Genomic DNA, 57,671 nt, shown 5'->3' with positions numbered 1-57,671 from the left:
TTGGCCTGGGAGATGTCGCCGACCGCCATCCCGCATCGCTCTCGGGAGGGCAGAAGCAGAGGTGTGTCTGCGCCATTGCGTCGGAGTCGGGCGCGCAGGCGCTTCTCCTCGACGAGCCCACGAGCGGTCTGGATTTCCGGAACATGGAACGCCTCGCGCTCATCTTACGCGAGGAGGCGTCTCGCGGAAAGACGGCGGCGGTCGTCAGCCACGACACGGAGTTCCTGTCAAAGGCCTGCGACCAGATTGTGCTCATCGAGTGAGCCGGCCTGCAAAGGCTGAGAAGGGATTCCTACGGAAGAAAGGATTTGGAAATGGCAGCAAAAGTAAAACGGAAGGAAAGCGGCAGCCTCAGCTCCAGAGACCTCATAGCCCTCGGCGTCTTCTCCCTGCTGTTCATGGTGGTGAGCATGCTCGTCGTGGGAATCACCTCCATGAGCGTCGTGGCGTACTGCGGCTGCTGCGCCATCGCAGCGATGCCCGCCGGGATCGTCTGGGTCTACATGCATGCGCGCGTGCCGCGCGCGGGAACCTCGCTGATCATGGCCCTCGTCTTCGCCGTGATCGTCTTCGTCATCGGGTCGGGGTGGCCCGTTGCGCTCGGCCTCGCCGTCGGCGGCGTCGTCTCCGAGCTGGTGCGGAAAGCGCTCGGGTACGGGAGGTTCGCGGGCGTCGCCGTGGGGTACGCGCTTTTCGAGACCTGCTGGGCGACGGGCCTTTTCGTTCCCATGTTCGCCTCCCAGGACTACTACCGCGAGTTGATGGGGTCCAACAGCATCGACCCGGCCTACATGGAAGCCCTTCTGTCCACGGTGACCCCCGAGACGTTCGCGATCATCGCGGTCGTGACCTTCGCGGGCGGCATCATCGGCTCGCTGGTCGGACGGGCGGTGTTCAAGAAGCACTTCGAGCGCGCGGGAATCGCCTAGCGCCCTTTTTCAAAGCAATATGAGAGAAGAGGAATTTGATGAGCAAGGAAAGCAAAGGAAGGAAGCCGGGGGCCCTTTCCCGCTGCCTGCAGTTTGCGGGGAGAAGAAAGCCCCTCGTGTTCGCCTCCATGGCGCTGGCGGTCCTATCCGCGGCGGCGTCCTTCGTCCCATACGTGGCGATCTACTTCATGATCAGGGATGCGGTGGGGGTCTACCCGAACCTGGCCGCCGTCGACGTTTCGGCGATGACGGGCTACGCGGGCTTGGCGGTGGCGGGCATAGTCGTTGACGTGGGGTGCTATCTTGCCGCGCTTCTGTGCTCCCACGCCGCGGCATTCGACGCGCAGTACCGCACGAAGCTCGGGATCGCCGCCCACCTCGGGCGAATCCCCCTCGGGCACGTCGCCAGGCTCGGCACAGGCAGGATCTCGAAGGTCATGGACGAGAGCGTCGGCGGGATCGAGCAGTTCATCGGCCACTCCGTCCCGGACCTGGCGGCCACCGCTGCAGCGCCCGTCGTCTTGGTGGCGCTGCTTTTCGTCTTCGACTGGCGCTTCGGCGTCGCCACGTTGGCGGCGGTCGTCGTCGCATGCATCGTGCAGTTCTCCGGCTACGCCGACAAGCGCGTCATGGCGAGCATGGGGCGCTACCAGGAAGTGAAAGAGCAGATGGGCAACGCCGCCGTTGAGTACGTTCGCGGCATGCGCGTCGTGAAGGCCTTCGGCCAGACGGCGAGATCGTTCAAGCGGCTCGCAGACGCGATCAAGGACTACACGGGGCTTTCCCTCGACGTCACGCTCTTCTTCCGGAACTCCATGCCGGGCTTCACGGCGATCATCAACAACGCGTACCTGTTCGTCCTGCCCGTCGGCATACTCCTCGCCCCGGGCGCGCAGGACTGGCCGACGTTCGTGCTCTCGCTCGTCTTCTACCTCCTGTTCGTGCATTCGATATCGAGCGTGTTCGCGAAGATTCTCTACGTGAGCGAGGACGGGATGCTCGCCCAGGCGAACATCGACCGCATCGACTCGGTGCTCGGCATCGAGGAGCTCTCTTGTCCCGAGGCGCCGAAAACCCCGAAGGACGCCTCGGTGTCCCTTCGGGACGTGACTTTCTCCTACGAGGACGACGCGGAGCCGGCGTTGCGCGACGTCTCGCTGGAAATCCCCGCCGGCACGGTATGCGCGGTCGTGGGGCCGAGCGGCTCGGGCAAATCGACGCTGGCGAACCTCGTCGCACGCTTCTGGGACGTCGATTCGGGCCAGGTTCTCGTCGGCGGCGTAAACGTCCGCGAGATGGGCCAGGACGAATTGATGGGCAGCCTCAGCCTGGTGTTCCAGGATTCCCACCTGTTCCGCGAGAGCATCGCGGACAACATCAGGCGCGGCAGGCCGGGGGCGACCGACGACGAGGTGGTCGAGGCCGCGAAGGCCGCCCAGGCGGACGCGTTCATCAACAGCCTTCCCCACGGCTACGCCACGGTAATAGGCTCCGAGGGCGTGCACCTGTCCGGCGGAGAGCAGCAGCGGATAGCCATCGCGCGCTCGATCATCTCGGACGCGCCCATCGTGGTGCTGGACGAGGCGACCGCGTTCTCCGATCCCGAGAACGAGCATTTGATCCAGAAGGCATTCGAGAGGCTCATGGCCGGCAAGACCGTGATCATGATCGCCCACAGGCTCTCCACCGTCGTCGGCGCCGACAAGATAGTCGTGCTTGACGACGGGCGCAAAGTCGAGGAGGGCACCCATGAAGAGCTCCTCGCCGCATCAGGGACATACGCGAAGATGTGGAGCCAGTACACAGAGGCGGTCGAATGGGGCGTCGAATCGGCTCCGGGCGGCGACGAAGCCCAATCCTCCGAAGCGGCCGCCCCGCATGCGGCGCAGGATGCTTCCGCCGGCGAGCACGACCCTGCGGAGAAGCCCGGCAAGCCGTCGAACGGCGGGGCGCCATGGCTTCAGAGGGCGTTCAACCTTTCCGGCGAGGGCTACGCCGGACTCAAGCGCTCGGCCCTCGCGTGCACCTTGAGCGATCTGGCGCTCATGATCCCCTTCGTCTGCACGGTCGCGGCGTTCGCGGCTCTCGTGGGGACCCTTGCGGGCGAGCCGTTCGACGCCGCCGCGCTCTGGGCGATCTTCGCCGTGGGGCTTGCGGGGATGGCGGTGGTCTTCGTCGCTTCGAGAAACGACTACGAGAAAACCTACGTGGCCGCGTACACCGAGTCCGAAGGCATCCGCCTGCGCCTCGCCGACCACCTGAGGAAGCTGCCCATGAGCTTCTTCAACCGTCGGGACACGACCGACGTTGCCGACCGCATCATGGGGGACGTGACGGCACAGGAGTCCATGCTCTCCTCGACGCTCCCGCAGCTCATCGCCGGAATCGTGTCGACCGTGGTCATCTGCGTGATGTTGGCATTCTTCGACTGGAGGCTCGCCTGCTGCGTTATGGTCACGCTTCCGCTTTCGGCGGGGGTCATCGCCTTGGGCCGACGCCATCAGTCGCGCCTTTTCGAAAGGCAGAACCGCGTCCGCCTGGATGCGCTGGCGCGCGTGCAGGACTACCTCGAGGGCATCAAGGACATAAGGGCCTGCAGGGCGGTGGGCAAGGACTCCGCCGCCATGGAGCAGGCGATGCTCGAGCTCAAGAGGGTGACGATGCGGGTCGAGCTCGCCGTCGACGTCTCCGTCTCCCTTGCGAGCGCCATCCTTCGCTCTGGAGTCGGGCTGACCGCCTGCGTCGGCGCGATGCTTCTCGCCTCCGGCGGCGTTGACTTCATGGTTCTGCTCATGTTCCTGCTCATCGTTTCGCGTGTGTACGGCCCCATTCTCGCCCTCGTGTCCCAGCTGCCCAACCTTCTCAACCTGTCGACCAAGACAGCCCGGATCAAGGCGGTCATGGACGAGCCTGAAGCGAAGGGCTCTGCCCCGGCGGATGTCTCCGGCCATAGCCTGTCTTTCCAAAACGTCCGGTTCGGGTACGGCGACGAGGAGGTCCTCCACGGCATCAGCTTCGACGCGCAGGAAGGAAAAGTCACCGCCCTTGTCGGGCCGAGTGGATCGGGCAAGTCGACCTGCGCCCAGCTGGCGGCGAAATTCTGGGAGCCGGACAGCGGCAGGATCCTCTGCTCGGGCAAGGACATCGCCGGGTTCTCCGAGGAATCGTGGCTCGCGTACGTCTCCATAGTCTTCCAGGACGTGATCCTTTTCGACGACACGGTCGCGAACAACATCCGGATCGGTCGCGAGGGAGCTTCTGACGAAGAGGTGGCCGAGGCTGCAAGGACGGCGCACTGCCTGGAGTTCATCGAGAAGCTTCCCCAGGGGTTCGATACGATGTTGGGCGAGAACGGCGCCTCTCTCTCGGGCGGGGAGCGTCAGCGCCTCTCCATTGCGAGGGCCCTTCTGAAAGACGCGCCCGTGGTGCTCCTCGACGAGGCGACCGCCTCGCTCGACCCCGAGAACGAGACGCTTATCCAGAAGGCGGTCGGAGCCCTCTGCGCAGGCAAAACGGTGATCGTCATCGCCCATCGACTGAGAACCGTCGCCAATGCGGATAAGATCGTCGTTCTCGACGACGGGCGCGTGGCGGAGGAGGGGAACCACAAGACGCTGCTTGCCGAAGACGGACTGTACGCGAGGCTGTGGAGGCTCCAGCAGGAAAGCTCGTCGTGGACCGCTCCCGCCGACGGGAGCGGTGCCGACAATGTTCTGACGGGCAGATGAGCAGACGCGGATGATGAGGCAATCCTCGTCATCCGCACCGAGCGCGGGTTCTGCCGCAATGTCGACATCGCGGAGCGTATGGGCGTCACCAAGGCGCTCTCGGACCTCGGCGCTGCCGTCCTCGTCCGCATGTTCGGCCATGACGTGCGCCTTACAGAGGAGGGCGAGCGCGCCGCATCGGCGACGCTCGAACGTCATCGCTTCTTCGAGCGGCTGCTCGTCGAGTCAGGCGTGGACGCCGAGACCGCCTCGGCGGAGGCCTGCCGCATAGAGCACTGCCTGTCAGAGGACTCCTACAGACGTTTCGCGGCCTATCTCGGGAGCCGACGAGCTGCCGCTCGTCTATCTCCTTGTCGCACAATCACCTCTTTCAATAGGCCGCGTCCCAACGGATGGGTACCATTTACCCGTGTGCACCTGGGACAACGGGCTGAAAAAACCTTCGCAAAGCCACTCGCAGAACACGCAACACCAAACACGACAAAAGAGGCGAACGACAGATGCCGGACCCTGGACGACAGCACCGCGGAAGAGAAGCATTCCAACCACAACCGAACAACTCCAGCTACTAGGCAGGCGCCCGCATGGGCGCCTTTTACTTTTCAGGGACTTAGCTGCCTGCTAAGGCGTGCGGCTCATGGCCGTTTCGTGAAGGCCCGGCCAGCTCGACCCACCTCGACCCATCTCCACTCGCGCCGTGCTCACTAATCGCCATCAGGCGGTTCAATCGTCGCGCAGACGAAAAGGCACACGGTGTCGTGCGGTGTCCTCGCGCGGTGCCGCACGGGAAGATTGGAGGAACCATGGCACGCACAGCCGAATGCGCCGCGCCCGAGGGAAGCCAAGATCGGGACGAATGGATGACGGTGATCGAGATGCAGGAGTACATGAGGGCGAGCCGAAACAAGGCATACGACCTCATCTGGTCGGGAGAGATCGACTCGTACAGGCTCGGAAGGAAGCTCCTGGTTTCGAGGGCGTCAGTGGACGCCTACATCGAGTCGAGGAGCGGCAGGAAATGACGGCGGCGACCGCCCCGGGAGCCGCCCGCGGCCGGGCACGCGAGGGAACCTCGAGACGAGAGGAGCTCGAGGACGACCATGACCAAAAGCATTAGCAGGAGCCAGGTGAGGCCCATCGCATCGACCAACGCGTTATTCGGCGGCGGCAAGGCTCGCTACTACCTGCTCACACTCGTCTTCCACGACCAGGCAGACAGCATCGCCGAAGCGGTCAAGGGCTATGAGGTCAAGCTTGCCAGGGCTGACCTCCCCAACATCCCGTTCCACTCCGAGCCCCTCATGAACGGACACAAGGACTTACTGCATGATTCGTATGTTATAGTTAGATGTATCTAACTATTTGGGGGCGATAGCAATGCACGAACGCAAGGGCTTCTGGGACAAGAATGCCGGTCGGTACGACCGTTTCATGCGAAAGGACCGGGCGACGTATGAGAAGATGTATGAGCTGATCAGGCCGGTGGTGAAAGCAAAAACCGTACTGGAGGTTGCCACCGGCACGGGGCTTATCGCAAAGAGCATCGTAAATGCGGCGGCGCACATCGAGGCTACGGACGCTTCTGCAAAGATGATCCTTGAAGCAAAGCGGGACAATCAATCCGCAAAGCTGCACTTTTCCGTACAAGATATGTTCCGCCTGCCCTATGCACAGAAGTCCTTTGATGTGGTGATCGCGTCCAACGCGCTTCACATAGTGCCGCATCCGGAAAAGGCCCTGCAAGAAATCAGGCGGGTGCTGAAAGACGACGGCGTGCTCATCGCGCCAACCTTCACCCACGCGGGGAGCTCGGTTTCCGGCAAGGCAAAAGCCTTATTTATGCGTATGGCGGGATTCCCCCTCCACAGCAGGTGGACAAGCGAGGAATACCTACGTTTCCTGCGTCAAAACGGCTGGGCAGTGCAGAAAAGCGCGGTGCTGAAGGCCTCGTTCCCGTTGACCTATGCGGAATGCACGAAATCGGAGGGGCCAGATGTCGTTCTTTGAAAACACCCGCAAGCCCGTGGGCCTCGGCGGAAAACTTATGGTTGCCATGATGAATCTGGGGCACAGCCCTGTGGCGCGGTGGGGACTTCGATTTCTACGACTTGCGCCAAATGCCAAGGTGCTGGATTGCGGCTGCGGCGGCGGGGCGAACATAAAACGGCTGCTGAAAAAATGCCCGCATGGCGTCGTCAAGGGCATCGACTATTCGCCCGTCAGCGTGGATAAGACTAGAAAGCTCAACCGAACCGCAATTCAGGAGGGGCGTTGCGCCGTTCTGCAAGGCAGTGTGGCGGATATGGCATTTGAGGATAGCTGCTTCGATGCAGTCACGGCCTTTGAGACCGTCTACTTTTGGCCTGATTTGCCCCGATGCTTCCGTGAGGTCTGGCGGACGCTGAAGCCAGGCGGGACAATTCTTATCTGCAACGAGAGCAATGGCGATACGGACAAGGACGAGAGGTGGACGCAGATCATCGGCGGCATGACCATCTACAAGGACATTGAATTAAAAGCTTGTCTGGAGCAGGCGGGTTTTCACGAGGTGCAGATACACAAAAAGAAAAAGTGGCTCTGCGTCACGGCGCGGAAGTAAGGGCATCAAGCACGGGTGTTTTTGCATCCATCCTGCACATGGCGATAGGCATGACGGTCATAGCGGCTGTGCTGGCGGCAATTATGACAGTTCTTATTCACTGAGGAAGAAACCTATGAAATGTAAAATTGAGAAAAACACCGTGCAGGAGACGCTGATCCTCCCGCTGTATTCCCGAAAGCTGTGTACGGAGCTGTACCCGAACCTTTACAGGGATGAAACAGCGGTTCGTCTGCTCGACCAGATCGACTACGACTTTTCAGAGGCAGAGAAAAACTCCCGCAGCCTGATGCAGCGTTTTGGTGCGCTGGAGGTGGCCATGCGGCAGGGTGATCTTGCTTTCGAGGTGCGGGATTACCTGAAAGGCCACCCCAATGCGGCGGTGGTCAATCTGGGCTGCGGGCTGGACAACACCGGCAGAACCTGCGACAACGGTAGATGCAAGATCTACAATCTGGACTTCCCGGATGTGATTGCCTTGCGGCAGCAGCTACTGCCCGCCGGGAATCGAGAACAAAATATCCCCTGTGACCTGAAAGACACCGCATGGTTTAGCAAAATCGATGCCTCCGGCGGGGTGGTGTTCTTTGCCTCCGGGGTGTTCTATTACTTTCTGACCCAGCAGGTCCGGGAACTGGTGCGGGAGATGGCGGACGCTTTCCCCGGCGGTGTGCTGGTCTTTGATGCTGCCAATCGGACGGCAGTAAAGATGATCGCAAAAACATGGCTTAAGACTGCAAAAATCAAGGATGTTGGGGCATATTTTGCGGTTTCGGATGCCGCCAAGGAAATCGGCGCGTGGGACAGCCGTCTGCAGGTCACAAGTCGCGGCTATATGCTGGGTTATAACGATTTGAGAGACCCTTCTGTCAGCGGCTTTTTCCGGTTTCTCGCAAGGGTCGGTGACAACGGGATGAAAATGCAAATCGTGAAAATAAGATTTTGAGAGGCAAAAATGCAAAAGACGAGCACTTCTTGCCGCTCAATTGGCAAGAAGCGCTCGTCTTTTCTTAACGCGTCGTATGGCGGAGAGAGTGCAAGTTACGCGAGCGCCCTTCTTGCCAGCTCGGCCGCGCCAAGGATTCCTTGGTCGCCGCCGCAGCCCGGAGCGCAGATGTAGCTCTCTATGTCCTTAAGCTCGGCGGTCTGGATGTAGCCACCCAGATATTCGAGGGTCTTCTTGCGGACGATGCCGTAGAGCTGCTCCTGGTGCATCACGCCGCCGCCGAGGACGATACGGCGAGGCGAGTACATGAGCACGAGGTTCGCGCGCATCTGCCCCAGATAATCCCCCTCGAGCGCCCACACCTCAGCGTTGTCCGCGAGCTCGGCCGCGGGCTTTCCCCAGCGCGCGGCGATGGCGGGGCCGGAGGCGAGGCCCTCGAGACAGCTCGCGTGGCTCGGGCAGACGCAGCGTCCCTCCTCGGTGGGACGGGTCCTTACCAGCATGTGGCCGGCCTCGGGGTGCAGCATGCCGTGAAGGAGCCTGCCCGCGCACATGACGCCCGCGCCCACGCCGGTGCCGATGGTCACGTAGACGGCGTCCTCGAGCCCCTTGCAGCAGCCGAAGACCACTTCGCCGAGGCAGGCAACGTTCACGTCCGTGTCGTAGGTCACCGGAATCCCGAGGGCGTCGGCGAACGCGGCGCGAAGACCATAGCCTCGCCACGCGAGCTTGGGCGTCTGGAGGATGGAACCGTAGCGCTCATCGTTGGGGTCGACGCAGGTCGGGCCGAAGGCGCCGATGCCCAACGCGTTCACATCGCGGGCGGTGAACCACTCGACCATTTGTGGGACGGTCTCGGCGGGCGTAAGCGTCGGGGTCTCCATACGGTCGAGAACCTCGCCGTCGCCGGACACCACGGCACAGACCATCTTGGTCCCGCCGGCCTCGAGGGCGCCGAGCCTCATTTGCTTTTCGCTCATGTGATCCTCCTTACAAAGGGACGCCCGCAGTCATGGTCAACCGCGGGCGCCCATAACGTTGGCTTGTTTCGAGGCGACCCTACCTGGGCACGCGGTCCTGCCTTGCGGCAAACGGGGAGAGCACGGCGTGCGGCTCGCTTTGGTACCAGTAGGCGACGGTGGAGATGTCGTCCTCGCGCTCGTAGAGCTTGATGTCGTCGTTGCCGAGGTCCTGGAACGTCACGCGCAGGTCCTCCTTGAACGAGATCGGGTCGGGAAGGTGCCACCTGTAGAGGCCGTGCCTGGGCAGCGCGTCGTCGTTGGTCGCGAGCATCGGGTTCGGGTTCGGCTTGCCCGCGCTGAAGCGGTCGCGCGTGGCGTCGCGCGTCGAGCGGTACGGGTAGCCGGCGAACAGCGTGTTGAAGCACTGCGCCTCGGGCAGCGCGTGGGGCGGCCTGTCGAGGAAGGCCCAGGCACCGCCGAAGTAGTCCTCGGCTCCCGTCGAGGTGACCGTGGGGAACTCCTCGTCGCCGTCGAGGAAGAACTTCATCTCGCCCTCGCCCCACCAATAGCGCTCCAGGGCGCACAGGGCCATGTAGGTGCCGACGTAGTAGCCCTTACCGCGCACGCCGTCGAGCACGGTGTAGTCGACGCCCCTGCGGGTGCTGCGCTCGCGGTTAAAACGGGCGTGGAAGTACATGGCGTCGTCCGGCACGTCGGTGAGCGCGTAGTTGAACGTGTAGAAGATGTACTTAATGAACCCGGGGTGCTCGCTCGTAAGCGTGACCTTGGCGTGCTTCCTGAAAGGCATCTCGAAGTAGCAGTTCATGCCGCCCGTCGGGTTCACGCAGATGGGCATCGAGTTGACGATGGCGCGCTCACCGAAGCCGTTGCAGAAGAAGTCGCCGACAGGGCACTCGACCGAGGGGGTCTCCTCGTCGTCCCAGTAGAAGCGCAGCACGAGGTCGCGCATGACGAAGCTGCCGGCGGCGGTCTTGTCGGGGACGGTCATCCAGATGTGGCGGATGATGCCGGGGCCCTCGATGTCCGCGAGCGTGATGGTCTCGCCGGACTCAAGGGGCACGCAGCACGAGCCCTTGCGGCCGACGCCGAGGTGGCTGGCCGACATGGCGGCACGGCCCTTCTCGCCCGTGATGTTCTCGGGGGTGATGGCGCGGCTTTCCTCACCGCCGTGCATCCACACGTCCTTAAGGAACTCTCTCATCGTCGACCTCCTCTATTCGTCGTCTTCGCACTCGGCGGAACTGGCACCGTTCACGTAGACGATCTGCTGGCGCGCCTCGTCGACGAGGGCGTCGAAGTCGAGTTTCTCGTCGGGGCGCGCGAGCGCGACCGTCATGGCGAGCGGGAGGTTGACACCCGCGATCACGTGGATCCGGTCGGAGGCGAAGCGGGAGAAGCGCTGGTTCACGCTGCCGCCGAGCGCGTCGGTGAGGACGACGACCTCGTCAGTGCCCGAAAGAGCCGCCTCGACCGCCGCGTCGAGCCCCTCGCCGTTGTCGTTCACGTAGGCGCACACGGCGTTGACGGCGTCGCTCTTACCCGTAAGGAACTCGAGGGTGTCCTTGAAGCCCTGGGCGAGAAGGGAATGGCTCGCCACAACTATCTTTCTCATTGATTCACCAATCTCTTGGGTCGAAGCTAGGCGAGGATGCCAGCGGCGGAGGCGACCATCGCGAGGACGATCACCACGAGGATGAGGACCGTCATGCTCGCGTTCTTCTTGGTAAGAAGGTAATACGCGCTTCCCGTGATGGCGGCGGGGATCATGGCAGGCAGGATCTTGTCGAGCAGCGGCTGAATCTCCATCGAGACGTCGCCGAAGCTGAAGCTAATCGGGCAGGTGACGCCGATGACCGAGGCGATGAGGCAGCCGACCACGGTGAGGCCGAGCACGGAGGCGGCGGCAGTGAGGTTGGGAAGCTTCTCGCTGAAGTCGGTGACGAGCTTCACGCCCTGCTTGTAGCCGAACTCGAGGGCGTGCATGCGGACCCAGAAGATGGCCAGGATGAGCGCGAACCAGATGCCGGCTCCCACGGGGTTGCCCTCGATGGCCATGTAGGCGGCGATGGAGCCCATGATGGTCGGGATCATGGTCATGAGCAGGGAGTCGCCGACGCCGGCGAGCGGTCCCATGGTGCCGATCTTCAGGTCTTGGACGGCGTCCGCCGCCGCTAGGCCGTCGCGTTCCTCCATGGCCACGCAGGCGCCAAGGATGATGGCGGCGAGCCAAGGCTGGGTATTGTAGTAGCGGAAGTGGTTGTTGAGCGCTTGCTTATAGTCCTCGTCGTTCGTGTAGATCTTCCTCAGGACCGGCGAGAGGGCGTAGGCGACTGAGGCGCCCTGCTGGGTCTGGTAGTTGAAGGTGCACACGCTCATGAGCCAGCGCCAGTTCGCGTTGCGCAGGTCCTTCTTGGTGACCTTGTAGCCGGAGGGCTTGCCCTCGGCGACGGCGGTGATGTTCTCGTTTTCCATGGTTACTCATCCTCTCCGATGAAGGCGTCTGCGGAAGCGTGGGCGGCGAGCTCGGTGTCCCTCTCGGCACGCTGGTAGAACGCGATCGCGAGGGCAACGCCAACGATGGCGGCGCCGATGATGGGCACGTTCAGGAAGGCCGAGAGGAAGAAGCCGGCGAGCAGGTACTGGAAGTACTTGCCAGTGGGCATGTAACGCAGCAGCATCGCGATGCCGACGGCCGGGAGCATCTTGCCGGCGAGGGTGAGACCGGAAAGGAACCACTGGGGCATAACCTCGAGGAGCCAGTTGACGGCGGGCTGGCCGAGGGTCACGGAGACAAAGACGGGCAGGGCGGCGCACAGGCCGAAGAGCACGGGGCAGACCCACAGGATGGCGTTCATCTGCTTGAACTTGCCCTCGTCGCAGAACTTCTGGGACTTCTCGACGACGAAGCCGTTGAGGATCTTGACGATGACGTCGAGCTGGATGCCGAGCATGCCGACCGGCAGGCCGATGGCGAGGCCCGTGTCCGCGCCCAGGGTCACGCCGTAGGCGGTGGCGATGATGGCCATCGTGCCGTAGTCGGGAATCGACGAGCCGCCGAAGCCCGCGACGCCGAGCTGCATGAGCTGAATGGTACCGCCGATGACAAGGCCGGTCCTCCAGTCGCCCATGACGACGCCGGTGATGAGGCCCCAGAAGACGGCATAGTTGACGAAGATCATCGGGATGCCGTAGTAGTCCACGTGCTTGATGAAGGCCAGCAGGGTCAAAAGGACGACCTGCAGGATAGTGAAGTTGACCATGATCCCTCCTTAGATGAGGTCGGCGACGGAGACGGGCTTGTCGGCGGGCACGAGCTGTGCCGTCACCTTGACGCCGCGGGCGATGAGCGCCTTGTAGCTCTGGACGTTCTCGGCGGAGGCATAGGCGCGCTGGGTGAGCTGGACGCCGCCCTCCTTGACAAGAGAGCCGCCGACGATCAGCGACGGGAGCTCGATGCCCGACTCGACCAGGTGAAGGATCGTCTCGGGCTCCTTGGCGATGACAAAGACCTTCTCGCGGTCGTACTTGCCCGCCGCGAAGTTCTTGAGCGCGGTCTGCTCGGAGATGATCGAGACGGCCATGCCCGCGGGGCGCGCCATCCTCATGGTGGACTTCAGGACCTCGTCGCCGGCGACCTTGTCGTCGATGACCATGACTCGGGTCGCGCCCGACACCGGGGCCCACTGCGTCACGATGATGCCGTGAAGCAGGCGATTGTCGATTCGTGCCATAACAACACTCATGTTTGCTCCTATCAAATGAAGTTTTACGTTCGGTACTGCCTCGGCGCTATCCGGATTCGCGCCGGGCAAGGGGTTATCGGATTATTGAGGACGCGCGGTCAGCTTGCGGCGGCGCGGGGAAGGTCACTCGTCGAGCAGGAGGTCCGAGGAGCCGAGGCGCTCCTCTCGCGCCGGGGCGGCGCTCACGCTTATGTAGTCGAAGACATATGCGATCTCGCTTACGGGAACCTCTACGCGATAGCGCGTCGAGATGCTCGAGAAGCTCTGCCTGAAGGACTCGATGAAATCGGCGCGTTCCTCCTCGAAGCGGTCCTGGCCAACGTAGGTCTCAATGGGGTTTCTGGTAACAAGGCGCTCGACGAGACAGCAGAGGTGAACGTAGAGCCCAATGATGGCGTTACTGCCGATCTTCTCGCCTGTCCTGCGCTGAAGCTCGTGCACGGCGCTCTCGATCTCATGGAATAGCCGCTCCGGGTCGAGGATGGTGATGGAGCGGATGACGTTCTGCAGCGTCATGTTCGAGAGCAGCTTCTCGTGGAAAGAAGAGAGCTCGGAAGCGTCAAGCCACCTGCCGAACACGGCATCAACCTTAGAGGCGGACGCCGTCGACATGATGTCCTCGAGGGCGACGAAGGGGACGGAGGCGACCCCGGGGTCTCCCGTGCCGATGACGGCGCAGACGCGGTGCTCGGAGAAAACGGCGTCGTTCGACCCGTTCGCGACGAGCTGCTTGAAGGGCCTCGTGAGCAGGCGCGCGCCTATGGTGCGCGGGAGGCTCTGCGAGACGAGCTGGCGTATCCTCTCCGCGGCGTCGACCCCGGACTCGGAGCAGAAGACGATGGCGTCCTCACGGTTGACGCGCTCGATCACCTTGCAGTGCGTCACGCACGCGGCGGTCGCATCGCCAAGAACCTCGGCGATGGACTTGCCGCCGAGCAGCCCGACCCCGATCTCGAGCGCAAGACCGGTAGAGACGTTGTTCACCACGCCGATAGTGGAGTCGGTAACGTTCTCGAGGGCCTTATAGGCCTCCTCCAAGGAGCCCATGTCGACGAGGAACACGACCCCGGTGCAGTAGGAATGGCGGTCGACGAGGCGCTGGAGCGGACCGACGATGTCCTTCAGCTGCTGGTCGTAGGGCATGTCGACCGCCTCGTACACATGCATGCCGAGCATACGGTTCGCCGCGTCGGCGATGCTCGTCGCCGTTGAGTAGCCGTGGGACAAGATGACGCAGAGCGTTCGAAGGGCCTTCGCGTCGCGAGACTCCGATGCGACGCACAGCGTCAGAAGCGTCTTCGTGAAGTGATCGAGCGAGATTCCCAGCGCCCCTTCCACGTCTGCGGCGACCTGATCGGAGACGCTCGAGGCAAACGGTAATTCGGAGGTCACGGCACCGAGGAGATGGGAGATTTGCTCCGCACAGGCAGACTTTCGCTTAGCCAGGCCGATGCCCGGCCACAACTGCAGGCAAATCTCCTGGGCCAGTAGAAAAGCGACCTTCCTCGAAAGCTCGATGCCATAAGAAGAGCCTGCGTCGGCAAGGACCGCGCCCACGATGCGCTCGAAGGCGCGCGACCTCGAGGAGGTAACGCCGCGGCCGAAGATCAAGTGATCCTCAACGCCGCGCACAGCGGAGACAGCTTGCGAGACGAGCTCGGAGACAGAGAGCTCCCCGGCGCAGAATCGCTCATCGAGAGAGCACAGGGCATCGAGCGCCTGCTCGACCGGCCCTGTGCTCTCGGCGGCATCCAGGGACGCGTCGATCAGAACGCCATCGTCGGGCTGTTGATCGATCTGCGCGGAGGAGAGGAGCCCGCTGGGAAGAAGATACGGGCGAACGACGACGTAGTCGCCCTCGCGATTGAGGAACGCTTTGGCGCAGCAGTTCGTCACGCAGGCGCGCAAGCCGGCGATGTTATCGGAAAAGTCCGCGTTCACGAGGCAACGGTATGCGCCGCGGCTAATCTTCACATCAGAACCGATTCGGCACCCCTCGCTGCGCAGGAAGCTCAAGATGAGATCCTCGCGCTCCTCGGGGGTCCGCTCCTTGAGTGAGGGGACGCGGGCACAGATGGGCATTTTGCTGTAGGCCGAGGAAACCTTCAGGTCATCGGCGGAAAGCGTCGTCGAAAGAACGAGGCGAGCGCGCGGCGCATCCTGGGAGGCATCGAGCCCGAGGGCCGTCGCAAGGCAGTGCTCCATCGCAGAGGGAGAGAGTGCCTCGATGCCGTTGACAAAAACCACACCCCCGCGCGATTTCGCGATCGACTCGTCAAGAAGCCCGTTGAACGAGGCGGCGTCCGGGACCCCGGCGCAGTCGATGCGCACATAGGAGGAGTCGCGGGACAGCAAGCCCTGGTTCTTGCCGTACTCGTACACAAGGCGAGAAAGGAAAGACTTGCCGACACCCACGCCGCCGCTCAAGAGGATGGGCAGGCCGAACGGAGGGTACTGAACCGCAGCCTTGCACTGCTCGACAACGGAGCTGAGGCTCAGGTCAAAGCCCACGGCACGCGCGAAGTCACGGTGATCGGCGATTCCCGTCGCCTGGATGAGGTCGGCGAGCGAGGCGTACTCGCTTGCAGAGAGCTTTACCTGAAAACGCTTCTGGAACGCGCGGCGATGAAAATAACGGACAGGCCTGCCCGCCACCTTAACCACAAGGCCGGCGCGAACAAGGTCGTTGAGGTACTGGCTCGCCAGACTCCTGGAGATGATGAGCGTCTCGGCGATGTCGGAGGTGGACAGACGGGCAAGGTCGTCGAGCGAGACGGCAGAGGTGAGGGCCTCGAGATGCTCGAGAATCCTGTCCCTCATGTCGGCGGGCTTCTTTGCCAAGCTGTCCTGTGCGGTCTTGTCCATGACTTCTTACCTCCTTGTACAAGGAGTATAAGGGGAACACAGAGAACGGAAGGGGGCGCGTGGGGGAATCAACAGCCCCGAGGAGAAGTTCACCACTTGAGGGGCAGAAAACAACGGCCATTGAACATTCAGGGCCGACGCTCAACACTTCGACTCGACACTTCGCTTTGGAAAGGGCCCTGCGCGCCGGGGTCCCAACATAAAGAAGGGCCCCGGCGCGCAGGGCCTAAAGCTTAACCATGCGCGCGGCGATGCGGGCGCAGTCGCAGGCGGCCTTCTTCTCGAAGGTGTTGTAGTCGACGACCTGGCCCTCGGCGCAGGGCTTGTCGCTGATGGCGCGCACGACGACGAGGGGCACGCCGTTGAGATAGGCGGCCTGCGCGATGGTGCAGCCCTCCATCTCGCAGCACAGGTCGCCGAAGGTCGCGAGGATGCGCTCCTTCTGTTCCGCGGGCGAGACGACTCGGTGGGCAAGGTCCTCTCAAAAGGGGTCGTCCGATGCCGCAAGACCTCGATGACCGACTACCGCCTCGAACAAGTGGCGGATTACCTCTGCACTATCGAACTTGCCTTGGTCAAGTACGAGGCCAAGGAGAACGGTGAGACGTACAACAAGTTCTTCGGAGGTATAGGCTCTTTCAAGAGGAACTGGCTCAAGCAAGCCCGCAACAAGCGGATATAGGAGGTTCCGCGGCTCTGCAGGGAGCCGTCACCCCCTCCTTCGGCGGGAAGGCGGGGCGCCGACGCGGAACTCCCGACGACGTGTTTCGAGCAGCGGAAGCTGAAGCGCAAGCAGAAGCAGCGCGGGCAATGATCGGTGCCGACATGGGCCCAGACGTGAACAGCGCTACGTCCCCTGTTCACGGGGCACGAAACCATAAAGGTTGTCCAGCGGTTGCCAAACGAAAAGCCCCCGACCTGTTTGTGCAGGTCAGGGGCTCGGAAACGCTAGATATCAACTACTCCCACTCGATGGTCGCGGGCGGCTTGGACGTGATGTCGTAGCACACGCGGTTGGCACCGGGGACCTCGGCAACAATGCGGCCGGAAATGCGGGCCAGCACGTCGTAGGGCAGCTTGGCCCAGTCGGCGGTCATGGCATCGCTGGACTCGACGGCACGCAGGATGATCGGACGCTGGTAGGTGCGCTCGTCGCCCATAACGCCGACGGACTTAATGTCGGGCAGAACCGCGAAATACTGCCAGCAGCTGTGCTCGGAGTTGCGCTCGCCGGTCTGCTCAAACAGGCGCTGGTTGTAGGCATCCAGCTCCTCGCGCACGATAGCGTCGGCGTTCTTGAGGATCTCGAGTTTCTCCTTGTCGACCGCACCGATGGTGCGGATGGCAAGACCCGGGCCCGGGAAAGGCTGGCGGAACACGATGTGACCCGGCAGGCCCAGTGCCAGACCAAGCGCGCGGACCTCGTCCTTAAAGAAGTGGTCGAGCGGCTCGATGAGGTCGAAGTGCACGCCCTCGGGGAACGGGATCAGGTTGTGATGGCTCTTGATGGTGGCCGTCTTGCCGCCCGTCTTGCGAGCGCCGGACTCGATGATGTCGGGGTAGATGGTGCCCTGAGCCAGGTACTTGACCGGCTTGCCATCGGTCTCGAGCTGCTGCGCCACGGCGAAGAACTCTTTCCAGAACTGCGTACCGATGATGCGGCGCTTCTCCTCGGGCTCGGTCACACCGGCCAGAAGCTCGGCATAACGGTCCTCGGCGTGGACGTGGATAAAGTCGACGTCAAACTGCTTGGTGAAGACCTCCTCCACCTGCTCAGGCTCGCCCTTGCGCAGCAGGCCGTGGTTGATGAACACGCAGGTCATCTGCTTGCCCACGGCGCGAGCGCCCAGCGCAGCCACGACGGAGGAGTCGACGCCACCGGACAGGGCCAGAATCACGCGGTCGTCGCCGACCTTCTCGCGGAACTCGGCCGTCATGGTCTCGACCAGGTTGTCCATGCTCCAGTTGGGCTCCAGGCCGCAGATCTCAAACAGGAAGTTGCTCAGCAGCTGCTGACCATACTCGGAGTGCTTGACCTCGGGGTGGAACTGCGTGGTGAAAATCTTGCGCTCGACGCACTCCATGGCGGCAACCGGGCACACGTCAGTGCTGGCGGTAACGGTAAAGCCCTCGGGCACCTCGGAAACGGCGTCGCGGTGGCTCATCCACACGGTCTGCTCCATGGGCGTGGAGTTAAAGAGCTTGGCGCCGGCCGTGCGCGTGATGGTGGCGCGGCCGTACTCGCCCACCTCGGAGTGGCCGACCTTGCCGCCGAGCGTCACGGCCGTGATCTGATGGCCGTAGCAGAAGCCCAGGACGGGAAGGCCCAGGTCAAAGATGGCGGGATCTATAGACGGAGCGTCCTCGGCATACACGGAAGCCGGACCGCCGGAAAGGATGAGCGCAGAGGCGTTCATCTCGCGAATCTCGTCGGCCGAGATGTCGCAGGGGACAATCTCGGAATACACGTTGAGGTCGCGGACGCGACGGGCAATGAGCTGACCGTACTGCGCACCAAAGTCGAGTACGAGGACCTTTGCGGAAGCCTTTTGATCCATGGTTCCCCCTCTTGTTGGCGGGGAGCCGGTGCCCACCCGCGTGAATGAACGAAAATAGCCTTCATAGTGTACACGTTATATGGGGTTTCTCGCCCCTCGCAGCCATCAGCGCACGGCAAACGCACGACCTGGGCCCCTATTTGACGGCAATTGAAGTGTTTTCAAACGTTACAGATGATGTAATACGTTTGAACATTGGACGCCCTGTGCCACAATACTGCCGAACGACTCCGCCTCTGCGGCGGCAAATACGATAGGAATACCAGCATGAAGCGCATCCTTCTCATCGCCACGGGCGGCACCATCGCATCGACCGAGGACGGCAACGGCCTCTCCCCCGCCCTGACCGGTGAGGAGCTCGCCCAGAGCGTCCCCGAGATCTCGGGCCTCTGCGAGCTCGACGTCGTGCAGCCCATGAACATCGACAGCACCAACATGCGCCCCAGCGACTGGATGTGTATCCGCGACGTCATCGTCAAGGGCTATGCCGACCACGACGGATTCGTGATTCTACACGGCACCGACACCATGAGCTACACCGCGGCGGCGCTTTCCTATCTGATTCAGGACAGCCCTAAGCCTATCGTGCTCACCGGCTCGCAAAAGCCCATGGGCAATCCCTTTACCGACGCCAAGCTCAACCTGTACCAGAGCCTGCTCTATGCGCTCGACGAGCATTCGCACGACGTTTCGATCGTGTTTGGCGGCGTAGCCATTGCCGGCACGCGCGCCCGCAAGCAGCGCACCATGAGCTTTAACGCGTTCATTAGCGTCAACTATCCGCCCATTGCCTACATCCGCAACGACCGCATCGTGCGCAACGGGCTCCACGGCACGCATCAGGGCGAAAACCCGGTGCGTTTCTACGACAGCATCAACCCACGCGTGTTTGTCCTTAAGCTTACGCCCGGCGTGAACCCGGGCATCCTCGACGCCCTTGCCGACAGCTACGACGCCGTGATTCTGGAGACCTTTGGCATTGGCGGTATTCCCGAGTTTGGCGAGTCCGGCGAGTCGTTCCAAGAGGCAATTTTCCGCTGGGTCGATTCGGGTCGCACCGTCGTTATGACCACGCAGGTCCCCGAAGAGGGCCTCGATCTGGGCGTTTATGAGGTCGGCCGCGCTTACGCCGATCATCCGGGCATTCTGCGCGGCGATGATATGACCACCGAGACGCTCGTGGCCAAAACCATGTGGGCACTCGGCCAGTCACGTGATGCGGCCGAGATTCGGCGCCTGTTCTACAGCCAAGTCAACCACGACCGCATCCCGATGGCGTAATTCAGTTGTCGACGGGTATCCCCTATTCGATACCCTCGAGAAGCTCTGACACCGTCATGCCGAGTGCGGGCGCGATCTTAAATAGAACCTTGAGCGTGAAATTTGCCGTCCCATCTTCGATTCGGTCGAGGTAGGGTCGGCTGATTCCTGTCGCCACACAAAAATCAACCTTGGAGATACCAAGGTCCCTGCGTGTCTCTTCGACCCGCCTGCCAAGAATCTGTTTCGCACGTTCGTCCATGCAGCCGAGTTTGAAATGGAGCCGAACATAAACGTAAACTATAGTTTACGTTTTCCCGAATACACAGGAGTTTTCTATGTCGGGTTCTTCGGTCCGCATGTACCGAGCCACGCTTCGCACAAACAGCGCGCCGCCCAAGCTCGTCGTCGTTGAAGCTGAATGCCTTTCGCCCGATGAGCGCACAGCATTTGCATTGCTATCAAGTCGCGTCGCCGCCGTTCTGGTCCCTTGCCCGGCGCGAGGTGAACTTGCCATCCGATGCCAAACGCACGGCTGCTCGCTCAATCAGGCTGCCGTAATCGCAACCAGCCAACGCGGCCTGCCGCTCCTTTTAGAAGCCGGCATAGCACTCGCCCTTCGCGGCGCCGGATACGAAAACGAGGCCGCCGCCGATGCAGTCTTTCAACCACGATCGAGCGGCGGCCTCGCAGCAGCCATCGAATATGCTTGCAGGCTCGTTGCCTAAAAGGACAAGCTAGAAACCAAAGCCAAAGCCCGTTCCGGTAATCGCCGAGTACATAAAGTAAACGTTGATCACGTTGAGGAACACACCCGTAATGCAACCGTTGCGCAGGTAGCGCTCGCACACGATGCGCGCCATGGCGGCGGAGTCGTCATTGTTCTTGGCTTGGCGTCCCGCCGTAAAGTACGTCGCCACGCTCAGCAGCAGATTGAGTACCGGCAGTGCCAGCAGCTCGTAGCTCTTACCCCAGCGCGTCACCTCGCCGGCGGCGTTAAACTTCGTTGCCACCTCGGGGCCAATGTTGGGGATAACACACGCTGCGACCACCAGCGGAATCACCGCAAGTACGAGCAGCGCAATACCCATGTAGCCAGCTTTTTTGCCATATTTGAACATATGCGTCGTCCTTACACGTTAAAGCGGAAGTGCACGACGTCGCCATCGGCCATGACATAGTCCTTGCCCTCAATACGCAACTTGCCGGCGGCCTTGGCGCCCTGCTCGCCGCCGAGCTCGATGTAGTCGTCGTAGCCAATGACCTCGGCCTTAATAAAGCCGCGCTCAAAATCGGTGTGAATGACGCCGGCGGCCTGCGGGGCGGTCGCGCCCTGACGAACCGTCCAGGCCTTGACCTCCATCTCGCCGGCCGTAAAGAACGACTGCAGGCCGAGCAGCTTGTAGGCAGCCTGAGCGAGCACGTCCAGGCCGGGCTGCTCCAGGCCTAGGCTTTCCAGGTAGTCGGCGGCGTCCTCGGGATCGAGCTCGGAGAGCTCGGCCTCAATCTTGGCGCAGATGGACAGCGGCTTGACGCCATCGATGGGCGCCAGATCGTCGTTGAGCATATCCTCGTCCACGTTGGCAACATACAGGATGGGCTTCATGGTGAGCAGGAACAGGCCCTTGGCGGCGGCACGCTCCTCGTCGGTCATCTCCATGGATGCGGCGCGCTTGCCCTCGTTGAGCCAGGCGAGCAGACGCTTGGCGACCTCGAACTTGGGCATGAGCTCCTTGTCGCGCTTGGCCTCCTTCTCGAGCTTGGGCAGCTGCTTCTCGAGTGTGCCCATGTCGGCCAGGATGAGCTCGGTCATGATGGTGTCGGCATCGCCGGCAGGATCGACGAACTCGCCCGTGCGGCCCACCTCGCGCATAACGTTGGGGTCCTTAAAGTAACGCACGACCTCGCAGATGGCATCGGTCTCGCGGATGTTTGCCAAGAACTGGTTGCCCAGGCCCTCGCCCTCGTTGGCACCCTTCACCAGGCCCGCGATGTCGACAAACTCGACCGTAGCCGGCACAATGCGGCCGGGGTTGACGATGTCGGCGAGCTTTTGCAGGCGGCTATCGGGCACATCGACGATGCCCACGTTGGGGTCGATCGTGGCAAACGGGTAGTTGGCGGCAAGGCCGGTCTTTTTGGTAAGCGCGGTGAACAGCGTCGACTTGCCCACGTTGGGCAGGCCCACGATACCGATGGAAAGGGACACGACAGCTCCTTTTGGTACAGGTACTTCAAACTGCATAAGTATAGCGCCGCCGCAGCATCCGGGCGAATCCGGACACCGCGGCGGCGCAAATGAAGCAAAGATTGGGGTCGCTGGCTAGTCCGCGAGCTTCTCCACCTGATCGAGCATCTTGTCGAGCTTGGCCTTTGCTTCGGCCTTGACCTTCTCAGCTTCTTCGTGAGCCTTCGCCTTCTGGGCGGCCTTTTCCTCGGCCTCGGGGTCGACGACGACCAGATTGGACGCGTCATGCTCAACCAACTTGAGCGCATGCTCGGGGCACACCTTGACGCAGGCACCGCAGCCCAAGCAATACGTCGACTCCAACGCAAAGCGGCCGCTTCCCACCAAATCGCAGGCGAACGTGGGGCATACATTGACGCACTCGCCGCACGACGTGCACTTGTCAAAATCGCACTCCGGTGTGCTCACCTGCATATTCTGGGCAAGCTCGGGGTGGTTTTGCAGCGTCGAGAGCACCAGCTGGCGCCCGTGCGTGAGCGAACGGCGGCGCTTGGTCGTCGTGGTACCGCACATGGTGTTGAGCGTGCGCTCGAGCTGCGTGATCTGGTGACGGTGAGCCTTCAACTTCTGCGTCACCGAGGCCAGCGCCGCCGTCGCCGGATTGAGCTTGGTCACCGTCAGGCCCGTGGTGCGGGCAATCTTATCCATGTACTCCTTGCGCTCGTACTCGCGGCGCTTATGGCATTTGAGGCTCTTGGGGTCGACCTCCAGGCCCATGCCCGTACCCGCCCACTCCTCGGCGGTAGCAATGGCCTCGCCCAGAATGTCCTCGCCACCGGTGTTGCGGCACTTATCGCACACGCCCAGTGGCAGGTAGACGCTCACGTTGGGATAGTCCGCCAGTACCGAGAACCAGGTCTCGGCCGTAATATCGCCCACGCAGGCAACGACGACCTCGTTTTCGCGCGGCATGCGCTTGAGGGCGCGTGTGCAGGTGACGTAGGCGGTCTCGTGGCTCGTAGCAGCGGAGACGATATCGTCATACAGGTTTTTAGGCGCCAGGCGCGGCGAGATGATCGCCTCGGTCGGACAGGCAGCGGCGCACAGGCCGCACTTGCGACAGGAGTCGAGGATCTCGATGGCGTCTTCCTCGACCTCGATAGCGTTGACCGGGCACACGTCCATGCACGCGGTGCAACCGCTCTTTTCGTTTTTGCAGGTCAAGCACGGAATGGTGTTGCCGCGCGGGCGCTCCTTGTAGTCGGCAGGATTCCACTGCGGCGCCGACGGATCGAGTGCATCGGTCACGCCGCCAAGCGGGTTTTTAAGAAAGTCGAAACCCTTGCTGATCTCGATAATGTCATCAAACAGATCGTGTTCCTGCGCCATGCGCGGCCCCTCCCTGAGCAGTGCAAACAAGCAAGAGATAATGATACGCCATCGGCCCACGACTCGGGCAAATTACACGCGGAGCACCTTTGAGGCAAATAGCCTATGCCTATCGCCGCCTCGATTGCACAAGGTCGATCAAGCGCCTAGCTATGCCTCGCGCATGAGCTGCACGAGCTTTTGTCTGGTCACCTTGGCCTGTTCGTTAGCCATATTGCGTTCGTTTCTAAAGGCCGCATCTGCAACGCTCATCAGGTCGGCATCGGAAATCTCGCCAAGTCCCAGCTCCGCGAGCGTCGTCGGTAGACCAACGCGCTGGCAAAACTCGAGCACCTGATCAAGCTCGGGCGCACGCTCCAGGCGCAGCTGCACCACCAGGCCAAATGCCACGGCCTCACCATGCATGGCCTTGCACTCGGGCAGAATCGTCAGGCCGTTGGCTATGGCATGGGCAAGCGCTAGGCCACCACTCTCAAAGCCAACACCCGAGAGCAGAATATTGCACTCGATCAGGCGCTCAACCGCTGGCGATGTACGGCCCTTTTTGAGATCGCGCTTGGCAGCGACGCCGCACTCCATGAGTGTGTCATAGCAGGCACGAGCCGCAACCAAGGCCAAGTGTCCCGGCGCGCCACCGTGCTCGTTGGCGCCGTGCGCCGCGGCGCACGAACGCGCCTCGAAATACGTTGCCAGCGCATCGCCCATACCAGCGACCGTCATACGCAGCGGGGCCGCCGCGACCACGTTGGTATCGACCACGACCAGGTCTGGATTCTTCTCGAGCATCAGGTAGCGGTCGAACGACCCATCCTCGTGATACAGCACCGAAATCGCGCTGCACGGACCGTCCATCGACGCCGCCGTGGGACATACGCACAACGGCAACTCGGCATAAAACGCAACGGCCTTGGCGATATCGAGCATCTTGCCGCCGCCAATGCCCACCACCATGTCGCAATACTCGGCCCGGGCTTCCTTGGCCATTTCGACAACGGCATCTTCCGTACACGGACCGTTGTAAATCTTAAAGAACGGCTCGCTTAGATCTTCATCCAGAAATCCATCGACGATCTGCCTGCACAGCCGATCCTCGGTGCCCTGGTCAAACAAGACATAGGCAGCGCAGCCCAACCATGACAAATACCTGCCCTGGCGCGAAAGCTCCCCCGGTCCCTGAACATACCGACCGGGGCCGCCATAAACCATAGGAAGCGCCATACGAGAATCCACCCTTCATCAAACAACGATTGGTGCAAAGTACCCTGACCCCTTTGCACCATAGCAAAAAGGGGCAAAGCCATCTGTTGGCTTTGCCCCTTCCTTAGCTTGATTTACTCATCCATGAGATAGTAGTGGCCCAGTGCGTCGGCACCCAGGATGGCGTTTGCGACCATCTCGGGCGTCACCTCAAACGGCATGTTGCACATGGTATCCTCGGGCGCGCACGCGGCCTCGGCAACAATCATGGCCTGCTCGCGCGTAAGCTCGGCAACGCCAAGTTCCTTCATCGTGACCGGCAGGCCCAGCTCAATGCAGAAGCCCAAGACTTCCTCGAGCTTCTCGGTCGGGGCATCCTCGAGTACCAGCTGGACGATAGTGCCAAAGGCGACCTTCTCGCCGTGATACATGCTGTGGCACTCGGGCAGCATCGTCAGGCCATTGTGGATGGCATGAGCAGCAGCAAGGCCCGAGCTCTCAAAGCCAATGCCCGAAAGCAGCGTATTGGCCTCGATGATATGCTCGACGGCAGGCGTGAGCGCGCCCTTCTCCAGCGCGACCTTGGCCTTGACGCCGTCGGCCATAAGCGTCTCGTAGCAGAGCTTGGCGAGCGCCAGACCGGCCATTCCGCCCTTACCGCCAGCGCAGGTGCCGCCGTCGGCATCGTGCGTCGCCTGAGCCTCGAAATAGGTTGCGAGCGCATCGCCCATACCGGAAACCGTCAGGCGCACCGGGCTCGCCGCGATAACTGTCGTATCCATAAGGACGATATTGGGGTTTGCCTTAAGGAAGAGGTATTTGTCGAACTGGCCGTCATCGGTATAGAGCACCGAAAGCGCCGAACACGGGGCATCGGTCGAAGCAATGGTGGGGCAAATGATAACCGGGGACTCCAGGTAATAGGCGACGGCCTTCGCGGTGTCGAGGATCTTGCCGCCACCGACGCCGACGATGATGTCGCAACCGTTGTCGCGAGCGAGCGCAACCAGGCGATCGACCTCGCCCTTGGAGCACTCGCCGTTAAAGTCCTCAAACAGCAGCTCGGCCTTAGCCTCGGCAAAGCCGCCCTCGATCTTGGCACCGACGCGCTTCTTGCCCGAAGGCGTCACGATGACGAGGGCCTTAGCGCCGAGCGGCTCGACATAGGAGCCGAGCTTGGCGAGCTCGTCCGGACCCTGGATGTACTTGCTGGGGCTATTGAAAATTGCAGCCATAACTATCCCATTCTCTAAAAAAGAAAGGGGCTCCGTACAGATACGTGCGGAGCCCCTCGTTACGATAACAAGAGTCGATTAGAAATCGATATCGGTGTCGTAGTAGCAGGCCTTGAGGATCTTCTCGAAGTCGGCAGCCTTGGTCTCACGCGGGTTCTCGGGCGTGCAGGCGTCCTGCTCGGCGTTCGCGGCGATCTCGGGCAGCTTGGCGAGGAACTCCTCCTCGGAAACCATCTGCGGGTTCTCGGCGTCGACCTTCACGCCACCATTCGCGTAATCCTTGATGGACTGCGGAATGTTGAGCTGGTCGTTGAGGTCGCGGATCTTCTGGACGAGCGCAGTGATGAGCTCCTCGTTGGTCTCGCCGGGAAGGTGCAGGATCTCCTTGGCCACGTAAGCGTAACGCTCGGCAGCACGGGGATCCTTGGAGTTCCACTGGATGACCTTGCCCAGGTACATGGCGTTAGCAGCACCGTGGATGATGTGGCCGTTCTCGAAGGCAGCACCGGTCTTGTGAGCCATGGAGTGAACGATGCCGAGCAGGCCCGAGGAGAAGGCGATACCGGCGATGCACTGAGCCTCGTGCATGTGCTGACGGGCCTCATGGTCGCCAGCATAGGACTTGGGCAGCCACTCGACGATCTCGCGGATGCCGTGCAGAGCGTTGGCATCGGTGAACATAGAGGCGCAGGTGGAAACGTAGGCCTCCATGCAGTGGGTCAGAGCGTCCATGCCGGTGTGAGCGCACAGCTTGGCGGGCATGGTGTAGGTGAGCTCGGGGTCGACGATGGCGACATCAGGGGTGATGTTGAAGTCGGCCAGCGGGTACTTGATGCCCTTGGCGTAGTCGGTGATGACGGAGAAGGCAGTGACCTCGGTAGCGGTACCGGAGGTAGAGGAGATGGCGCAGAAGTGAGCCTTCTGACGCAGCTCGGGGAAGCTGAACGGCTGGATGATGTTATCGAAGGACTCCTCGGGATACTCGTAGAAGACCCACATGGCCTTAGCGGCATCGATGGGCGAGCCGCCGCCGATGGCGATAATCCAGTCGGGCTCGAACTCGCGCATGGCCTCGGCGCCCTTCATGACCGTCTCGATGGACGGATCGGACTCGACGCCCTCGAACAGCTTGACCTCGAAGCCGCCTTCCTTAAGGTCGGCCTCGACGTCCTGCAGGAACCCGCCGCGGCGCATAGAGCTGCCGCCAGAAACGATGATGGCCTTCTTGCCCTTGAGGTTCTTCACCTCGTGGCGAGCGCCCTCACCAAAGTACAGATCGCGAGGATTGGTAAAACGTCCCATACTGTGCCTCCTAAACAAGCCCCTCTTAGACTTGCGTATATAACGGAGCACCCAATTGGCTCCGTTAGGACCGGTTTGCGCGTTGCCGGCGATGACAATGCGCGATGTCTAAACGTCTCAACGCTCAGACAAACACTATTTTACCGTTCTGGTTGGTCAGTTATTCACCTAAAGCCGCCAATGATGAAACGTTTTTTCTATCCCTGAAGACCCTTGTGCGGCATTCATACTCCCAAGCTGGGCAAACGTTTTATCAAGGTTGACTACATATCCTGGGCAGGACGGTGCCCCTCCAAAATATGCACCGTTCGCCGCCAAAAATCGACCGTTTGCGGCACCGTGATACCACTCGGTCGTCCAAGGTGCCGACATTTGTGCGACATCCGTCTTCGTGGTGCAAAGGTGCAAGTCCAAGTGCGGCACCCCCGGTGTGCCACATGCGGGTAAACTAGAACCTTATATAGAAACATTTGAACCCTAACCGCAGCAAAGGAGGCCCCATGGCATTCGATCCCATTCAAGAGGATTGCCATCGCCTCGTTCTTGAGGCCTTGCGCCGCGACAATATCCCGCTCACCGACGCTGCCGCCGTAGAGCGTCTGATGGAACAATTCACCCGCAACCCCGCACCGCTCATCGTGCACGACCGCGACCGCGCCGGGCACCTCATTGCCAAGGTGGTCGAGGCTGTCGACTACCGCATTCCCTTTATCCCTGACGATACCCAGGCAGAGCAAGAAGAGACAGCTGCCGAGAACATGCTCCGCGAGGCGGCCGCACTCGATCCGGCCAACTGGGACGCTCAGCGCATACTGACGGCACTCACCGCCGAATCCAACGAGGAATACGTACAGTACCTGGTGTCCAAGTGCGATGAGGTCGAGCACGACCTAGCGCTCAAAATCGCCTCGGCCCAGGACCCCTACGAGCGCGAGGCCGCAGGCGACCTTACGCGCCGCCCCTATCTGCGCTGGCTTGCCGCCTTGGCATCGCGCGCCCTCATTAGCGGCCGCTATCGCATGTCGCTCGAAGCCGCGAATCGCAGCTTGGACTTTGCGCCCAACGACCCCGCTGGTGTCCGCCACACCGCGATGCTCGCCATGGCAAAGCTCGAATACCCCGCCGAGGAGCTCAAGCGCTTTCGCTCCGCACACTCCGTGCCGTACCTCGCGAATACCCCACTGCGCCGCCGCCCCAAAGATGCGGAGCGCGACTTGGACCCGTGGACGCTCATCGCGCTGATGAGCACGGCTTGGCGCGAACTGGACTACGAGGGCGCCGAGCACTACCTGCGTATCCTTGTGCGCTCGTGTCCGCACGCAGCCGAGGCACTCTACTTCCAAACCGAGTTTCCCGATGGCGTCTATGCCCGCGTCAACGTGGGTGTGGGCTCCACCGACGAGCTTGTCCTTGCGCTGTCCGAGGCGACGCCGGTACTGCAGGAGGGCCTGGGCGCCCCCGACAACGCCAGCTTTGCCGCCTGGGTCGCCACCAACGACATCGTGCGCTCCCAAATCGACGAGCGCATCCTGCGCGCAGCCGAGCAGGGGCTTCCATTTAAGGGAGGAGACCTCTAATGGATCCGAGCGTCTACATCCCCGCCTACCTGGAGCGCACCTATCTGGCGTCGCACCCCGAGCTCACCGATGCAGCACGCGAGCTTGTCCATAACGACATTAGTGCGAATCCCCAAAAGTACGCGCAGTCCGAGCATGCCCAGGCGCTGCTGTCCTATGCCGGTGTTCATCGCCACCTGCTCGACGAGCTCCATCGCATCGAAGATATGGGCAGCGACGAGGAGTTTGAGCAGACGCGCAATCGCCTGTTCGACGACATGCGCGATGAGCTGCTCAAGATTGTCCGCGTCGACGCACTGACCGTCGACGCGCAGCTGCTCGCCATCATCCTGGCCGACACACCCGTTGACGCCTGCCTGGGCGACCTGATGAAACTCGAGGCAACCACGGCCGATTACCTGCAGCAAAGCGTGCCCGGGTTCGATATGGAGGCCCCGCACTACTGGGCCAACAAAGTTTTGACGGACGGCGTGACGGCGGCAGAGCTCACCGTGAGCGAGCCGGCGCTTATCGGGTGGCTTCACACACTCGAGGCCATCTCGCAGCTGTGCATGGCGAGCGCCCGCTACCGTGCTGCCGTCAACTATTCTCGCCGTGTTCTTAAGGCGGAAGGCTATCCCACCCGAGCGGCAGGCACCGTGTTACTCGCCCTCGCTCGCTTGGAAGACGAGGACGGCTTTTTTGCCCTGGCCCACCAGCTCGAGGAGCAGATGGGGGCCGATGCCCTCGAGAACTCTCCTTGGTATCTGCTCGCCCGCACGATTCTGCTGTTCAAAACAAACAAGATGCGCCCGGCGACACGCGCGCTGCGTGAGTTCGCCAACCGCTGCGAGGGTGGCGCGTTCTTCTTACTGAACCCCATGTACCAGACACCGTACCTTCCCTGCCGGCCCGAGCCACACGATCCCTGGGATCTTTCGCACCAGGCCGTTTGGGAAGCGGACGGTATTATCTCGGACACTCCCGACTTTGCCCCCTGGGCCAACGCCTGCGAAGATGTATCGCAGCTTGCCCAGGAATTTGCGCGCCGCTACGGATTTTAGTGACGCACTCGACCCGACCATGTCGTTTACGTTAGGAACGGTTTCATGAACCTCCGCTCATCTCTTGCCTGCACCTCGAGCGATATCGCTCGCTGGGGGCTGCGCTCCGTCCTTAAGCGCCAGGGCGGCGTACTCCCCGGCCGCATCGCCATGAAGATCGACCCCGAGTTGCTGAGCGACCTCGCTGGCCTTGTCGACCGCAGCGTGGTGATTACGGGTACTAATGGCAAGACCACCACTTCCAACCTCATCGCCGACGCCGTTGCTGCCAGCGGTGCTGCCGTGGTGTGCAACCGTGCCGGCAACAATATGGAGCCTGGTGTGGTAGGTGCTCTGCTCGAGGCCCGCGGCGGCCTTAAACACACCAGCAGCGGCAAGCGCGTGGGCGTTTTTGAGTGCGATGAGCTTTACACCGTACGCGTTCTGCCCAAGCTCAAGCCGACGTACTTTGTGCTGCTCAACCTGTTCCGTGACCAGCTGGATCGCTATGGCGAGATCGATCACACCCAGGAGGTCATCGCCCACGCGTTGGAGCTTTCGCCGGCAACGACGCTCATCTACAACGCCGACGACCCGCTGTGCGCCTCGATTGCCGCGCGCGTTCCCAACGCGAGTATTGCCTTTGGCATCGACGGCGCCACCAACACCGAGTCTGACCGCATTAGCGACTCACGTTTTTGCTCACAGTGCAACGCGCCGCTGGAGTATGACTACGTGCAATACGGCCAGCTCGGCGCCTACCATTGCCCCTCGTGCGGTTGGGCACGCCCTGCGCTTGTCCGTCGCGTGACGGGCGTGGAGCTCGGCTGCGACGGCTACGGCTTTGACCTGGTCTTTGGATCTGCGCCCGACGCGGCTGCCGCACACATCGCCACACGCTACAACGGCCTGTACATGGTCTACAACGTTGCCGCCGCATTCTTTGCCGCACATGAGTTAGGCGTGGATATGGCGCACCTGCAGCCCACGCTCGATGCCTATGTGCCCGCCGGCGGACGCATGGGCCGCTGGGATATCGCCGGCCGCACCGTCGAGGCCAACCTGGCTAAGAATCCCGTAGGCTTCGATCGACAAATCCAGTCCATTAAGACGGCAGGCGGCAGACTCTGCGCTTTCTTCCTCAACGACAACGATGCCGACGGCCACGATGTATCGTGGATCTACGACGTCGACTTTGAGCGCATCGCCGACACGCCGGGACTTGTCGCCTTTGCCGGCGGCACGCGCGCACACGACATGCAGGTGCGCCTCAAGTACGCCGGCATCGATGCCGCGATTATCTCGGACGTCGCGCAGGCAATTGGCGCCGTTGTGGATGAAGCCGCAGGCGACACTTTCTATGCCGTCGCCAACTACACGGCCTTCCCGCCGCTGGTCAAAGAACTCGATGGGCTGAAGGGTGCCGATGCAGCCACGGTTGCTGCCCGCGCTGCAACGTGTGCCGATGGCAGTACCGTCCCCGTCGGCATCGCGCCAGTCGAGCTTTCGCGCCCGCTGCGCATCGTCTACCTGTATCCCGATGCCCTTAACCTCTACGGCGACGGCGGCAATGTCATCGCCCTCGAGCGCCGCTGCGCCTGGCGCGGCATTCCCGTGCGCGTGGACGAGGTCCGCATGGGCGAGGCGCTCGATCTCACCGATGCCGATATCGTCATGATGGGCGGCGGCTCCGACCGCGACCAACTGGCCGTGGCACACGAGTTGCTCGCTCAAAAAGACAAGGTTGCGGCCTATGTTGAGGACAGCGGCTCGCTGCTCGCCATCTGTGGCAGCTATCAGCTGCTCGGCCGTTCGTACTACATGGGCGAGGATCGCATCGAGGGTCTGGGGGTCATTGCCGCCGAAACCGTACGCGGCTCCGACCGCCTGATCGGCAACGTCGCCGTCAGGACCGACCTGGCACCCGAGCCCTTTGTGGGATTCGAGAACCACGGCGGCCGCACCCTGCTCGATGCAAAGGCCACGCCGCTCGGAACGTCCGTCGTCACGGGTACCGGCAACAACGGCGATGATGGCCTTGAGGGCCTCATCTACAAGGGCGTCATCGGCACGTACCTGCACGGACCAGCGCTGCCCAAGAACCCCGAGCTCGCCGACTGGCTCATTACCCACGCTCTCGAGCGGCGTGGCGATGCACAGGCCGCCGCCCTGCTGCCGCTCAAACCCCTCGATGACACCTACGAGCACGCCGCCCATGACGCCGCCATGAAGCTCCTCCCCTAGCACCCCACCACCACAAAGGGGACAGGCACCTTTGTGGTGGGTTGATTTCCGATCTCAGCCGAACACATTAGGCGGACAGGCCGTTCCCGCAGCTAGCCGAACGCCCCCGAGGCCCCATCCGGGCCCCGGGGGCGCCGTTTTCCCAGTTGAAGGAACGGTGGAGATGTGTTTCGATGGGTCCGGTGGCCATGCTCCGCCCTCCGCCCGGCACCTCTTCCCAGACTCAGCCGGACGGTCGGTCAGTCTATTCCGTTTTGCCTTCAGGCTAGGCCAGCGGGGCATCGCCCCTCTCTGCGCGCGCCCTCTCGATGAGTCCCGGCGTCAGGTCGAGCTCGGCCAGAGGCACATCCTCCACGCCGTAGGCGTCAAGCAGCGCCGCCGCATCGTCCCCGAGCATCGCCCTGAAGGCGCGCGCGGGCGTCGAGAAGCCGAGCGCGCCGCGGGGCTCGGAGTTCACGTGCGACATGGCGAGCGCCATGTCGGCCGGGGATAGCCGGTCGAACCTGAGCCCGGCGCCCTTGGGCAGCAGCTTCCTGATCTCGACGTGGTTGCGCTCGCAGGCGCCCTTCTGGTCGCTGCGGCGCGGGTCGCAGTAGAACAGCCTCGTCTCGCCGGGCCCCTCGCCGAGGAGCGCGGCGATCGCGCCCTCGTCGGAGAACTCGGCGCCGTTGTCGGTGAGCACGGCGCGGAACACGCGGCGCGTCCCGTCTGCGCCGAGGACCGCCCGGACGCCCTCCAGGGCGGCCGCGACGCACCCGGAGGTCTTCTCCCCGAGCAGGAGCGCCAGCTGGAGCCTGCTGGGGCGGTGGAGCAGCGTGAGCAGGCAGGCCGAGTCCTCCCGGGCGCCCTCGACGGTGTCCATCTCCCAGGCCGCGGCGCACGCGTCCTCCCCGAGGGCGAGGAACGCGGCGTATGACCTGCGGGCGGAGTGGCGCGTGGCCGACCGGACGGCGGCGCGCCTCCTCGGCCTGTAGCCGACCTTGCGCCTGAGCTCCATGTTGGTCATGCCGTCGTAGCCCGCCGCGACCCAGCGGTAAATGGTCGACGGCGACAGGTCCACCGGCCCTCCGTTGCATGCGGCCATCTGCTCGGGCGAGAGCCCCCGGCGCAGGCAGTCCCTGATGGCCTCCAGCCTGGCCGCCGCGGCCGGCTCGTCGGCGTCGATCCCGCGCCTGGACGAGACGAGCACCGAGTCGGCGCACAGCTGCGCGGCGCGGGCCTCGTAGAAGACGTGCGGGCGGCGCTTGCAGCCCATCGCGCGGTAGCGGCCGCACCCGTTGCAGCAGCGCGGCCACGCCGCCAGGCGCGGGCAGGCCGACGACAGGTCGGTGTCGGCGCCCACGCGCTCGCCGCGCCTGGGCTTCGGCGCCGTCACGAACCTGTGCGACGCCACCTCGGCGCTCACCGTCGAGGGCGACCTGCCCAGCTCCCTCGCGATCTCCCTGCACGAGGCCCTGCGCTCCAGCATCCTCTGGACCGTGTCCCGCTCGTGCCTCGTGAGCCTTCCGTAGGCCCTCGGGGCCGCTTTCGCGGAACCCTTCTTCCTCTTTCTGGACATGCCGTCCTCCGATCTTCCGGGGCCGGCCGGTCCGGCCCTCAGGGTATCGGGTTCCCACATTCATCCGTACATGTACGGATGAATGTGGGAGGTGTTCGGATGAAGTCGATAATCAAGGCACCTTTGTGGTGGTTTTTCAGTTTGCCAACGATATGTGAACGGCTAAAAAAGTCTGCTATACTCTTTCCCGCTGTCCCCATCGTCTAGCGGCCAAGGACGCCACCCTTTCAAGGTGGATATCGCGGGTTCGAATCCCGCTGGGGGCACCATTTGAATTGAAGAGCCCGTTACCCTCGCGGTAGCGGGCTTTTTGCTACCCATGCGCCGGGATTCGAACCCGACAGGGTGCGGAGCTGAGGAAACGCGAAGCGTTTTCCAGCGCAGCACGCAAGGAGCGAAGCGACGCAGCGAAAGCGGGCGGCGCCAGCCGCACGCGGACATCCCGCTGGGGGCACCATTTGAGATGTGAAGCCCGTTACCAATTCGGTAGCGGGCTTTTTGCTACCGATATGCCGGGATTCGAACCCGGCAGGGTGCGGACCCCGGCATCATCGCAAAGCCAGCGGGTAAAAAATGGCAAATATGAGTACTGTTACCATTTTAGTTACAGCGATTTCATGCCTTCAGAAGGCGATTTAGCCGTCAGGCGTCCTACGGCGGAAAAATTGCAGACGTTTATCGGCTAAGTACTTGGACATATGTTGCGTAATACTGCATATTTTGTAAAAAGATAATGCTACAGGACTTGTGACAGTACTCATATTTGACGTTTTTTGCCCACGACCCCTTATTACGTGGGCGAATCAGTTGCAAAACGGACTCCTAAACGTCCTTCGCAAACAAAAACCGGGGCCCACATGATGCGGACCCCGGCTCAATACCGTGACGATATGTCAGTTACGCTCTACACGTAGAACAGGATGTCGTCGTAGGTCGGAACCGGCCAGTAGTCGGCGGCCACGATCTCCTCCATTGCGTCCACGGCGGCACGCAGCGCATCCATAGCGGGAACGACCTCGTGCGCGTACACGTTGGCCTGCTCCTGGCCATCGAGAGCCTCGGCCTTCTGATGCACGACGTCGAGCGCCTTGATGGAGTCGTTGATGGCAGTGATACCGTTGCAGAGCTTGTTGAGCGTGTTCTGCTCGCACTGCATGGCGGCCTCAGCACCGGCGGCACGAATAGTCTCAAGGCCCTTAGCGACCTTGGTGGCATAGGCGGTAATGACCGGGCGATAGGTACGACGCGCCTCGCGAACCATCGTGGTGGCCTCGATGTTCATGAGCTTGTTGTACTTCTCGAGCTTGCAATCGTAGCGGCACTGGGCCTCGGCCTTGGTCAGGACGCCCGTCTCCTCAAAGAGCGCAATGGCCTTATCGGAAACAAAGGCGGGCAGGGCGTCGGCCGTGGTCTTGTTGTTGGCAAGGCCGCGCTTCTCGGCCTCGACGGGCCACTCATCGGAGTAGCCGTCACCGGAGAACAGGATGCGCTGGTGATCGGTCAGCACCTTCTTGCAGTACTCGAGCGCGGCATCCTGGAACTCATCCTCGGGCGTACCCTCAAGCGCGTCGGCGAAGGACTTGAGCGACTTGGCCACGGCGGCATCGAGCACCAGGTTGGAATCGGAGACGTTCTGCTCGGAGCCGCAGGCACGGAACTCGAACTTGTTGCCGGTGAAGGCGAACGGGGAGGTGCGGTTGCGGTCGGTGTTGTCCTGCATCAGCTTGGGCAGAGTATCGGCGCCCAAGTCGAGCACGCCGCGCGTGGCATGGACGGAAGCCTTGCCATCGATGATCTTCTCGACGACCTCGGTAAGCTGGTCGCCCAGGAAGATGGACATAATCGCCGGAGGAGCCTCGTTGGCGCCCAGACGATGGTCGTTACCGGCCGAGGCAACGGAGGCACGCAGGAGCTCCTGATAGTTATCGACGGCCTCGATCACCGCGGTGAGGAAGACGATGAACTGCAGGTTGTCGAGCGGGGTGTCGCCCGGATCGAGCAGATTCTCGGACTCGGTGCCAAGCGACCAGTTGTTGTGCTTGCCCGAACCATTGATGCCCTCAAAGGGCTTCTCGTGCAGCAGACAGACCAAGTCGTGGCGGGAGGCGATGAGCTTCATCTTCTCCATCATGACCAGATTCTGGTCGATGGCCTCGTTGACTTCGCCATAGACGGGGGCAAGCTCATGCTGGCAGGGAGCAACCTCGTTGTGCTTGGTCTTGGCGGGAATGCCAAGCGCCCACAGCTCATCGTCCAGATCCTTCATATAGGCCGAGACGGTGGGGCGGATAGCGCCAAAGTAGTGCTCCTCGAGCTCCTGGCCCTTGCAGGGAGCGGCGCCAAAGAGGGTGCGGCCGGTAATGACCAGGTCCTTGCGCTTGCGGTAAGCGTCCTTCTTGATCAGGAAGTACTCCTGCTCGTCACCCACGGAAGGAACGACCTTCTTGGGGGTCTTACCGAACAGCGCCAAAACGCGCTTAGACTCACGCGAGAGCGCGGTCATGGAACGCAGCAGCGGGGTCTTCTTGTCCAGGGCCTCGCCCGTGTAGGAGCAGAAAGCCGTGGGGATGCACAGGACATCGTCCTTGATAAAGGCGGGGCTAGTGGGGTCCCAAGCGGTGTAGCCACGGGCCTCGAAGGTAGCACGCAGGCCGCCGTTGGGGAAGCTCGAGGCATCGGGCTCGCCCTGGATAAGGTTCTTGCCCGTAAACTTGGTAATGGCGGTGCCGTCGTGGTTGGGCTCCAGGAAGCTGTCGTGCTTCTCGGAAGTAATGCCCGAAAGCGGCTGGAACCAGTGCGCATAGTGCGTCGCACCCTTGGAGATGGCCCAGACCTTCATGGCATGGGCAACGGCGTTGGCCACATCCAGGTCGAGCGGCTCACCGCCCTCGAGGGTTGCAGCAAGGCGCTTCCAAATGTCCTTGGGGAGGTAGTCCTTCATGACTTCCTCAGAGAACACCATGGTCCCGAAGCGGTCAGTAAGTTCGGCCATACGGAACTCCCTTCGTATCGGCACCGCGTGAGAAGCGGTGTTGATTACTAACGAACGAGCCATAGCTTAGACTCGCCGTGTTTCCGCGACATTACCGTTATGTTGCTGTCGCGAAACCAATCAATGAGGTTACCCTATCGAGGCGGCGTTGCCACCCTCAACAGCCAATCAACTGCATAAATTGCAGACCTCTCCCCATGGTTTAAGGGTAGACAATTTGGGATGGAGCTCTATTAACTGGTATTTTGCATCAGATACCAGTCTTTATAGTCCGTGCCTAGATTAGCCGCTCTGTTATAGAGAAAGCCGATAGCAAGGCATCTTTGATTGGTATCCCCGAATAACGAGTGAAACTCCACCGTGACACAGTGGTGCTGTAGAATCCTTACAGCACATCACACTATTACGTATCTAGAGGAGCACGATATGCGCGTCGACGAGGTTTTTAAGCAGGCAGCATCCCAGGGCACCGCGCCCGTTTCGTTTGAGATGTTCCCGCCCAAGGGCGAGCTCACCCTCGACACGGCTCGCGAAGTGGCAGGCAATCTGTGCAAGCTTTCGCCGAGCTTTGTCTCGGTCACCTGCTCGGCCGGCGGCTCGGGCAACGGCGCCACCACCGCCCCCATCGCGCATATGATTTCGAGCGAATTCGACACGCCCTCTGTGGCACACCTCGCCTGCGTGGGCCGCACCCACGCCGACATCGCCGCCAAGATCGACGAGTATCGCACCGCCGGCGTTGAAAACATTCTGGCCCTGCGTGGCGATCTCCCTGCCGGCGCGACCGAGGACGACAAGCCCGCCTCCGACTACGCCTACGCCCGTGACCTCATCCCCGAGCTCGTCGACGCCGGCTTTTGCGTGGGCGCCGCAGCCTACCCCGAGGGCCACATTGCCTGTGAGGATCTCAACCTCTCGGTCGAACACCTCAAGCAAAAGCAGGACGCCGGCGCGAGCTTCTTTGTGACGCAGCTCTTCTTTGATAACGAGTGCTTCTACCGTTTTCGCGAGCTTGCCGACAAGGCCGGCATCACCGTGCCCATTACCGCGGGCATCATGCCGTTTATGGGCAAGTCGCAGATCAGCCGCATGGTCTTTATGTGCGGCGCGTCGCTGCCCTCCCCCGTCATCAAGATTCTCGCCAAGTACGAGAATGACCCCGAGAGCCTGCAGGCAGCCGGTGTAGATTATGCCGCCCGCCAGCTTTGCGACCTCAAGGAGCACGGCGCCGACGGCCTGCACCTGTACACTATGAACCGTCCTGCGATCGCCGCGACCATTATGGAGCGCCTGGGGTAATGGAAAAACCGCACATCGATACAACCGCTGTCGAAGTGCCGGCCGACCTTGCGTCGCCGGCGCTTTACCGTGTCGATGCTGCGCACCATCCCCGTGTCGACCGTGCCGAGATGCTGCGGTATCTGGGTTACGGCGGCCAGCAGATTGAGCCCGAGCTGTCGCAGCGTATTGAGCTTGTGGTCGAGCGTCTGGAATTGGACATTGAGCCCCGTGGCGTGCGCCGCGTATTTGCCATCGATGCCACGGGCGTGGACGAGCAGGGCAAGCCTTGCATCCGTCTGGTCGGCACCAACGTTGAGCTGCGCGGTCGTGATATCTATCGACATCTCAAAGACGCCCGCTTTGCCGCGCTCATGGCATGCACCCTCGGCATGGACGCCGAGCGTCGCCTGCGCACCACGGGAGCCCAACATCCCCTGGAGGGCGCCGTGCTCGACGCCGCGTGCTCCGCTTACGTGGAAGCCGCCGTTGAGCAAATGGACCAGCAGGTCAAGACGGACGCCGCCGTTCATGGGCTCGCCGGCAACTGGCGCTTTAGCCCCGGCTACGGCGACTGCCCGCTCTCGGCCCAGCGCTCGATCGTCAATGCGCTCAACGCCACGCGGCTTATCGGCCTGACCGTCACGCCCACCAGCCTGCTCATGCCCACCAAAAGCGTGACCGCGGTGATCGGCCTGTTCGATGGCGAGGTCCACGACGCCCAAAGCCGCCCCACCTGCAATATCTGCCGCATGCGCGAGAACTGCCGCTTCCGTGCCGCCCACACCACCTGCTATTCGCATTCTGAATAAAATGTCAATTGATGGCACGGTATCGAGGGAATCTCATCCGTATGTAAGCGGATGTCCTCACAAACAAGTACCATTAGATGCCAAATAACAACTATCTGAAAGCCAGTACATGCACAACATTCTGCAGTTCTCGCCACAACTAACCGCGCTTGAGTTTTTTTCAGGCATTGGCTTGGCTCGTGCCGGCATGGCAAAAGCCGGAATCAAAACAATCTGGGCAAATGACATAGACCATACTAAATGCGCCATGTACAGCCAGTGTTGGGGCGATGAACATCTAGTCGAGCAGGATGTTCACACACTCGACCCCGACCTAATACCCCAAGCCGACATCGCATGGGCGTCAAGCCCTTGCACAAACTTATCTCTCGCGGGAAACAGGGAGGGACTTATCTCTGGCAAAGAGTCCAGTGCGTTCTTTGGCTTTATTAAGGCCATCGAAGGAATGAGCGATCGTGCCCCGCGGGCACTTGTTCTCGAAAATGTCATCGGCCTTGCCACGTCTAATAACAGTGATGACTTTAGACTCGTTTGCCAGGAATTTAATCGTTTAGGCTATTCATGCGACGCCTATTTTATCGATGCACGGCACTGGCTTCCCCAGTCACGCCCCCGCATGTTTGTCGTCGGATTAAAAAACCCTCTTCCCAACAGCCGACTCGATTCCTCGCTTCGACCTGAAAAGGTCTCCTGGATTCACTCCGACCCTTCACTCATTACGCACGTCTCTCACCTAAACGAACCGAGCCCACTTCGCATGAGGGGCCTTGCAACGGTTGTTGAAAATATTCCCGAGGACGACAAGCGTTGGTGGAACAAAAACCAAGTGCAAGCATTTATCGACTCACTTGCACCGCATCAAGCAGAGCGCCTTCAGCGCTTCTTAAATGCCAAAGAAAAAATTGTTCGCACTGCTTACCGTCGCACGCGATCGGGCGTTGTGCGCTGGGAAATCCGTGAAGAAGAAATTGCCGGATGTCTAAGAACGGCTCGCGGCGGCTCATCAAGACAGGCAGTCGTTATATGCGAAAACGGAAAAATAGAAGTTCGCTGGATGACTGGAACTGAATATGCCCGTCTCCAAGGTGCTGACTCATGTCAGTTTAGCGGCTTCTCGGATGCTCAGATTCGCTACGCATTCGGCGATGCAGTTGCCGTGCCAGTTGTCACTTGGCTTATAAAAAATGCAGTCAAACCCGCGCTTATGTCTTCAAGGAACGGAGTGAACAATAATGGAAATGACCAATTGCTCCTTGAGCGAGCCCGATAAAGGTATCTTGGATGCCATTGAACTCTGGTACGAATCCAAGCGCAACAAGCGAGGCAATGTCAACCGTAACGTTATGGCGGTTGGCATAGGCATAAGCGAGCTGCTGCAAAACCGTTTTCCGCTCACCGACGATTATGTGCAATCGGACAAGGGGAGCCAAGTACGAGGCCTAAGTGGAGCATGCATCAAAACAGTTTTAGCCAGACATGGGGAAACGCGTGCCTTCGCGTCAGAGGGCGGCAGAACCTCACGCGGCACACTCCCGATGGCGCTTGAGCTTGCCACAATTATCAACTCTGCCCTACCCAGTGACATTTGCGAAGACACTCGTCTTGAAGCTGCGAATGCAATCGCCAATTTCTTCGTCGAGCGAATCCAGGTCGATTTCTTTAACCGGCAGAGAATCAAAGTCGAAATCGATCTTCAAAAACCAATTTCTGTCATTGTCGATGATATCCTAGCCGAAGCAAGCCTACGGTCCGATAAGCCAACGGGTACCGTCGCACAGCACCTGGTAGGTGCAAAACTTGAGATGTTATTTCCAACCATAGAAATCGGAAAGGACAACTCAAACGCCGCCGACCAGCAGACAGACCGTTCTGGCGATTTCCAAATCAATGATGCTGCATTTCATGTGACTGTATCGCCAATGGCCAAATTGACCGATCGATGCCGAGATAACATTCGAAATGGCATTCGGCCCATCGTCGTTGTCCCCCACGATAAAGTTTCCTTCGCTTACGGACTGTTCGAAAGTGAGGGACTCGGCAATCGCGTACAGGTTATCGCGCTCGAATCGTTTATCGGCATCAATATTGAAGAGTTATCGTTCTACAAGCGAGGCCTAATTCGATTAAATGTCGCACGGCTTCTTGCCCACTACAACAAGCGAATCGAAGATATCGAGCCCGACAAATCTCTTCAAATAGAAATTCCTCAGTGGGCTCTAGACGAAATGGATGCACATGGCGAATAGCTCAAACATACTTATCACTCATGATTCTGACGGCACTGCATTGGCGGCACCCGTTGATGCCGCACGTCGCAACGGTGCCACGTACAAGACGCGCACGATCGACGATCTGCGCATTAAGGACGATCGCCTGCGTGCGGCCATCGAGGGCACGGGACACCTGCTGTTCGACGGCGGCATGGGCACCATGTTGCAGGCCGCTGGCATGAAGGCGGGCGCCCTGCCCGAGCTGCTCAACTTTGAGGAACCCCAGGTTATCACCGATATCCAACGTCAATATGTCGAGGCCGGCTGCGACGTGATCACCGCCAACACCTTTGGCGCCAACGCCCACAAGCTCGACGGTGCCGCCACCGTGGCAGACGTCTTTGCCGCGGCCGTCGCCTGTGCCCGCGAGGCCGGCGCCCGCTACGTCGCCGGTGACATCGGCCCCATCGGCGCGCTGCTTCGCCCCTTGGGTACCCTCAGCTTCGACGAGGCCTACAACCTCTTTGCCGAGGAAGTGCGTGCCGGCGTCGATGCGGGCGTGGACCTCTTTATTATCGAGACCATGACTGACCTTGCCGAGATCAAGGCGGCGGTCCTCGCCTGCCGCGAGAACTCCGACCTGCCCGTCTTTGCCACCATGACCTTTGAGGAAGACGGTCGCACCTTCCTGGGCACGAGTCCCGAGGTTGCCGCCATCACGCTCGATGCCATTGGCGCCGACGTTTTGGGCATCAACTGCAGCCAAGGACCGGCCGAGCTCCGAGGACTCGCCGCGCGTATGCTCACCGTTACCGACAAGCCCATTATGGTGCAAGCCAACGCGGGACTGCCCCACGTGGACGATGACGGCAATACCGTCTTTGATATCCAGGCCCCCGAATACGCCGAAGCCGTCGCCGGCATGATCGCCGACGGCGTGAGCGTCGTGGGCGGCTGCTGCGGCACCACGCCGGCGCACATGGCGGCCTTGCGCACGCTTATCGATAACCACACGCCCAGCCCGCGCCGCCGCAAGCCCAGCATGTCGGTCACGAGCGCCCAAACGGTCGTGGACCTTCCCTGCGACGGCCACAAGATCGCCGTCATCGGCGAGCGCATCAACCCCACCGGCAAAAAGCGCCTGCAGCAGGCCCTGCGCGACGGCGACCTGGACTACGTCGTGAGCCAGGGTATCAGCCAGCAGGAACAGGGCGCCGACATCCTGGACGTTAACGTGGGCCTGCCCGAGATCGACGAGGTCAAGATCATCCAACAGGCCACCGAGCAGCTCCAGGGCTCCACGTTGCTGCCGCTGCAGATCGACTCCACCGACCCCGCAGCCGTCGAGGCCGCCGTGCGCCGCTACGCCGGCAAGCCCATCATCAACTCGGTCAATGGCAAGCAGCAGATCATGGATGAGATCTTTCCGCTGGTCGCCCACTACGGCACCAACGTTGTCGGCCTTACGCTCGACGAAGGCGGCATCCCCGATACCGCCGAGGCTCGCTTCGCCATCGCCGAGCACATCGTGGCCGAGGCTGCCCGTTACGGCATCGGCCCGGACCGCATCCTCATCGACTGCCTGGTCATGACCGCCTCGACCAATCAACGCCAGGCCGAGCAGATCCTGCGCGCCATGTCCCTGTGCAAGGAGCGTCTGGGCGTCAAGTGCGCGCTCGGCGTGTCGAACATCAGCTTTGGCCTGCCTGCCCGCCCGCTGCTGGGCTCGGTCTTTTTGGCCGCCGCTTTTGGCGCGGGTCTGGACGCCCCCATCATGAACCCGGGCTCCAAGCGCTTTATGGATACCGTCTACAGCTATCGCGTCCTGAGCGTTGAGGACGAGGGCTCGACCGGATACATCGAGCGCTACGCCGACTGGACCGATCCGTACAAGATCGCCGCAAACCCGGCAGCAGCTCAGGCCGCATCGAGTGATGCCGCGCCTGCCGCGGGCACCGCCGGCGCCGACGGCAACGACGACCCGATTCGTCGCATGGTCGTCTCGGGTCGCAAAGGCGAGATCGCTGCCGAGACCGAGCGTCTACTGGCAGACCACGACGCCATGGACCTCATCAACAATCACTTTATCCCCGCCCTCGACGAGGTTGGCGTCCTCTTTGACCAGGGAAAGTTTTTCTTGCCGCAGCTCATGGCATCGGCCGAGGCCGCACGCGTGGGCTTCGACACCATCAAGCGCCTGATGCCCGCCGGCGAGATTGCCGACAAGGGCAAGATCTGCGTGGCCACCGTCAAGGGCGACATCCACGATATTGGCAAGAACATCGTCAAAATGCTGCTCGACAACTACGGCTACACCGTCTTTGACCTAGGCCGCGACGTCGACCCGCAAGAGGTGCTCAAGACCGTGCAGGAGCGTGACATTAAGCTCGTCGGCCTCTCGGCGCTTATGACTACCACGGTCGTCGCCATGGAGGAGACCATCAAGTTGCTTCATGCCGAGGTGCCGGGCGTCAAGATCATCGTAGGCGGCGCCGTGCTCACCCCCGAATACGCCAAGCAGATCGGCGCTGACTACTACGCCAAGGACGCCGCCGAGAGCGCTCGTATCGCCGAAGAGGTCTTTGGGCAGTAACACAACGGAAATAACCGAGCACCAAAACGTGCCGCACGCGCCACTTGGCACGTGCGGCACGTTAGAATAGATAAGACTATGCTCGTTTTGGCAGATAGGAGCGCAAGGATGGCGATCACGCCCGCAGAAATCGCGGAAACCCGCGGCATGGTTGAGGAGCAGAACCTCGACATCAGGACCATCACCATGGGTGTTTCGCTCATGGGTTGCGGTGACGAGAACCTCGACCGCATGTGCACGAAGATCTACGACCACGTGACGCACACGGCTGAGCATCTGGTCGAGACCGCCGAGAACCTCGAGCGCGAGTACGGTATCCCCATCGTCAACAAGCGCGTTTCCGTCACCCCGGTGGCCCAGATCGCCGCGTGCTGCAAGGATGAGGACCTCACCCCCATCGCGCATGCCCTCGACCGCGCGGCCGAGACGCTCGGTATCGATTACCTGGGCGGCTTCTCCGCACTCGTCCAGAAGGGCATCGGTGACGCCGACCGCCGCGTCATCCAGTCCATCCCCCAGGCGCTCGCCACCACGAGCCGCGTCTGCTCCAGCGTAAACGTCGCCAGCCTGCGCGCCGGTATCAACATGGATGCCGTGCTCATGGCCGCCCAGACCATCATCGATGCCGCCAAACTCACGGCCGACCAGGATTCCGTTGGCGCCTCCAAGTTTGTCTGCTTTGCCAACATGGTCGAGGACTCCCCGTTTATGGCGGGCGCCGTCCACGGCGGTGGCGAGGCCGACGCCGTCATCAACGTTGGCGTCTCGGGCCCCGGCGTTATGGCTGCTGCCTTGGAGACGCTCCCCGACTCCGCCTCGATGATGGAGGTTGCCGAGAAAATCAAGCAGACCGCCTTTAAGATCACCCGCGCCGGCGAGCTCATGAGCCGTGAGGCAGCCCGCCGTCTGGGTGTCGAGAAAGGCATTGTCGACCTGTCGCTGGCTCCCACGCCTGCCATCGGCGACTCCGTTGCCCGCATCCTCGAGATCATCGGCGTGGGCACCTGCGGTGGCCCCGGCACGACCTGCGCGCTCGCCATGCTCAACGATGCCGTCAAGAAGGGCGGCGTCATGGCCAGCTCCAGCGTGGGCGGTCTCTCCGGCGCTTTCATCCCCGTGTCCGAGGACGCCGGCATGATCGCCGCCGTCGAAGCCGGCGCGCTTTCGCTCGAGAAGCTCGAGGCCATGACCTGCGTGTGCTCCGTTGGCCTGGACATGATCGCCATCCCCGGCGATACCCCGGTCGAGACCATCGCCGGCATCATCGCCGACGAGATGGCCATCGGCGTCATCAACAACAAGACCACGGCCGTCCGCGTGATTCCTGCCATCGGCAAGGGCGTGGGCGACTGCGTCGAGTACGGCGGCCTGTTCGGCCGTGCGCCCATCATGCCGGTGAACCCCAACGCCGGCACCGTGCTTGCCCACCGCGGTGGACGCTTCCCGGCGCCGCTGAACTCGCTGAAGAACTAGCTGAGGGGAACTGGCGAGGAGCCCCGGGGAGGGCAAATATATAAGGTCGCCTGCTCGAACAGTCCTGACTCGCACGGAGAGCACATTAAGTGCTCTCCGGCTCGTGCGGAACTCGCGATCGACCTTATATATTTGCCCTCCCCGGGGCTCCCGCACAACGGGACCTCGGTTGGGTTCTATCCCGGTTGCAGTCGCTTCGCTCCTGCACCACTTGACTGGTGCGGTGGTTTGGCGTTGGAACGGTTCTTTTTCTGATATATGCTGGTTGCGGCTCTTCTTTTTGCGGGGAGTCGCTTTTTTGTTGCTAGGAGGTTGGCCCGTGGTTGATGGGGATTCTCGTTCTGAGCTGCTTTCTGCGGATTGGAATGGCGAATGGATGCGTCTGCAGGCCGCTCGGCATCGGGCTGATGATTCTTTTGAATGGGATAAGCGGGCTCGGCATTTTCGGCCGTTGGAGACTGCCCCTTATGCTCGGGATTTTATAAAGCTGTTGGCGTTGAAGCCTGGTGAGTCGGTGCTTGATATGGGGTGTGGGGCTGGGTCGATTGCTATTCCGCTTGCTCAGGCTGGGCATTCCGTGATTGCGGCTGATTTCTCCCCTGCCATGTTGGGCACGCTTGATGCCGGCATTGAGTATTACGGGCTCGAAGATCTTATTACGCCGCTTGAGCTTGCTTGGGATGATGATTGGGATTTGGTTGGACCGGTCGCGAAAGCGGTGGATATTGCCTTTGCCAGTCGGTCGGTTACGACGACCAATCTAAAAGGTGCGCTTGCCAAGCTTGACCGTACGGCTCGTCGGCGTTGTGCTGTCACGATGGTCGCCAACTCCAGCCCGCGCTATGATCTGCACTTGATGAACGCTATCGGTGCCTCGGTTACCTGCAGTAATGGTTTTGTGTATGCCTTTAACATTCTTATTCAGATGGGTGCGCTGCCACAGGTTACATACTTTGAATCGCCCCGCCGCGACACCTTCGATAGTCTCGAGGCGGGCGTGGCAGACTTTTCTCGCATGCTCGAACATGGCAACGAGGATAAGATCGACCGCCTGCGCGACTATATCGCTCAACACATGATTGAGAATCCCCATGCCGGTGAGCCGGGCTCCAAGGGTGTGCCGCAGGGACGCTATATACTCGACCACGTCCGCAAGGTCCGTTGGGCGTTTATTGCATGGGAGCCGGTCTCTGCACCCCGCTCGTAGTCTGTTCGCAGCCCGCACCGCCCACTCACTCGGCATCCGCATTCTTTTTGAACTGGGCAAACGCGCTCCACACCGCGCCGTTCCTGCGCTATCGTGGGACAGCTCACGTAGATTAAGGCCCCATTGCGGGGCGCCCCATACATAGAAAGCGAGAACCCATGGCACTGACAGGAGCACAGGTCAAGCAGCTTCGCAGCATGGCCCATCACCTCAACCCCGCCATCATCATCGGCAAGTCCGATGTCAACGAGGGCACCGTCGAGCAGACGGTCGCCTATCTGGAGAAGCACGAGCTCGTTAAGTGCTCCGTGCTCGATGGCTCCAGTCTTTCCGCCCGCGAGGCCGCCGAAGAGCTCGCTGAGCGTTGCCACGCCGAGGTCGTCCAGGTCATCGGCCGCAAGTTCTCACTGTATCGCGAGTCCTCGCGCAAGGACATCGAGAAGATCAAGCTCGTCTAAGAACCAATGATCCGGCGATCCAACACATAGCAAGCTTACGGGTGCCCAAGTACTTCGGGCGCCCGTTTTTTATCGCTCGACCAGCACGCGATTGAGCCGCCCCTCCACCAAGCGCTCGTATAGACGCCGCGTCTCGGGCTCGGGCACGCCATTGACCTGCTCCCTCAGGTGGTGCATATGCCCGCTGTACAGCTCGACGATATCGCGCCGCCGCCCCGCCGCACTGTAGACGCGCATGGCGCAGCGCACCATATCCTCACGCGCCGTTTCCTGTCGAAGCCCCGACTCCGCCAGCCAAATCGCCGACTGCAGATCGTTTTCTTCTAGAGCGGCATTTGCTCCCTTAATCATGCAATCGATGTACTTTGACTGCATAATGCGCCGCATGCGCAAAAAGTAGGTGGGATTACAGCCATTGGGAACATACAGCGGTCCGGCATAAAGCTGCTCAATCTTAAGGCACAGCTCAACTAAATGGGGCCCGCGCGCACCCGTGCGATTTCCCAAAACCTCGCGGCTTATCTGGTCGAACAGCCGTACATCGGTCTTGACGTAGTCGCTGTTGAGTCCGATGCATTCATTTTGGATGAGCACACACGACTTGCCATCCGGCGTCGGCCCCAAAGCCGACCGCAAGCGCGATATCGTCGAGTACAGGTTGTTGCGGGCGCTATTGAACTCGGCATGGGGCCACAGCTCCATGGCCAGCGTCTCACGATCGACGAGCGCATCCATGCCCAGTGCAAGCCGCTCGGCAAGCGTCGCCGCCTTCTTGCGGCGCCACATTTTATCCGTGATGGGAAACCCGTCGCGCTCGGCACGAAACGCACCAAACATGCGAATCTCGATATGGTCGATGGTATCGACGGCTTCAACCTCGCCGGCCTGGAACAGGCGCTCGCCCTCCCCTTCCAAATCGTCGCGCAGCGAGTACCGCGACAGCTCGCGCACGGGAAGCTTCTTGCGTATCCTGCCCGCCGGCTCGCCCAGACAATGCATGGCAAGGCGCGCAAAGAGCCGATACGATGGCTCTAGAATCCCCGCACGATTCATGGACATCCAGGCCGCAAGGTCGCTGTCTCGGCCCGCACAGGCCAAATGCAGCGCCACCATCCAGGCTTCTGCGCCACCAACCTGCGTCTGGCTTATATCGAGTAGCTCCGCTTCCTCGCGTACCGAAACCATCGACGTGTTACGCAGATACGCTGCGCGCTCCAGCAGCAATGCGTTATCGCGCATGTACGCAATCGACTCCTCGGCAAGTTTAAGCACTTGGACCGCACGGAACTTTGCATTAACCGGCCGTCCCTCTGCCAGCGACTGCCAACCTTCTAGCAACAGGCCAAACAGCTGAATCTGGTTGTCGCGCATGCGCACGGCAAAACGATCGAGCTCGTTGAACGCCGCATCGTCGGTTACCGGCAAGCCGGAAAGGAGCCGCCGTGCCGCCAACACCATGCGCACCCAGATAGCCATCGCCTTAAGCCCACGTACGTCGAGCGCCTCCCACACCACCGTCATCTCGTCGTCGCGCTCGTCGGTTCCCGCAAACGACCCGTCAAAGAGCTCCACCAGCATGCTATCGGCCCGTATAACAATCCCCGCGATGTCGAGCTCGCAATCGTAGGCCTTGCTCGTTTTGAGCTGCTGTAGAACGCCGCCGTCATCTCCCCGCTCGGTCAGGCACCGCTTGACCTCGATATGCGCAGACAACATATCGAGTGCGGTATGGGACGTCTCTATTTCTGGCACGGCCAGGTTCGTAGGAAGCCCAAGCCCGTTGTCCCCATAGCAAACAGCCGTCAGTGTCTGGGCCACCCTCCATGAAACAGGGTCTATTTCGCAGGCCGCCCGTTCGCCCCCGCGTTCGACGACCGATGCCATATAGCGAGCGAGCTTTGTATTGGACACGCTGACCGCTGCCAGATATACGCCAAGCGCCTCGGCAGGCGTTGGCTCTGGAGCCGGATCGTCGGCATCGATCGTGCCCAGCGCTGCTCGGCAGATATCGGCCCCGTGCCCCGTCAGAGCAAGATCGACCCCATACTGTCCAGCAAGTTCAAGGACCGCTTCACGGTCCAAAAAGGCGTCTGCCAGGCCCATCGCCGCATCGCATCGGCCCGCCTTAAGCAAAATCCGGGCCGCCCTCGGAACAAGTTCGGGGCGAACCTCGGCCACCAACTTACGCAAGCGCAAGCGTCCGTTATCCTCCGTGCCCAGACACGTAAAACTCCGCTCGGCGGGATCCAAGCCAAAGATCGGGTAGTCACGTACAAAGTAGGACTGGTCGACCATCGACAGCCTCACCCCGCAAGCCTCGAGTTCTGCGATATTGCCCTCGCCCATCAAAACCATGAGACATGCCACGCAAAACAGCGCATTATTGTCGAGCGAAGCCAGATCGGCAAGTGCCGCGCCATATACGTTGACAATCTCGTTTTCGAGCAGGCCGGCTACGTCGCCTTGGCCATACAGACCCGTCTGCAATGCCGAAACGAGCTCGGGCACGCCCTGCGTGAGCTGATAGAAGTCGAGCGATGTGCTGATCGAAAACGCCGATGCCCACGCCGAATACTCATAGGCATGCACCTTGAGCATCTGCGCATTGATCTTAACCGAATCGCCCAGCCCATGAATCAACTGACGATTTGAAGGACGGCAGGAGATAAAGACCCCTATCCCCATAGCGCGCAGGCCGCGAATCCTGTCGATGAGGTCTTCGGTATCGTGCTGATCGAGGTTTGGCACATTATCAATCGCGATAAGGGAGTGCGGTTTGTCTTTGAGTTCTTCGGTAACCACCTCGAGCTGCATAAACACCTCGCGCCCAGTGGCGCGATCGGCCTCGATAATCCGCACGGGGCCTCGCGTCGGGTCGCATTTAACCTCATGGGTGTACTGCAGCAACACCGAGGTCTTCCCAAACCCGTCGGGCGCATAAAGAACCACGATGCCGGCCTTTCGGCCCTTGGCGATAAGCTCATTCATCAAGCGTTCGCGTCGCACCATATAGCCTCCGCCCAGCGGCATCAGCTCGAGCTCGTCTATACTGCTCAAATCGTTTACCATGCCCGCTCCTCAACTCGACCGTATGGACACTGTAGCCGCAAGACCATACAAGCCGCGCTATGAATAGAGCGACCTTGTGTTTTAGGTTGTCTTTTGGTACGAAAGCGGCAAGTTTTTGTACAGCGAGGGCCGATTGTTATTAATCCCCCGACTAATCGGTCTTTAAGCAGGTAAATGAGCTTGTCAGCTTGTCCCATCTAAGCGGCAGTGTAACGCAGATGAACAAGGTTCAGCTATGTCATTCAACTCGCCTAGCACCCGCTACCGTCTACGACCTTTTAGTGGCATTTTTGCATAGAATCTGATATGGAATGAATCAAGCTGTTGGGCATCCGGCATTCGTCAAGCTTGCGGCAAGATTTTGGTCAAGTGGTCGGACAGGGATAGCAAAAAGGCCCCCGCAAAGCGGAGGCCTTAGGCAAGGCTATGTCGAGCTGCAGGATTCGCGCTACTCGCAGAGCGAAAGGGCGGCCTCGTCGGCAACGACAACGCAGTTGGTGTGCAGCTGCAGGATCGAAGCCGGGCACTCGGGCGTAACCGGGCCATAGCACATGTCATGCACGGCCTGAGCCTTGGCCTCGCCGTTGGCGACGACCAGGATCATGCGGGCATACATGATGGTCTGGGTACCCATGGTGTAGGCCTGACGGGGAACATCGTCGATGCTGTCGAACAGGCGGCTGTTGGCCTGAATGGTGCTCTCGGTGAGGTCGACGCAGTGCGTGCCCTTGGAGAAGTGGTCATCGGGCTCGTTGAAGCCGATGTGGCCGTTGTTGCCAATGCCGAGCAGCTGCAGATCCGGGTAACCGGCGTCGGCGACAATCTTGTCGTACTCAGAGCAGGCAGCAGCGGCGTCGGGGTTGGAGCCATCGGGCACATGCGTGTTGTTCAGGTCGATGTTGATGTGATCGAAGAAGTTCTCACGCATGAAGTAGTGATAGCTCTGGGGATCGTCGTGCGAAAGGCCGCGATACTCGTCCAGGTTGTAGGTGCTAACCTCGGCAAAGTCGACGTCGCCCTTCGCGTACCAAGCAGCGAGCTGCTTGTAGGCACCGATCGGGGTGGAGCCGGTGGCAAGGCCCAGCACACAGTCGGGCTTGAGGATAACCTGCGCCGAGATGATATTAGCGGCCTTGCGGCTCATATCCTCGTAGTCTTTAGCTTTAATGATCTTCATTACGCGTCCTTTCTCGTACAAGAGAGGCAAGGCTCCCTTACAAGCACTTGCCCGCGGCCCGCGTCGGCCGCAACCAACGTGTGCGGCCACCAGGGCGAGGTCGCGTAATGTATGTGTCTCGTGTCTAGCCGCGTCGAGGCCCCTGCCCGTCCACGGTGACCCGAAGCTGTTTAGCCTCGGACAAATCCCATCTTGCCACGGAGGGCGTCCTCTTTCAAGGGCACCCTCCGTAAACGTGTTTGAATTGTAGGCTAATGGCCACGTGCACTTGCTAGCGCTCGCGAGCAACGATGAGTTGGTCCATCTCTTCGACATGCACGCCAACGGAGCCCTTGATGCTTGAGAACTCAACGGAGTTGCACACCAAGATGGGAACCGTCACATCGTAGCCCTCGGCAGCAATTGCCTCGCGATCGAACTCAATGAGTACATCGCCCTTATGGACGATGTCACCCACTTGCGCATGTACGGTAAAGTGCTTGCCCTCGAGCTGAACAGTATCCAAACCAACGTGGATGAGCACGTCCAAGCCATCGACCGTGTTAAGCGCAACGGCGTGTCCCGTGGGAAAAATGGCCTCGACCTTGGCGTCAGCCGGTGCAATCACACGCGTTCCGGTGGGCTGAATCGCCACGCCCTGGCCCAAAAGGCCAGTGGCAAACGTCTGATCGTTTACCTCGGAAAGCGGAATGACGTCGCCCGAGATGGGAGCATCCAGCGTAAGGACTCGACCACGCATACCAAAAGACCTTAGGACTTTAGTGAACATGCTCCCCCTCGGACATACCAATCAATCAAAATAACCTTAACAGTTTACCACTTGGCAACGGTTTTTGACCATTAGGGAAGTTCGCGCTTGACAACCTCGACGATGTCGTCGACAACGCGCTGGGTCAGCTCGTGCGTCTCGGCCTCGGCCATCACGCGGACCAGCGGCTCGGTACCGCTCGGGCGCACCAGAATGCGGCCGCGGCCGTCAAGCTCCTTCTCGGCAGCAGCGACGGCATCCCAGATAGGCTGGCAATCGTCCAGACCAGCCTTGTTGTCGGAATGCACGTTGACGAGTACCTGCGGGTACTTCTTCATGATACCGGCAAGATCAGTGAGGGTGCGACCGGTGCGCTTGAGCACGGCCAGCAGCTGCAGAGCCGTCACCAGGCCGTCACCGGTGGTGTTGTGCTCCAGGAAGATGATGTGACCGGACTGTTCGCCGCCGATGACGGCGCCGTCCGCGAGCATGCGCTCCAGAACGTAGCGGTCGCCCACGGCGGTCTGGACCATCTCGAAGCCCTGCTCCTTCATAGCGATGGAGAAGCCCAGGTTGCACATGACGGTCGAAACGATCTCGGAGTTGGCGAGCTTGCCGCGAGCGGCGAGGTCAGAACCGCAGATAGCTAGGATGTAGTCACCGTCGATCTCATTGCCCTCGCTGTCCACGAACAGTACGCGGTCGGCGTCGCCGTCGTGGGCCAGGCCGATGTCGGCATGGGTGCGCAGCACGAGCTCGCGCAGGGGCTCAAGATGGGTGGAGCCGCACTCAACGTTGATGTCGGTGCCGCAGTAATCGGTGTTGATGGCATGGACCGTGGCACCCAGGCGCTGCAGCGCGGCGGGCGTAGTCTGGCAGGAAGCACCGTGACCGCAGTCGACGGCAACGACCAGGCCGTCGAGCTTAAGGCCGTCGAGCGTGCTGATGGCATGATCGACATATGCCTTGCGGGCGTCCTTCATCTTGATGATGTGACCCACACCGGCGCCGGTCGGCAGCGTGTCGGCAGCCATGGCCTCCTCGGACATGACCCAGGCGCTGATCTCTTCCTCAACCGCGTCGGGAAGCTTCATGCCCTTGCGGCTAAAGAACTTGATGCCGTTGAACTCCGGCGGATTATGCGAAGCAGAAATGACGATGCCGCCATCGAGCTCGTTTTGGACGGTGAGCAGCGCCACGGCCGGCGTAGGAATGACGCCGCAGCAGTGCGGACGGCCGCCCTCGGCCATGATGCCGGCGGTCAGAGCGCTCTCGAGCATGGTGCCCGAAAGGCGCGTATCACGGCCGATGCAGATATCCGGACCAAGAAACTTGGTCGCCGCGCGACCCAGACGAAACGCGAGGTCGCACGAAAGATCAGCGTTGGCGACGCCACGGACGCCGTCGGTACCGAAGATGTTCTGGGGCATAGGATCGCTCCTTCCCTAGCAGGCGATATGCAACCGCCCACCCTAGTCGAAAAAGAAAAGCGGGACCCGCCGAGGAATCGGCAGGCCCCGCTTGTACATTGTATCTCGAAAGGAGATAAAACCTTAGCGCTTGGAGAACTGGGGAGCGCGGCGGGCCTTCTTGAGGCCGTACTTCTTGCGCTCGACCACGCGAGCATCGCGCGTAAGGAAACCGGCCTTCTTGAGGTCAGCACGGTAATCGCCAGCGTTCAGAAGAGCGCGAGCGATGCCCAGGCGCAGAGCGCCGGACTGACCGGAAATGCCGCCGCCATCGCACAGAGCGATAACGTCGAACTGACCGGCGGTGTCGGTCACCTTGAAGGGAGCAAGGGCGTTCTCAACGAGCTGATGACGGCCGAAATACTGCTCGGCATCACGCTTGTTGATGGTCACCTTGCCGGTGCCGGGGACGAGACGGACGCGGGCGACGGCGTTCTTACGACGGCCGGTACCCTGGTAGACAACGGTGTTCTCAGCCATCTTTAAGCCTCCAGCTCAATCTTCGTGGGGTTCTGGGCAGCATGCGGATGCTCGGCACCAGCGTAGACCTTAAGCTTGGTCATCTGGGCACGGCCGAGGGTGGTCTTGGGCAGCATACCGCGAACGGCGCGCTCGATGACCTTCTCCGGGTGCTTCTCCATAGCCTGGCGGAAGCTCTCAGCCTTAAGGCCGCCGTTGTAGCCGCTGTGGCGATAATAGGTCTTCGTGTCGGCCTTGTTACCGGTAAGCTGGACCTTATCGGCGTTGATGACGACAACGAAGTCGCCGCAGTCGCTGTTGGGCGTGAACTGGGGCTTGTTCTTACCGCGCAGGATCATTGCGATCTGGGTGGCAAGACGGCCCAGGACAGCACCATCGGCGTCGACGAGAACCCAGTTGCGCTGGACCTCGCCCTGCTTGGCGTAGTGAGTCGATTTCGAAATCACTTAGACTCCTCCATGTACAGTACGTGTTGTTACAGAGATTCACGGGGCTCTGCAAGTAACCCGTCCATATTACCCCGCTCGTCGCCCGAGTCAACAGGTATTTTGGCTCCGACCAGAGTTTCTGCACATGTCATCCACGAGCCGTGATTTTGCAGCTCTTTAGCTGTTGCCATTTTTTGAGGGTTCGCCGTCGCTAGCGCTCAACGAACTCTTGGATTTCCGCGAGCAGGCGCTTTGCCTCCTGACGGCCCTGGATATACAGGTCCAAAAGCTTTGCCGAATCGTGCTCGACATGGCCGACCTCGACCGGCTTTTGCGGAGCGACGACCAACGCACGGCCCTCGCGCTCATACTTCCACAGGTGCATGCGCTGGAGGTTATAGCGGTCGTGGCGCGTCTCGATAGCCTCGAGCAGATAGGGGTAGTCGGCATAGCGCGCACGCGCCGCCGGCAAAAACTCGTAGGGCTTTTTCTCATACGAGCGGTCCTGGGTGACGATGACGACCGCACGGTCGAAGCCCGCCTCCTCGAGCACATGCTCGATAGGAACCGAATCGGCCACGCCGCCGTCGACGTATTTGTGCCCGTCAATCTCGACCGGCGGCGTCACCAGCGGCAGCGAGGTCGAGGCGCGCACGGCGTCGAGATCGAGCACGGCGCTTTTGACCGGGAGGTACGTGGCGGTTCCAAAGAGCATGTCCGTCGCGACGGCGTACATTTCAATGGGGCTCGCGTCGAACGCCTCGTTGTCAAAGGGATCCAGACGGTCCTGGATATCGTTGAAGATAAAGTCGTAACCCACGATGGAGCCCGTGGATGCGAAGGATGCGGCACCCATGTAGCGGTTGTCATTGCAGAAGGTCAGGTTGATGCGATTGACGCGACCGATCTGGTGCGACTTGTAGTTGACGCCGTTGAGCGCACCGGCCGAAACGCCGTACACCGCCGGAATTTCGACACCGGCCTCCATGAGAACGTCGAGCACGCCGGCGGTAAACTGCCCACGAAAACTGCCACCCTCCAAGACGAGCGCGACCTTGCCGGCGTTCTTTGCCTTATCTTCTGCAGTCATATTGACCTCCTGCGATTGCGTTTTGGCTTTCTTCTACCCAGTTTTAGGATGGCGAGAGCGCGGGTTTTTCGAGGAGGTAGGTGAAGCGGAAAGTGTGTCCCAGTTTGAGGCGAGATTCCGGGACGTGCTTTCCGCTTGGACCGCCGCTGGGAAAGCGCGCCCCGTTCTGAGCGCGGATTCCGGGATGAACTTTCCGCTAGCCATTCATTTGGAAACTGCATCCCATTCCGAACGAGGATTCCGGGATGTACTTTCCGCTTGAGCTGCCATTGGGAAAGCATATCCCACTCTACGGCTCGATTCCGGGTCGCAGTTTCCGCTTGAGGCATCATCCGGAAACTGCGACCCAGTCTGAGCGCGGATTCCGGGATGCGCTTTCCGCCCGGGCTGCCATTGGGAAAGCGTGTCCCGGCCTGCGTTGACGCGGCGTTTTCTTTACGCTCGCGTCCTGCGCAGAGTTCGATTCTCCGCGGTACGGGGGGATCCGTTGATGTGGCGCATGGCAGGCTGAGATTCGATAACATCGCATCTATATAGGGTTGAAGCTTTGCGCGGAGAATCCGCGTGTTCGCTTCGCGAACCCGCACCGGCTTCGGCCGCCTGCCGGCGCCCTCGCCCGCGGGCTAAAAACGCTTACGCGTTTTCTTTACGCCCGCGCCCTGCATAGAGTTCGATTCTCCGCGGTACGGACAAGAAATAAAAAGGCAGGTAGATATGAGTATCTACCTGCCTGTTACTTATGGTGGAGGCGCGGAGAATCGAACTCCGGTCCACGAAAGCCCCCTGATTGGCATCTCCAAGCTCAGTCGCTGGTTTTGTCTCGGACGCTTTGCGCGCAGCGACACGCTCGCGGCGTCCTAAGCGGTTCGGTCTTAGCCCGCGCCATACCGATTACGTGCGCAGGAGCATTCCCCTAAAATGACGTCGCGCCGGTGTCGGGGAAATCACCGGGTTGACGCGCCGCTATAAACTAAGCAGCGAGAGCCATAGGCTCAAAAGAAGAGTTGTTGTCAATTCAATTTGACGGTACCCCTGTTTAACGAGGCGAGGAGACCTCGGCTTGCTTCCTCTCTCAGAGCTATCGTGTCGAAACCAGTCGCCCCCGAATGTTGGGAAAGTCTGGATGGCATCGGGCCTGCAAGCACCCGATAACCGTCGACTTTTCAAGGAACATGCGGAGCAAGCCCCGCTTGTGGAGTGTTATCTTACCACGTTCTGAAAGCGGACAGCTGTTCTATGCACGAGCTGTGAAGACCCCAATGTGCGCCGCACTTCGCACTTTTGCTACCGATCGCGTCACGTATATTTTCGCCAAGCAAAATTGAACCGTCGAAAGGACCGATATGGATACTAAGCAGCAACTCGTCAATGCCCTCGCAGGCCTGGGCTCAACCATTACCGAAGCTATGGATGTCATCGAAGGCTTTGTCCCCTGCGGACATCCCGCCCTCACGGTATCGAACGCACTCGTCGCGCTGGACGCCGACGATGATGCAGCTCTCGCCCAGCAGCTTGAGACCGTCGAGGGCTTTATCGACCACGTGAGCGAAAACCGCGGCGTGACCGCCTACCACGGCGTCGAGGTCGAGCTCGCGGGTCCCAAAGCCGATCTGCTCGCAGCAATCCGCGAGGTAGGCGCCCTTATGCAGACCGCAGGCGTCAAGAACACCCAAGTCAACGAGTGGGTCTACCGCAGTCTGGCAGCACTCGACAGTTCCGACGAAAAGGCAGCCGAGCAGCTCGCGGAAAGTCCCGCCATTAAGGCCGAGCTTTTGTAAATAGCAGACGCGGGCCCCTTGGCGCATCGTCGTCCAAGAGGCCCGCAAACAGCTCGCGTCAAGCGATAGCCGCGCCGCCGCGTTCGGCCAAAGCAAGAATCGGCATCATTTGACGAGGTGTCTTTGCTGCAAGATCGGCATGTTCGAGCAGCTTACGATCGTTGGTCACCAAGTAATCAACCTGGGCGCGTTTGCATGCGGCGAGTACCAAGTTGTCCTCGTAATCGCGATGGAGCGTCAGATATTTGTCGGCTAGCCACAGATCGGATGCATCAGCGCCCACGGCCATAGCGTTTTCGGTCATATTCCGAACAAACGCCAACGTCGCATCGCCAATTGCACGGGCAGACGCCTCGTCGAGCACTCCCCCGCTGGCAAGAACGCTACGCTTCAGTTCGTGTTGGACAACGTACAGCACGTCCTTGGCGATATGCACCGGAAAGAACAGCAATGCCCCCGCCTCCGCCGCCTGTCCGATAAAGGCACGGGCAGCGAGCGACTCGGCATGGTCGGCGCAAAACGAATCGACCCACACATTCGCATCCACCATGATCTTAAGAGGGGCTCCGCTCACTGGATCATCCCCTTTTGGCGATAATGCTCGTCCATGGCTTCGGAATAGATTGCGTCCCAATCGCGATCATCAGATACGGGCGACGTAGCGATGCCCAAATCTGCATAAAGCCGGTCTGCCGCTGCCCACGACGCGGCGAACGGCGTATCGGGCGCGACGGTCTGCTGCCGATCGTCGACGGCCGCAAGCACTTCCTCGCACTGCCCGCCACCCTGTGCGACCTTGGCCACCACCTTTTTTATGAGCTCGGGCAGTGACCCGCCCGAAAGCCGCAACGCTTCCTCCGCATGGTCCTTGACCTGGCGATCCACGCGAACGTTCACCTGCGCCATGCCGCTAACAGCACCCACGTTGATCCCGCTCCCTTCAAATGCTAGCACAGCTAGCAACACTATATAGAGAAGCTAGCAAATGGTCAAATGCAAAAGGCCTGCGCCTTGATTATCGACTTCATCCGAACACCTCCCACATTCATCCGTACATGTACGGATGAATGTGGGAACCCGATACCC

The 57,671-nt window shown here is 61.1% G+C and carries 50 protein-coding genes, 1 tRNA gene, 1 other RNA gene and 1 pseudogene (1 of these 53 running past the window's edge); 25 read left to right on the top strand and 28 right to left on the bottom strand.

From position 1 onward, the window contains the following. The 9 genes from I2D57_RS03000 to I2D57_RS02960 form a co-directional block, all read left to right on the top strand. Positions 1-263, top strand: the final stretch of a protein-coding gene (locus I2D57_RS03000) for an ABC transporter ATP-binding protein (RefSeq protein WP_195361412.1). 1,153 nt of this gene lie to the left of the window's left edge; 263 of the gene's 1,416 nt are visible here — the last part of the coding sequence; its start codon lies off the left edge, out of view; its stop codon occupies positions 261-263. A gap of 51 nt (positions 264-314) precedes the next feature. Next, positions 315-929 (top strand): MptD family putative ECF transporter S component, encoded by a 615-nt coding sequence (locus I2D57_RS02995; RefSeq protein WP_195361411.1) that lies wholly within the window; start codon positions 315-317, stop codon positions 927-929. Positions 930-967: 38 nt separating this feature from the next. Further along, entirely contained in the window at positions 968-4,657 is a 3,690-nt protein-coding gene (locus tag I2D57_RS02990) for an ABC transporter ATP-binding protein (RefSeq protein ID WP_195361410.1), read from the top strand. A gap of 78 nt (positions 4,658-4,735) precedes the next feature. After that, positions 4,736-5,365: a metal-dependent transcriptional regulator gene (locus I2D57_RS10080; RefSeq protein ID WP_411161251.1), complete on the top strand. Its 630-nt coding sequence runs from the start codon at positions 4,736-4,738 to the stop codon at positions 5,363-5,365. Between the two features lie 95 nt (positions 5,366-5,460). Beyond that, entirely contained in the window at positions 5,461-5,679 is a 219-nt protein-coding gene (locus I2D57_RS02980) for a helix-turn-helix domain-containing protein (RefSeq protein ID WP_042433142.1), read from the top strand. Positions 5,680-5,784: 105 nt separating this feature from the next. Then, the gene (locus I2D57_RS02975; RefSeq protein WP_195361409.1) at positions 5,785-6,015 is read left to right on the top strand and encodes a hypothetical protein; all 231 of its coding nucleotides are present in this window, start codon (positions 5,785-5,787) and stop codon (positions 6,013-6,015) included. Between the two features lie 19 nt (positions 6,016-6,034). Next, positions 6,035-6,664 (top strand): class I SAM-dependent methyltransferase, encoded by a 630-nt coding sequence (locus tag I2D57_RS02970; RefSeq protein WP_195361408.1) that lies wholly within the window; start codon positions 6,035-6,037, stop codon positions 6,662-6,664. Continuing rightward, positions 6,651-7,256, top strand: coding sequence for a class I SAM-dependent methyltransferase (locus tag I2D57_RS02965; protein WP_195361407.1), 606 nt, complete (start codon positions 6,651-6,653; stop codon positions 7,254-7,256). The genes I2D57_RS02970 and I2D57_RS02965 overlap by 14 nt, the downstream gene beginning before the upstream one ends. Before the next feature lie 115 nt (positions 7,257-7,371). Continuing rightward, positions 7,372-8,202, top strand: a complete 831-nt coding sequence (locus tag I2D57_RS02960; RefSeq protein ID WP_055287008.1) for a class I SAM-dependent methyltransferase — start codon at positions 7,372-7,374, stop codon at positions 8,200-8,202. Between the two features lie 95 nt (positions 8,203-8,297). On the opposite strand, the gene I2D57_RS02955 is transcribed toward I2D57_RS02960, so the two are convergent. From I2D57_RS02955 to I2D57_RS02920, 8 genes and pseudogenes are all read right to left on the bottom strand, one after another. Next, entirely contained in the window at positions 8,298-9,182 is an 885-nt protein-coding gene (locus I2D57_RS02955; protein ID WP_229055591.1) for an ROK family protein, read from the bottom strand. Positions 9,183-9,261: 79 nt separating this feature from the next. Continuing rightward, complete coding sequence (locus I2D57_RS02950; protein ID WP_195361406.1) at positions 9,262-10,386, bottom strand: glycoside hydrolase family 172 protein; 1,125 nt, start codon at positions 10,384-10,386, stop codon at positions 9,262-9,264. A gap of 12 nt (positions 10,387-10,398) precedes the next feature. Next, on the bottom strand, positions 10,399-10,797 hold the full coding sequence (locus I2D57_RS02945) for a PTS sugar transporter subunit IIA (RefSeq protein ID WP_055287011.1): 399 nt from the start codon (positions 10,795-10,797) through the stop codon (positions 10,399-10,401). 26 nt (positions 10,798-10,823) lie between these two features. Then, entirely contained in the window at positions 10,824-11,657 is an 834-nt protein-coding gene (locus tag I2D57_RS02940) for a PTS system mannose/fructose/sorbose family transporter subunit IID (protein WP_055287013.1), read from the bottom strand. A gap of 2 nt (positions 11,658-11,659) precedes the next feature. Continuing rightward, positions 11,660-12,445, bottom strand: coding sequence for a PTS mannose/fructose/sorbose/N-acetylgalactosamine transporter subunit IIC (locus I2D57_RS02935; RefSeq protein ID WP_195361405.1), 786 nt, complete (start codon positions 12,443-12,445; stop codon positions 11,660-11,662). A 9-nt stretch (positions 12,446-12,454) separates the two neighbouring features. Then, positions 12,455-12,928: a PTS system mannose/fructose/N-acetylgalactosamine-transporter subunit IIB gene (locus I2D57_RS02930; protein ID WP_195361404.1), complete on the bottom strand. Its 474-nt coding sequence runs from the start codon at positions 12,926-12,928 to the stop codon at positions 12,455-12,457. A gap of 123 nt (positions 12,929-13,051) precedes the next feature. Continuing rightward, on the bottom strand, positions 13,052-15,793 hold the full coding sequence (locus I2D57_RS02925) for a PRD domain-containing protein (protein WP_195361403.1): 2,742 nt from the start codon (positions 15,791-15,793) through the stop codon (positions 13,052-13,054). A gap of 226 nt (positions 15,794-16,019) precedes the next feature. Beyond that, positions 16,020-16,238, bottom strand: a pseudogene (locus tag I2D57_RS02920) (phosphorylase family protein); the annotation flags it as partial. A gap of 21 nt (positions 16,239-16,259) precedes the next feature. On the opposite strand from I2D57_RS02920, the gene I2D57_RS02915 reads away from it, so the two are divergent. Further along, complete coding sequence (locus I2D57_RS02915) at positions 16,260-16,475, top strand: hypothetical protein (protein ID WP_195361402.1); 216 nt, start codon at positions 16,260-16,262, stop codon at positions 16,473-16,475. A 277-nt stretch (positions 16,476-16,752) separates the two neighbouring features. On the opposite strand, the gene guaA is transcribed toward I2D57_RS02915, so the two are convergent. After that, on the bottom strand, positions 16,753-18,351 hold the full coding sequence (gene guaA / locus I2D57_RS02910; RefSeq protein WP_195361401.1) for a glutamine-hydrolyzing GMP synthase: 1,599 nt from the start codon (positions 18,349-18,351) through the stop codon (positions 16,753-16,755). Positions 18,352-18,618: 267 nt separating this feature from the next. On the opposite strand from guaA, the gene I2D57_RS02905 reads away from it, so the two are divergent. Beyond that, positions 18,619-19,632 carry an asparaginase gene (locus I2D57_RS02905; RefSeq protein ID WP_195361400.1) on the top strand — a complete coding sequence of 338 codons (1,014 nt, stop codon included), beginning with the start codon at positions 18,619-18,621 and terminating at the stop codon, positions 19,630-19,632. Between the two features lie 22 nt (positions 19,633-19,654). Here the strand turns inward: I2D57_RS02905 and I2D57_RS10075 are convergent, their stop codons facing one another. Next, entirely contained in the window at positions 19,655-19,873 is a 219-nt protein-coding gene (locus tag I2D57_RS10075; protein WP_035136926.1) for a helix-turn-helix domain-containing protein, read from the bottom strand. 76 nt (positions 19,874-19,949) lie between these two features. Here I2D57_RS10075 and I2D57_RS02895 point away from each other — a divergent pair, with 76 nt between their 5' ends. Next, positions 19,950-20,339: a hypothetical protein gene (locus I2D57_RS02895; RefSeq protein WP_195240289.1), complete on the top strand. Its 390-nt coding sequence runs from the start codon at positions 19,950-19,952 to the stop codon at positions 20,337-20,339. Positions 20,340-20,348: 9 nt separating this feature from the next. Here the strand turns inward: I2D57_RS02895 and I2D57_RS02890 are convergent, their stop codons facing one another. The 6 genes from I2D57_RS02890 to I2D57_RS02865 form a co-directional block, all read right to left on the bottom strand. Next, positions 20,349-20,732, bottom strand: a complete 384-nt coding sequence (locus I2D57_RS02890; protein WP_089572786.1) for a DUF1648 domain-containing protein — start codon at positions 20,730-20,732, stop codon at positions 20,349-20,351. A gap of 11 nt (positions 20,733-20,743) precedes the next feature. Then, a complete protein-coding gene (ychF, locus tag I2D57_RS02885) occupies positions 20,744-21,820 on the bottom strand; it encodes a redox-regulated ATPase YchF (RefSeq protein ID WP_195361399.1) in 1,077 nt (358 codons plus the stop codon). 114 nt (positions 21,821-21,934) lie between these two features. Continuing rightward, positions 21,935-23,188: a 4Fe-4S binding protein gene (locus I2D57_RS02880; protein ID WP_195361398.1), complete on the bottom strand. Its 1,254-nt coding sequence runs from the start codon at positions 23,186-23,188 to the stop codon at positions 21,935-21,937. A gap of 150 nt (positions 23,189-23,338) precedes the next feature. Next, entirely contained in the window at positions 23,339-24,406 is a 1,068-nt protein-coding gene (locus tag I2D57_RS02875) for a glycerol dehydrogenase (RefSeq protein ID WP_195361397.1), read from the bottom strand. A 113-nt stretch (positions 24,407-24,519) separates the two neighbouring features. Beyond that, positions 24,520-25,620 (bottom strand): glycerol dehydrogenase, encoded by a 1,101-nt coding sequence (locus I2D57_RS02870; protein ID WP_195361396.1) that lies wholly within the window; start codon positions 25,618-25,620, stop codon positions 24,520-24,522. Between the two features lie 78 nt (positions 25,621-25,698). Then, positions 25,699-26,922: an iron-containing alcohol dehydrogenase gene (locus tag I2D57_RS02865; RefSeq protein WP_195361395.1), complete on the bottom strand. Its 1,224-nt coding sequence runs from the start codon at positions 26,920-26,922 to the stop codon at positions 25,699-25,701. Positions 26,923-27,422: 500 nt separating this feature from the next. Here I2D57_RS02865 and I2D57_RS02860 point away from each other — a divergent pair, with 500 nt between their 5' ends. The 3 genes from I2D57_RS02860 to I2D57_RS09850 are packed head-to-tail and all read left to right on the top strand — an operon-like array spanning position 27,423 to position 31,765. Continuing rightward, the gene (locus I2D57_RS02860; RefSeq protein WP_195361394.1) at positions 27,423-28,499 is read left to right on the top strand and encodes a tetratricopeptide repeat protein; all 1,077 of its coding nucleotides are present in this window, start codon (positions 27,423-27,425) and stop codon (positions 28,497-28,499) included. Beyond that, positions 28,499-29,542 (top strand): hypothetical protein, encoded by a 1,044-nt coding sequence (locus tag I2D57_RS02855; RefSeq protein ID WP_195361393.1) that lies wholly within the window; start codon positions 28,499-28,501, stop codon positions 29,540-29,542. Before I2D57_RS02860 ends, I2D57_RS02855 begins: the two co-directional genes overlap by 1 nt. 45 nt (positions 29,543-29,587) lie before the next feature. Next, positions 29,588-31,765, top strand: coding sequence for a MurT ligase domain-containing protein (locus I2D57_RS09850; protein WP_229055588.1), 2,178 nt, complete (start codon positions 29,588-29,590; stop codon positions 31,763-31,765). 265 nt (positions 31,766-32,030) lie between these two features. Here the strand turns inward: I2D57_RS09850 and I2D57_RS02840 are convergent, their stop codons facing one another. Beyond that, a complete protein-coding gene (locus I2D57_RS02840) occupies positions 32,031-33,323 on the bottom strand; it encodes an IS30 family transposase (protein ID WP_195361392.1) in 1,293 nt (430 codons plus the stop codon). Positions 33,324-33,515: 192 nt separating this feature from the next. On the opposite strand from I2D57_RS02840, the gene I2D57_RS02835 reads away from it, so the two are divergent. After that, positions 33,516-33,592 (top strand) — tRNA-Glu (locus tag I2D57_RS02835). Positions 33,593-34,227: 635 nt separating this feature from the next. Here I2D57_RS02835 and I2D57_RS02830 read toward each other — a convergent pair. Beyond that, positions 34,228-36,315, bottom strand: a complete 2,088-nt coding sequence (locus I2D57_RS02830) for a glutamine synthetase III family protein (protein WP_195361391.1) — start codon at positions 36,313-36,315, stop codon at positions 34,228-34,230. 426 nt (positions 36,316-36,741) lie between these two features. Between I2D57_RS02830 and I2D57_RS02825 the strand changes: the two genes are divergently transcribed. The 8 genes from I2D57_RS02825 (at position 36,742) to I2D57_RS02790 (ending at position 46,346) form a co-directional block, all read left to right on the top strand. Next, positions 36,742-37,614, top strand: coding sequence for a methylenetetrahydrofolate reductase (locus I2D57_RS02825; protein WP_195361390.1), 873 nt, complete (start codon positions 36,742-36,744; stop codon positions 37,612-37,614). Continuing rightward, the gene (locus tag I2D57_RS02820) at positions 37,614-38,405 is read left to right on the top strand and encodes a hypothetical protein (RefSeq protein WP_195361389.1); all 792 of its coding nucleotides are present in this window, start codon (positions 37,614-37,616) and stop codon (positions 38,403-38,405) included. The genes I2D57_RS02825 and I2D57_RS02820 overlap by 1 nt, the downstream gene beginning before the upstream one ends. Before the next feature lie 109 nt (positions 38,406-38,514). Continuing rightward, positions 38,515-39,675 (top strand): DNA cytosine methyltransferase, encoded by a 1,161-nt coding sequence (locus I2D57_RS02815; RefSeq protein ID WP_195361388.1) that lies wholly within the window; start codon positions 38,515-38,517, stop codon positions 39,673-39,675. After that, positions 39,638-40,651, top strand: coding sequence for a DUF4928 family protein (locus tag I2D57_RS02810; RefSeq protein ID WP_195361387.1), 1,014 nt, complete (start codon positions 39,638-39,640; stop codon positions 40,649-40,651). The genes I2D57_RS02815 and I2D57_RS02810 overlap by 38 nt, the downstream gene beginning before the upstream one ends. Next, a complete protein-coding gene (locus I2D57_RS02805) occupies positions 40,641-43,208 on the top strand; it encodes a homocysteine S-methyltransferase family protein (RefSeq protein ID WP_229055587.1) in 2,568 nt (855 codons plus the stop codon). Before I2D57_RS02810 ends, I2D57_RS02805 begins: the two co-directional genes overlap by 11 nt. Positions 43,209-43,316: 108 nt before the next feature. Continuing rightward, on the top strand, positions 43,317-44,681 hold the full coding sequence (locus I2D57_RS02800) for a PFL family protein (protein WP_117843357.1): 1,365 nt from the start codon (positions 43,317-43,319) through the stop codon (positions 44,679-44,681). 319 nt (positions 44,682-45,000) lie between these two features. Beyond that, positions 45,001-45,888, top strand: coding sequence for a class I SAM-dependent methyltransferase (locus tag I2D57_RS02795; RefSeq protein WP_271748929.1), 888 nt, complete (start codon positions 45,001-45,003; stop codon positions 45,886-45,888). Positions 45,889-46,046: 158 nt separating this feature from the next. Continuing rightward, positions 46,047-46,346 (top strand): YhbY family RNA-binding protein, encoded by a 300-nt coding sequence (locus I2D57_RS02790; RefSeq protein WP_006234690.1) that lies wholly within the window; start codon positions 46,047-46,049, stop codon positions 46,344-46,346. Positions 46,347-46,415: 69 nt separating this feature from the next. Here the strand turns inward: I2D57_RS02790 and I2D57_RS02785 are convergent, their stop codons facing one another. The 8 genes from I2D57_RS02785 to ssrA form a co-directional block, all read right to left on the bottom strand. Continuing rightward, on the bottom strand, positions 46,416-49,415 hold the full coding sequence (locus I2D57_RS02785) for an AfsR/SARP family transcriptional regulator (RefSeq protein WP_195361386.1): 3,000 nt from the start codon (positions 49,413-49,415) through the stop codon (positions 46,416-46,418). Positions 49,416-49,863: 448 nt separating this feature from the next. Next, the gene (gene nagB, locus I2D57_RS02780; protein ID WP_195246024.1) at positions 49,864-50,592 is read right to left on the bottom strand and encodes a glucosamine-6-phosphate deaminase; all 729 of its coding nucleotides are present in this window, start codon (positions 50,590-50,592) and stop codon (positions 49,864-49,866) included. A 271-nt stretch (positions 50,593-50,863) separates the two neighbouring features. Continuing rightward, positions 50,864-51,331 carry a PTS sugar transporter subunit IIA gene (locus I2D57_RS02775; RefSeq protein ID WP_306421699.1) on the bottom strand — a complete coding sequence of 156 codons (468 nt, stop codon included), beginning with the start codon at positions 51,329-51,331 and terminating at the stop codon, positions 50,864-50,866. 101 nt (positions 51,332-51,432) lie between these two features. Then, positions 51,433-52,770, bottom strand: a complete 1,338-nt coding sequence (gene glmM, locus I2D57_RS02770) for a phosphoglucosamine mutase (RefSeq protein ID WP_117862485.1) — start codon at positions 52,768-52,770, stop codon at positions 51,433-51,435. Positions 52,771-52,893: 123 nt separating this feature from the next. Beyond that, positions 52,894-53,289, bottom strand: coding sequence for a 30S ribosomal protein S9 (rpsI, locus tag I2D57_RS02765; protein ID WP_022094634.1), 396 nt, complete (start codon positions 53,287-53,289; stop codon positions 52,894-52,896). 2 nt (positions 53,290-53,291) lie between these two features. Then, complete coding sequence (gene rplM, locus I2D57_RS02760; RefSeq protein ID WP_022094635.1) at positions 53,292-53,735, bottom strand: 50S ribosomal protein L13; 444 nt, start codon at positions 53,733-53,735, stop codon at positions 53,292-53,294. Positions 53,736-53,928: 193 nt separating this feature from the next. Further along, entirely contained in the window at positions 53,929-54,807 is an 879-nt protein-coding gene (locus I2D57_RS02755) for a patatin-like phospholipase family protein (protein ID WP_195361385.1), read from the bottom strand. Between the two features lie 740 nt (positions 54,808-55,547). Continuing rightward, positions 55,548-55,911, bottom strand: a transfer-messenger RNA (tmRNA) gene (ssrA, locus tag I2D57_RS02750). A 239-nt stretch (positions 55,912-56,150) separates the two neighbouring features. Between ssrA and I2D57_RS02745 the strand changes: the two genes are divergently transcribed. Then, positions 56,151-56,585, top strand: coding sequence for a hypothetical protein (locus I2D57_RS02745; RefSeq protein WP_195361384.1), 435 nt, complete (start codon positions 56,151-56,153; stop codon positions 56,583-56,585). 58 nt (positions 56,586-56,643) lie between these two features. On the opposite strand, the gene I2D57_RS02740 is transcribed toward I2D57_RS02745, so the two are convergent. Then, a complete protein-coding gene (locus I2D57_RS02740; protein WP_195361383.1) occupies positions 56,644-57,159 on the bottom strand; it encodes a type II toxin-antitoxin system VapC family toxin in 516 nt (171 codons plus the stop codon). Next, entirely contained in the window at positions 57,156-57,509 is a 354-nt protein-coding gene (locus tag I2D57_RS02735) for a hypothetical protein (RefSeq protein ID WP_195361382.1), read from the bottom strand. Before I2D57_RS02735 ends, I2D57_RS02740 begins: the two co-directional genes overlap by 4 nt. Positions 57,510-57,671: the final 162 nt, after the last annotated feature.

It is taken from the genome of Collinsella aerofaciens, assembly GCF_015553355.1.
GTDB lineage: Bacteria > Actinomycetota > Coriobacteriia > Coriobacteriales > Coriobacteriaceae > Collinsella > Collinsella aerofaciens_V.
This window is presented reverse-complemented; position numbering and strand designations above follow the sequence as displayed.

Excerpts from the sequence above, each read along its gene's own strand:
- I2D57_RS02940 (WP_055287013.1), bottom strand. The coding sequence starts at position 11,657 with ATGGAAAACGAGAACATCACCGCCGTCGCCGAGGGCAAGCCCTCCGGC.
- I2D57_RS02995 (WP_195361411.1), top strand. The coding sequence starts at position 315 with ATGGCAGCAAAAGTAAAACGGAAGGAAAGCGGCAGCCTCAGCTCCAGA.
- I2D57_RS02970 (WP_195361408.1), top strand. The coding sequence starts at position 6,035 with ATGCACGAACGCAAGGGCTTCTGGGACAAGAATGCCGGTCGGTACGAC.
- I2D57_RS10075 (WP_035136926.1), bottom strand. The coding sequence starts at position 19,873 with ATGGACGAACGTGCGAAACAGATTCTTGGCAGGCGGGTCGAAGAGACA.
- I2D57_RS02810 (WP_195361387.1), top strand. The coding sequence starts at position 39,638 with ATGGAAATGACCAATTGCTCCTTGAGCGAGCCCGATAAAGGTATCTTG.
- rpsI (WP_022094634.1), bottom strand. The coding sequence starts at position 53,289 with ATGGCTGAGAACACCGTTGTCTACCAGGGTACCGGCCGTCGTAAGAAC.
- I2D57_RS02840 (WP_195361392.1), bottom strand. The coding sequence starts at position 33,323 with ATGTCCAGAAAGAGGAAGAAGGGTTCCGCGAAAGCGGCCCCGAGGGCC.
- I2D57_RS02830 (WP_195361391.1), bottom strand. The coding sequence starts at position 36,315 with ATGGCCGAACTTACTGACCGCTTCGGGACCATGGTGTTCTCTGAGGAA.
- I2D57_RS02965 (WP_195361407.1), top strand. The coding sequence starts at position 6,651 with ATGTCGTTCTTTGAAAACACCCGCAAGCCCGTGGGCCTCGGCGGAAAA.
- I2D57_RS02980 (WP_042433142.1), top strand. The coding sequence starts at position 5,461 with ATGGCACGCACAGCCGAATGCGCCGCGCCCGAGGGAAGCCAAGATCGG.
- I2D57_RS02860 (WP_195361394.1), top strand. The coding sequence starts at position 27,423 with ATGGCATTCGATCCCATTCAAGAGGATTGCCATCGCCTCGTTCTTGAG.
- I2D57_RS02880 (WP_195361398.1), bottom strand. The coding sequence starts at position 23,188 with ATGGCGCAGGAACACGATCTGTTTGATGACATTATCGAGATCAGCAAG.
- I2D57_RS02820 (WP_195361389.1), top strand. The coding sequence starts at position 37,614 with ATGGAAAAACCGCACATCGATACAACCGCTGTCGAAGTGCCGGCCGAC.
- I2D57_RS02955 (WP_229055591.1), bottom strand. The coding sequence starts at position 9,182 with ATGAGCGAAAAGCAAATGAGGCTCGGCGCCCTCGAGGCCGGCGGGACC.
- I2D57_RS02800 (WP_117843357.1), top strand. The coding sequence starts at position 43,317 with ATGGCGATCACGCCCGCAGAAATCGCGGAAACCCGCGGCATGGTTGAG.
- I2D57_RS02785 (WP_195361386.1), bottom strand. The coding sequence starts at position 49,415 with ATGGTAAACGATTTGAGCAGTATAGACGAGCTCGAGCTGATGCCGCTG.
- I2D57_RS02745 (WP_195361384.1), top strand. The coding sequence starts at position 56,151 with ATGGATACTAAGCAGCAACTCGTCAATGCCCTCGCAGGCCTGGGCTCA.
- I2D57_RS02870 (WP_195361396.1), bottom strand. The coding sequence starts at position 25,620 with ATGGCTGCAATTTTCAATAGCCCCAGCAAGTACATCCAGGGTCCGGAC.
- I2D57_RS02930 (WP_195361404.1), bottom strand. The coding sequence starts at position 12,928 with ATGAGTGTTGTTATGGCACGAATCGACAATCGCCTGCTTCACGGCATC.
- I2D57_RS02790 (WP_006234690.1), top strand. The coding sequence starts at position 46,047 with ATGGCACTGACAGGAGCACAGGTCAAGCAGCTTCGCAGCATGGCCCAT.
- I2D57_RS02905 (WP_195361400.1), top strand. The coding sequence starts at position 18,619 with ATGAAGCGCATCCTTCTCATCGCCACGGGCGGCACCATCGCATCGACC.
- guaA (WP_195361401.1), bottom strand. The coding sequence starts at position 18,351 with ATGGATCAAAAGGCTTCCGCAAAGGTCCTCGTACTCGACTTTGGTGCG.
- nagB (WP_195246024.1), bottom strand. The coding sequence starts at position 50,592 with ATGAAGATCATTAAAGCTAAAGACTACGAGGATATGAGCCGCAAGGCC.
- I2D57_RS02815 (WP_195361388.1), top strand. The coding sequence starts at position 38,515 with ATGCACAACATTCTGCAGTTCTCGCCACAACTAACCGCGCTTGAGTTT.
- I2D57_RS02895 (WP_195240289.1), top strand. The coding sequence starts at position 19,950 with ATGTCGGGTTCTTCGGTCCGCATGTACCGAGCCACGCTTCGCACAAAC.
- I2D57_RS02855 (WP_195361393.1), top strand. The coding sequence starts at position 28,499 with ATGGATCCGAGCGTCTACATCCCCGCCTACCTGGAGCGCACCTATCTG.
- glmM (WP_117862485.1), bottom strand. The coding sequence starts at position 52,770 with ATGCCCCAGAACATCTTCGGTACCGACGGCGTCCGTGGCGTCGCCAAC.
- I2D57_RS02825 (WP_195361390.1), top strand. The coding sequence starts at position 36,742 with ATGCGCGTCGACGAGGTTTTTAAGCAGGCAGCATCCCAGGGCACCGCG.
- I2D57_RS09850 (WP_229055588.1), top strand. The coding sequence starts at position 29,588 with ATGAACCTCCGCTCATCTCTTGCCTGCACCTCGAGCGATATCGCTCGC.
- I2D57_RS02865 (WP_195361395.1), bottom strand. The coding sequence starts at position 26,922 with ATGGGACGTTTTACCAATCCTCGCGATCTGTACTTTGGTGAGGGCGCT.
- I2D57_RS02945 (WP_055287011.1), bottom strand. The coding sequence starts at position 10,797 with ATGAGAAAGATAGTTGTGGCGAGCCATTCCCTTCTCGCCCAGGGCTTC.
- I2D57_RS02950 (WP_195361406.1), bottom strand. The coding sequence starts at position 10,386 with ATGAGAGAGTTCCTTAAGGACGTGTGGATGCACGGCGGTGAGGAAAGC.
- I2D57_RS02960 (WP_055287008.1), top strand. The coding sequence starts at position 7,372 with ATGAAATGTAAAATTGAGAAAAACACCGTGCAGGAGACGCTGATCCTC.
- I2D57_RS02890 (WP_089572786.1), bottom strand. The coding sequence starts at position 20,732 with ATGTTCAAATATGGCAAAAAAGCTGGCTACATGGGTATTGCGCTGCTC.
- I2D57_RS10080 (WP_411161251.1), top strand. The coding sequence starts at position 4,736 with ATGGGCGTCACCAAGGCGCTCTCGGACCTCGGCGCTGCCGTCCTCGTC.
- I2D57_RS02935 (WP_195361405.1), bottom strand. The coding sequence starts at position 12,445 with ATGGTCAACTTCACTATCCTGCAGGTCGTCCTTTTGACCCTGCTGGCC.
- I2D57_RS02925 (WP_195361403.1), bottom strand. The coding sequence starts at position 15,793 with ATGGACAAGACCGCACAGGACAGCTTGGCAAAGAAGCCCGCCGACATG.
- I2D57_RS02875 (WP_195361397.1), bottom strand. The coding sequence starts at position 24,406 with ATGGCGCTTCCTATGGTTTATGGCGGCCCCGGTCGGTATGTTCAGGGA.
- I2D57_RS02805 (WP_229055587.1), top strand. The coding sequence starts at position 40,641 with ATGGCGAATAGCTCAAACATACTTATCACTCATGATTCTGACGGCACT.
- I2D57_RS02755 (WP_195361385.1), bottom strand. The coding sequence starts at position 54,807 with ATGACTGCAGAAGATAAGGCAAAGAACGCCGGCAAGGTCGCGCTCGTC.
- I2D57_RS02775 (WP_306421699.1), bottom strand. The coding sequence starts at position 51,331 with ATGCGTGGTCGAGTCCTTACGCTGGATGCTCCCATCTCGGGCGACGTC.
- I2D57_RS02990 (WP_195361410.1), top strand. The coding sequence starts at position 968 with ATGAGCAAGGAAAGCAAAGGAAGGAAGCCGGGGGCCCTTTCCCGCTGC.